The organism is Halostagnicola kamekurae (genome assembly GCF_900116205.1).
GTDB lineage: Archaea > Halobacteriota > Halobacteria > Halobacteriales > Natrialbaceae > Halostagnicola > Halostagnicola kamekurae.
The window spans coordinates 1-45,500 of sequence record NZ_FOZS01000009.1 but is presented as its reverse complement, the minus strand read 5'-3'; the positions used below and the strand labels follow the sequence as shown (position 1 = coordinate 45,500).

The 45,500-nt window shown below is 58.4% G+C and carries 28 protein-coding genes and 12 pseudogenes; 21 read left to right on the top strand and 19 right to left on the bottom strand.

Annotated features, from left to right (window positions below; genetic code table 11):
* Nucleotides 1-488 precede the first annotated feature (488 nt).
* Nucleotides 489-800, top strand: a pseudogene (locus tag BM348_RS19790) (IS5/IS1182 family transposase); the annotation flags it as partial.
* A gap of 26 nt (nt 801-826) precedes the next feature.
* On the opposite strand, the pseudogene xacF reads toward BM348_RS19790, so the two are convergent.
* Nucleotides 827-2,275 (bottom strand): annotated as a pseudogene (gene xacF / locus BM348_RS19785) (2,5-dioxovalerate dehydrogenase).
* 98 nt (nt 2,276-2,373) lie between these two features.
* On the opposite strand from xacF, the gene BM348_RS19780 reads away from it, so the two are divergent.
* Entirely contained in the window at nt 2,374-3,240 is an 867-nt protein-coding gene (locus BM348_RS19780) for a fumarylacetoacetate hydrolase family protein (RefSeq protein WP_092907723.1), read from the top strand.
* Between the two features lie 619 nt (nt 3,241-3,859).
* On the opposite strand, the pseudogene BM348_RS19775 reads toward BM348_RS19780, so the two are convergent.
* From BM348_RS19775 to BM348_RS19760, 4 genes and pseudogenes are all read right to left on the bottom strand, one after another.
* A pseudogene (locus tag BM348_RS19775) lies at nt 3,860-4,311 on the bottom strand (transposase); the annotation flags it as partial.
* A gap of 398 nt (nt 4,312-4,709) precedes the next feature.
* Nucleotides 4,710-5,681, bottom strand: coding sequence for a C-terminal binding protein (locus BM348_RS19770; RefSeq protein WP_092907732.1), 972 nt, complete (start codon nt 5,679-5,681; stop codon nt 4,710-4,712).
* Between the two features lie 235 nt (nt 5,682-5,916).
* Nucleotides 5,917-6,445, bottom strand: a pseudogene (locus BM348_RS19765) (transposase).
* A gap of 85 nt (nt 6,446-6,530) precedes the next feature.
* The gene (locus BM348_RS19760) at nt 6,531-6,752 is read right to left on the bottom strand and encodes a hypothetical protein (protein WP_217642055.1); all 222 of its coding nucleotides are present in this window, start codon (nt 6,750-6,752) and stop codon (nt 6,531-6,533) included.
* A 958-nt stretch (nt 6,753-7,710) separates the two neighbouring features.
* Here BM348_RS19760 and BM348_RS19755 point away from each other — a divergent pair.
* On the top strand, nt 7,711-9,462 hold the full coding sequence (locus tag BM348_RS19755) for a glycoside hydrolase family 32 protein (RefSeq protein WP_245779560.1): 1,752 nt from the start codon (nt 7,711-7,713) through the stop codon (nt 9,460-9,462).
* A gap of 92 nt (nt 9,463-9,554) precedes the next feature.
* Here the strand turns inward: BM348_RS19755 and BM348_RS19750 are convergent, their stop codons facing one another.
* The gene (locus BM348_RS19750; protein WP_092907721.1) at nt 9,555-10,910 is read right to left on the bottom strand and encodes a glycoside hydrolase family 68 protein; all 1,356 of its coding nucleotides are present in this window, start codon (nt 10,908-10,910) and stop codon (nt 9,555-9,557) included.
* 269 nt (nt 10,911-11,179) lie between these two features.
* Between BM348_RS19750 and BM348_RS19745 the strand changes: the two genes are divergently transcribed.
* The gene (locus BM348_RS19745) at nt 11,180-11,929 is read left to right on the top strand and encodes a helix-turn-helix domain-containing protein (RefSeq protein ID WP_092907719.1); all 750 of its coding nucleotides are present in this window, start codon (nt 11,180-11,182) and stop codon (nt 11,927-11,929) included.
* Nucleotides 11,930-11,986: 57 nt separating this feature from the next.
* Nucleotides 11,987-14,362 carry a heavy metal translocating P-type ATPase gene (locus tag BM348_RS19740; RefSeq protein WP_092907717.1) on the top strand — a complete coding sequence of 792 codons (2,376 nt, stop codon included), beginning with the start codon at nt 11,987-11,989 and terminating at the stop codon, nt 14,360-14,362.
* Nucleotides 14,363-14,950: 588 nt separating this feature from the next.
* On the opposite strand, the gene ggt is transcribed toward BM348_RS19740, so the two are convergent.
* Nucleotides 14,951-16,873, bottom strand: a complete 1,923-nt coding sequence (gene ggt, locus BM348_RS19735; RefSeq protein WP_092907715.1) for a gamma-glutamyltransferase — start codon at nt 16,871-16,873, stop codon at nt 14,951-14,953.
* A gap of 364 nt (nt 16,874-17,237) precedes the next feature.
* On the opposite strand from ggt, the gene BM348_RS19730 reads away from it, so the two are divergent.
* The 7 genes from BM348_RS19730 (at nt 17,238) to BM348_RS19700 (ending at nt 26,346) form a co-directional block, all read left to right on the top strand.
* On the top strand, nt 17,238-17,624 hold the full coding sequence (locus tag BM348_RS19730; protein ID WP_092907713.1) for a Rid family detoxifying hydrolase: 387 nt from the start codon (nt 17,238-17,240) through the stop codon (nt 17,622-17,624).
* Between the two features lie 27 nt (nt 17,625-17,651).
* Nucleotides 17,652-19,034, top strand: coding sequence for an NAD-dependent succinate-semialdehyde dehydrogenase (locus tag BM348_RS19725; protein WP_092907711.1), 1,383 nt, complete (start codon nt 17,652-17,654; stop codon nt 19,032-19,034).
* Between the two features lie 275 nt (nt 19,035-19,309).
* A complete protein-coding gene (locus BM348_RS19720) occupies nt 19,310-20,692 on the top strand; it encodes an aspartate aminotransferase family protein (protein WP_092907709.1) in 1,383 nt (460 codons plus the stop codon).
* A 70-nt stretch (nt 20,693-20,762) separates the two neighbouring features.
* The gene (locus tag BM348_RS19715) at nt 20,763-22,046 is read left to right on the top strand and encodes an amidohydrolase (protein WP_092907707.1); all 1,284 of its coding nucleotides are present in this window, start codon (nt 20,763-20,765) and stop codon (nt 22,044-22,046) included.
* A gap of 103 nt (nt 22,047-22,149) precedes the next feature.
* On the top strand, nt 22,150-22,797 hold the full coding sequence (locus tag BM348_RS19710; protein ID WP_092907705.1) for a hypothetical protein: 648 nt from the start codon (nt 22,150-22,152) through the stop codon (nt 22,795-22,797).
* A gap of 383 nt (nt 22,798-23,180) precedes the next feature.
* The gene (locus BM348_RS19705) at nt 23,181-24,827 is read left to right on the top strand and encodes a BCCT family transporter (protein ID WP_092907703.1); all 1,647 of its coding nucleotides are present in this window, start codon (nt 23,181-23,183) and stop codon (nt 24,825-24,827) included.
* Nucleotides 24,828-24,978: 151 nt separating this feature from the next.
* Complete coding sequence (locus tag BM348_RS19700; RefSeq protein ID WP_092907701.1) at nt 24,979-26,346, top strand: class-III pyridoxal-phosphate-dependent aminotransferase; 1,368 nt, start codon at nt 24,979-24,981, stop codon at nt 26,344-26,346.
* Nucleotides 26,347-26,420: 74 nt separating this feature from the next.
* Here BM348_RS19700 and BM348_RS19695 read toward each other — a convergent pair whose 3' ends face one another.
* The 3 genes from BM348_RS19695 to BM348_RS19685 all read right to left on the bottom strand — a co-directional run bounded on the left by BM348_RS19695 (nt 26,421) and on the right by BM348_RS19685 (nt 29,416).
* Nucleotides 26,421-26,702 carry a hypothetical protein gene (locus tag BM348_RS19695; RefSeq protein WP_092907699.1) on the bottom strand — a complete coding sequence of 94 codons (282 nt, stop codon included), beginning with the start codon at nt 26,700-26,702 and terminating at the stop codon, nt 26,421-26,423.
* A gap of 99 nt (nt 26,703-26,801) precedes the next feature.
* Complete coding sequence (gene ilvA, locus BM348_RS19690; RefSeq protein WP_092907697.1) at nt 26,802-28,052, bottom strand: threonine ammonia-lyase; 1,251 nt, start codon at nt 28,050-28,052, stop codon at nt 26,802-26,804.
* Entirely contained in the window at nt 28,049-29,416 is a 1,368-nt protein-coding gene (locus BM348_RS19685; protein WP_092907695.1) for an amidohydrolase, read from the bottom strand. The genes ilvA and BM348_RS19685 overlap by 4 nt, the downstream gene beginning before the upstream one ends.
* A 124-nt stretch (nt 29,417-29,540) precedes the next feature.
* Between BM348_RS19685 and BM348_RS19680 the strand changes: the two genes are divergently transcribed.
* The 3 genes from BM348_RS19680 to BM348_RS19665 all read left to right on the top strand — a co-directional run bounded on the left by BM348_RS19680 (nt 29,541) and on the right by BM348_RS19665 (nt 31,664).
* Nucleotides 29,541-30,512, top strand: a complete 972-nt coding sequence (locus BM348_RS19680) for an NAD(P)-dependent oxidoreductase (protein ID WP_092907693.1) — start codon at nt 29,541-29,543, stop codon at nt 30,510-30,512.
* Between the two features lie 117 nt (nt 30,513-30,629).
* Nucleotides 30,630-30,920 (top strand): ParA family protein, encoded by a 291-nt coding sequence (locus tag BM348_RS19675; protein WP_092907691.1) that lies wholly within the window; start codon nt 30,630-30,632, stop codon nt 30,918-30,920.
* A gap of 336 nt (nt 30,921-31,256) precedes the next feature.
* Nucleotides 31,257-31,664 carry a hypothetical protein gene (locus BM348_RS19665; protein WP_092907687.1) on the top strand — a complete coding sequence of 136 codons (408 nt, stop codon included), beginning with the start codon at nt 31,257-31,259 and terminating at the stop codon, nt 31,662-31,664.
* A 570-nt stretch (nt 31,665-32,234) separates the two neighbouring features.
* Here BM348_RS19665 and BM348_RS19660 read toward each other — a convergent pair.
* From BM348_RS19660 to BM348_RS20930, 3 genes and pseudogenes are all read right to left on the bottom strand, one after another.
* Nucleotides 32,235-33,367, bottom strand: a pseudogene (locus tag BM348_RS19660) (ISH3 family transposase).
* Nucleotides 33,368-33,986: 619 nt separating this feature from the next.
* Nucleotides 33,987-34,584: pseudogene (locus tag BM348_RS19655) on the bottom strand (transposase); the annotation flags it as partial.
* A gap of 88 nt (nt 34,585-34,672) precedes the next feature.
* Complete coding sequence (locus BM348_RS20930; protein ID WP_139231259.1) at nt 34,673-35,419, bottom strand: hypothetical protein; 747 nt, start codon at nt 35,417-35,419, stop codon at nt 34,673-34,675.
* 304 nt (nt 35,420-35,723) lie between these two features.
* On the opposite strand from BM348_RS20930, the pseudogene BM348_RS20925 reads away from it, so the two are divergent.
* Nucleotides 35,724-35,840: pseudogene (locus BM348_RS20925) on the top strand (IS5/IS1182 family transposase); the annotation flags it as partial.
* A 117-nt stretch (nt 35,841-35,957) separates the two neighbouring features.
* Nucleotides 35,958-36,050 (top strand): annotated as a pseudogene (locus BM348_RS20920) (IS5/IS1182 family transposase); the annotation flags it as partial.
* 25 nt (nt 36,051-36,075) lie between these two features.
* Here BM348_RS20920 and BM348_RS19645 read toward each other — a convergent pair.
* The 5 genes and pseudogenes from BM348_RS19645 to BM348_RS19635 form a co-directional block, all read right to left on the bottom strand.
* Nucleotides 36,076-36,460: pseudogene (locus BM348_RS19645) on the bottom strand (IS5/IS1182 family transposase); the annotation flags it as partial.
* A 101-nt stretch (nt 36,461-36,561) separates the two neighbouring features.
* Nucleotides 36,562-37,530, bottom strand: coding sequence for a hypothetical protein (locus tag BM348_RS20910; RefSeq protein WP_139231257.1), 969 nt, complete (start codon nt 37,528-37,530; stop codon nt 36,562-36,564).
* A 119-nt stretch (nt 37,531-37,649) separates the two neighbouring features.
* Nucleotides 37,650-38,537 (bottom strand): annotated as a pseudogene (locus BM348_RS19640) (hypothetical protein); the annotation flags it as partial.
* A gap of 479 nt (nt 38,538-39,016) precedes the next feature.
* Nucleotides 39,017-39,175 (bottom strand): annotated as a pseudogene (locus BM348_RS22545) (hypothetical protein); the annotation flags it as partial.
* Nucleotides 39,176-39,604: 429 nt separating this feature from the next.
* The gene (locus BM348_RS19635; RefSeq protein WP_092907728.1) at nt 39,605-39,979 is read right to left on the bottom strand and encodes a tautomerase; all 375 of its coding nucleotides are present in this window, start codon (nt 39,977-39,979) and stop codon (nt 39,605-39,607) included.
* A 318-nt stretch (nt 39,980-40,297) separates the two neighbouring features.
* Here BM348_RS19635 and BM348_RS19630 point away from each other — a divergent pair, with 318 nt between their 5' ends.
* The 4 genes and pseudogenes from BM348_RS19630 to BM348_RS22540 all read left to right on the top strand — a co-directional run.
* Nucleotides 40,298-40,501, top strand: coding sequence for a hypothetical protein (locus BM348_RS19630; protein WP_175507272.1), 204 nt, complete (start codon nt 40,298-40,300; stop codon nt 40,499-40,501).
* Between the two features lie 66 nt (nt 40,502-40,567).
* The gene (locus tag BM348_RS19625; RefSeq protein WP_092907683.1) at nt 40,568-42,187 is read left to right on the top strand and encodes an SLC13 family permease; all 1,620 of its coding nucleotides are present in this window, start codon (nt 40,568-40,570) and stop codon (nt 42,185-42,187) included.
* Nucleotides 42,188-42,227: 40 nt separating this feature from the next.
* The gene (locus BM348_RS19620; RefSeq protein WP_092907681.1) at nt 42,228-43,442 is read left to right on the top strand and encodes an MFS transporter; all 1,215 of its coding nucleotides are present in this window, start codon (nt 42,228-42,230) and stop codon (nt 43,440-43,442) included.
* 234 nt (nt 43,443-43,676) lie between these two features.
* Nucleotides 43,677-44,146, top strand: a pseudogene (locus tag BM348_RS22540) (phosphate acyltransferase); the annotation flags it as partial.
* 8 nt (nt 44,147-44,154) lie between these two features.
* Here BM348_RS22540 and BM348_RS19615 read toward each other — a convergent pair.
* Entirely contained in the window at nt 44,155-44,601 is a 447-nt protein-coding gene (locus tag BM348_RS19615; RefSeq protein WP_092907679.1) for a universal stress protein, read from the bottom strand.
* Nucleotides 44,602-45,500 lie beyond the last annotated feature (899 nt).

Below are 45,500 nucleotides of genomic sequence, written 5' to 3'. Positions count from 1 at the left end.
ACGACGAGCGAAACGAACGCCGGGAGGTCGAGGATGACCAGCATGAGTACGATTACCACAATGCCCGCTACGAGCGAGACAAGTGGTGCCTGTCCACCGAGTTGCAGTACTGTATTATTGAACATCACAATTCCGTCTCTCCTTCTCCTTCTTTAATTTTTCGTGTATCTAATATCCAGTTGGATATAATGTTGAAATTCATGACATGGATGGATTTCGATGGTTCAAGCGCTATGTGGGCGTATTCGAGGGGCTTCGGCGAGTTGCGGTTACGATTCTCGTTGTGTGATTGAAAAATCGACGAAGCGAGACGAATTCGCACCCGGCAATTGGGCACAATCCTTCCGACGTCGCCGTACAGTCGACTGAACGCGGTTCAGTCGGCGCTCCGGAATCACGTTCGATTGCATTGGTGCTGGTGATCGCCAGATAGCATCGAGTTGAACCGTCACAACTAGGGAGTTGAAGCGGGAAACGGCGGATGATTCATGTCCAAAATTTCCCGCTTCACTGAAAAGATCGTGACGTTAGCTAAAAGTGCTGTTGGTGGGGTGCGGATTCGCCGACTACGCCGTCGTTTCGCTACATTGTCTGCGGGTTTACCTAGAGAAATCCTACCGTGAAACACTCAATCTCTTGAGCGAAGTAATACAAATACTGGCGGAGATGGGCCTTCAGAAGGCCGATCTCCCTTATCATTCGACGCTAGTGAGGGGTTTGACAGGACCTATATGGCTGTCTGGCGAGTGCTGCTGCGCCTGTCGGCGCAGCTGCACGAGCCATCTGGTCATGCTGCGATGGCGCGGCGTTGCGCCCCGTCAGCCCGTTAGTAGTTGTCGTAGACCGTCTTGCTGATCTGGTAGAAGTCCAGCCCGGCGTCACCCTGCTCGAGGTAGGTCTCGCTCGAGGAGTCCTTCATGCCGCCTCGGGGACATGCAGCTCGAGGCCGCTGGTCTTCTCGTTGATCTTGACGACGCCCGCTTCGACTTCCTCGACGAAGCGGTTCGCCTCGGTGTGGTCGTCCGTGACGACGCTGGCCGAGAGGCCGAAGTCGACGTCGTTGGCGACCGCGACGCCCTCGTCGAAGTCGCTGACCGGGATAACTGTGAGGACCGGTCCGCAGACCTCTTCCTGTGCGAGGCGCATGTCGTTGTCCACGTCGGAGAAGACGGTCGGCTCGACGAAGTAACCCTCCCGGCCGACTTCGTTCCCGCCGCACTCGAGGGTCGCGCCCTCGTCGTCGGCGATGTCGACGTACTCGAGGGTGGTCTCGAGTTCCGACTCGCTGACGTGGGGGCCCTTGCCGGGGTCGTCCAGCCCGTGGCCGTGATCGATGGCCTCGGCACGCTCGACGATCACCTCGACGAACTCGTCGTAGACGTCCTCGTGGACGATCGCGCGGGACGCGGCCGTACACGCCTGCCCGGTGACGCCGAACGCGCCCGCAGAGACGATGTCAGCCGCTTCCTCGACATCCGCGCTGTCGGTGACGAGGGTGGGGTTCTTGCCGACCATCTCCATCTGGACGCGCTTGCCATCCTCGGTCGCGGTGTCGTAGACCGCGTTCCCGACCTGCGTGCTGTCGGTGAAGGAGACGGCGTCGACCGCGGAGTGGTCCGCGATCGCGTCGCCGACCGTGCCGCCCGGGCCGGTGACGACGTTGATGACTCCGTGGGGGAGATCGGCCTCCTCGAGGGCGGACGCCATCTCGTGGACGACGCCCGGCGCCAGTGTTGCCGGCTTGATGACGATCGTATTGCCCACGGCCAGCGCGGACGCGATCTTCCAGGCCGGGATGGCGATGAGGTAGTTCCGGGGCGTGATCAGTCCGGCGACGCCGAGCGGTTCGTTCTTCGTGTAGAGGTTCGTGTTGCGGGCGCTGGATCTTTTGACCGTACCGCCGAGGTCGCTGGCTTTGGCGCCGTAGTAGTGGAAGATGTCGATCGCTCGCCGTACCTCGCCGGCGGCCTCGCTCCAGGTCTTGCCCTCCTCGCGGACGAGCAGTTCGGTGAGATCGTCCTTGCGGTCGGCGAGCAGCGAGCCGGTCTCGGTGAGGATTCGTCCGCGCTCGGGGCCGGGTGTTGTTCCCCAGTCGTCGCTCGCCCCGTCGGCCGCCTCGATGGCGCTCCGTGTCCTCGGCGTCGGACTGCGGATAGGTCGCGACGACTTCCTCCGGGTTCGCTGGGTCGGTCGTTTCGAACGTTTCGCCGGTGTGTGATTCGGTCCATTCACCGTCGACGTAATTCAAGCGGTTTTCAGCGGCATCGCGCGTAATTCGGGAATAGTCTGATAACGTTTTGTGATTCGACGAGAGCCACGCCGACATCTGCCACGGACGGGAATTTTATTACCCAGAAGCTACTCTAACTGCTCATGCGATATCATCGTCTTCCTGATGGAGACGGGTATAGACTGATTGCCGACGATGGGAATGCTTCCTACGATCTGACGGCGGTGAAGCCTCGTCTCGACGAATTTACCAAACTCGCCGCCGCGGCGGACGTCGCCGACACGGCCGTCGACGAACTCGCGAAACCGCTCGTAGAGACCGCGCCGACGGTCGACCGCGACGCCTTAGATGACAGCGCGCTTCCGATCGTCCCTGACGAAGTCTGGGCGGCCGGTGTCACCTACGAGATCAGCGAGGAAGCTCGCGAGGCCGAAAGCGAGATGGCGGAGATGTACATGCAGGTCTACGAAGCCGAGCGGCCGGAGATCTTCTTCAAGGCGACGCCGAGTCGAACCGTCGGCCCCGACGAAGCGGTCGGTATCCGCGGCGACTCCAAGTGGGACGTCCCGGAGCCGGAGCTGGGGATCGTCCTCTACGACGGTGATATCGTCGGCTACACGGTCGGCAACGACATGAGCAGCCGCTCGATCGAGGGCGAGAACCCGCTCTACCTCCCGCAGGCGAAGGTGTACGATAGGTGCTGTGCGATCGGTCCCTGCATCGCGTCGGCCGAAAGCGTCGGCGACCCCCACGACCTGACGATGACGATGGAGATCAGCCGCGACGGGGAGACGCTCTACGAAGGCGAGACCTCAACCAGCGAGATGGACCGCTCGTGCGAGGAACTGGTCGAGTACTGGTGCGATCACAATTCCGTTCCGCAGAGTGGCGTTCTGCTCACGGGAACGTCGCTCGTTCCGGACGAAGGGTTCACGCTCCAACCGGACAACGAGGTGCGTATCGAAATCGACGGGATCGGCGAACTCGTGAACACGGTCGTCGAAGTATGAGTCGCCTCGAGGAACCGCCGGCGAACCGAACCACGTACGCCGATAAGTCGGGGACCATACGAGGTCTTGATGATTCCGAGCGCGACGTGTTGGCCCAGATGTCGTGTCCGGCGAGTTTGAGTGCATCGTACATTGTCTGACCGACCTACGCATATTCGGAGCTGATCAAGGCTGCGACGGCACACCGAGCACGCAGAGTCCGATGTCAGGCACCGGAAGCGACGATTACAGTGATATCACCAGCGGTATCGGTATTAACAAAGAAACGTACACGATCACAAATATCAACGGCAGTGCCTTCCTTGAGGGCGTATCAACTGATGACAGTACCAACCTCATCCAGTGAGTGTGTAACGTCGACGTGATCCACTCTGGACGTTCGACCTGTGTAACGGCAAACAGCGTACCTCGGGCACGCATAATTGGTACTTCCCGAACGTCAATCTGTGAGCTATGCTGATTTCTGGTGAACGGTTGGAGCAGCACCAGAATAGAGAATGCCTTGTTTTGCCGCCGAGTGACGACAGTTTCAGACGGCCTCACTGTAATATTCGGCCATATCAACCGGGAAATGGACGCCGTCTGGCGATATGGCATCGCTCAGACGGCTATAGTAGTATCAGAAATAATTGTTCACTTTTGGGATCGAGAGTTGGTCAACCGCTTGTGAGTTCGTTGGGTGAGTCAAAGAAGCGATTACTGAGTGCCGCTTGGAGTTGTCTCCAGCACTCTTCGACCGGATTTAGCTAGGTGGATATGACTGGAATGTTACGTATTCGAGATCGTCACGGGTCGCCAGGTCCGTGGCGGCCGACGCTCGAAAATACGGCGCTCCATCCAACACAATAATCAAGTTATCTTCGAACTTTTGCATAACGCGAGAATGAAATGTTTCGCGTGATCGGCGGTCACGTACTCCTCAAACCGAGAGAAAAAGCGATCATCGAGGACGGTGATCGAACCTAAGAGACACGTCCAATCGCATTGTCCAAATAACACATCGAGCGGGATCATGCCCAACGGACACCGTTGACGCGGTGTCCTTGCTCTCTTCGATTCTACAGCGATAGCTGAGCAGTATCAACAATCTCCTACAGAACAAACCCCTCGGTTGCGATGAAATCAACGACGGTTCGGGAGTTATGCTCGTTACCAGCACCGCGGATGAAAGGCACTTTCGGTAGGATATCAGAACCACGGAGAAGAGTGCATTGGTCTGCCCTCGTTTGCGGCCATCTGGGGAGAGGTTAAATGGTGAAGTCTGGACCACCATGTATAGGGATTCACCACCGATTTCGCCCTTCAAGCACAGAAAAGGCCTCAGACTTACCGGAAAGTCAGATAACCTATCATGAAGTAAGCAAGCCAGGTCTTCGTCATCAGAAAGTAACCTTGCATCGGACGGCTACTCGACACTCGTGATCAAGGTGGATTGATGGCACGGCCCGTGGGTGCAGGCGAGAAGGATGTCAATTGAGGACCTCTTCGTTGACTGGGTTTATCGGTGTCTCACCCTCAAGCACACGGTAGACGTCTTCCGCAACGGTGCCTCGCATATCGCCGATTGATTCCTCTGAATACCAAGCAACATGGGGTGTCATCACTGTCTCATCAAGTTCGAAGAGCGGATGGTGTTCCGGCGGTTCATCGGGCATTACGTCGATGCCGGCGCCCCGAAGCTCGCTATTGACAAGCGCTTCGTGGAGTGCATCGACATCAATTGTCGAACCGCGGGAGGTATTCACAATGATCGCGTCCTCATCCATCGCAGTGAACGCTTCAGTGTCAAACATTTCCCGCGTTTCGTCGGTCAGCGGCGTATGAACCGACACAATATCAGAGCGCTCGAGCAGTTCGTCGAATGAGACCTTTTCGACGTTGTGCTCGGCCATTTCCTCTTCGGTCACATACGGATCATAGGCGATTGGCTCGAGTCCGAATGGTTTAGCCTTGTCGACCAAGTTCTTAGGAAGTTTTCCGAATCCGGCAAGACCGAGAGTCTGGCCGCGGAGACGGTAGATTGGTTGCCCATTCGTCCAGTTCCATGTCCCGGATTTGATTTCGGCGGTATACTGTGCTGTGTTCCGCTTTACCGAAAGAATGAGGGCCATAGTGTGAGTTGGAACTTCATCGAGGCAATAATCAGGAACATTGAGCGTAACGACTCCATGCTCAGTCGCCGCATCGAGATCGACAGTATCGACGCCGATACCGTATCTTCCAACCGCTTGAATTCCGGAATGGGCCTCAAAGATGGCCCGCGTGACTGGTGCATATTGGTTCAACAGCGCGTCAGGCTTGACCTCTTTAACGGTCTCGACTAAGTCCGCTTCACTCCGTGCCTGCCCTTCAACGATCTCTACATCGGAATCTGGTAATTGATCGCGTTCAATCGATAGATCGGAGAAATCAAAGTCAGTCACTAGTATGGTGTGTGTCATCACTACCAATTTTTCCTGTGTGGCTAAAAAGGATATCGAATATCGAGACATATTGGGTGGGAGTAGGACCGTACCCGCAGCGGACTCCAGTTGTAGCACCGGTGAAGTCACGATCAGTTGAATGAGACGGCGTACTCCTCGCGTGCGTCTGAATCGACTCGGTAGCCGTGGCCGGGCCGATCCGGGAGGATGACATGGCTGTCCTCAAACTCTGGGAGTTCTTCCATAGTAGAACCTAGAAGTAATTGCTCATGTTAGGGATAGGGAGTTGGTCGAGAGCAGTGTCGATTGCTGTCGTAACCTCGTCGAGCGAGTCAAGAAGCGGTTGCTGAGAGCTGCTTGAAGCTGTCTCCAGCATTCCTCGACAGCGTTCAGATCCGGCGAATACGATGGTAACGTCACGAAGGCAAGGTCGTCACGGACCTGGCGGCCCGTGACAGTCGACGCCTGAAAATACGGCGCTCCATCCAATACGACGATCGAATTATCTTCGAATTCTTCTTGCTGTAGTTCTGTGAGTTTTCGCTTCCTATCAGTTCGTTTCTTGTCAGAAACGGCTTGCTCAAGCGACTCGACACCGACGAGTCGATTGAGCCAGCTGTAGATCGTCCGCCGCTGAACGTCGTACCACTCGGATAGCTCAGTTTGTGTCACACCGTTCTTGTATGCGACGGCCGTAAGAGCCGTTGTCTCGACTTCTTTCGGTCCACATTGTCGAGAGCGTCATGCAATTCCTCGACGGAGATCTCGTCGAGATGATTCACTATCTCTTGTAACAAGTGATGAGTGAAAAGTTCTAACGGTTACTAGAGTACCTTTGAAACAGGCGCTCGGTACGCTCCGTACCGACTACGCGTTATCGCTGCTCACTTCCAACAGGTACTCCTCAACGCTCTCAAAGCCATCGGTGGTGTAGTGTGGGATACCCGAAACGACGATTTCTCGGATGGCTGTTGTGTAATCGGGGGTCGAATTGACCGACTCAACGTCAATATCGTAGGCATATCTGTCCCTGTCAAAGACCTGCTCTTCGAGCTCGCGAGCTACAGCGTTCGCCTCGCGTTGGTTCACAGCACGCCCAGACCGAGTGAGCACCCAGAGATCAACATAGCTCCGGCGGTCTGCTTCACCTCGAGTGACACCGACTCCTATGAACTCAAATCGACAGACTTGAACGACCACTCGATTTATCTTCCGTAGTCCATACCAGGGGGAAATGAGTCAAATTTCGTATTAGAAGACTGCAGCAGGCTTTTCAAGAGAATCGTCTATACAATCCAGCCAGCTTTTTTGAGAATTCTGTTTGCGTCTCCGGGTGCCAGACTATCAGTTCGCTAAGATAGACGGTTGATTCCTCGCCAGTCTCCAGAGGTCTGTATCACAGCCTGATTGTCAGGCTGTATCCTTAATCAATTCTACCAGATTGTGGGGCGAGCACTTGATATCGTCACACATTCGATCCTGCTCGCTGACCCGGATGGGGACCGCAGGGTTACTGAGCAATTAGTAACTGGTCATCGCGTCGTCGATCAATGACTCAGACGATTGCTGCGAGGCAGCCAGTGACGAGTTCCGGCCAGCGGTTGCTACTGAAGAAGAGATTCGGTACCGGTGAGTGAGTTAGGTATCACCACAGCTGAAGGTAGTCTAACTAGTTAAATTAAAAATATGGATATTATCGTATGACACGCTCATCACTATAATCACATCGGCTGAATCAAGCATTAAACGGGCCAACTCCCGTTGAGGTGGTGTAAAACTAGACAGTGACAGCACGATTAATAAGACAATATATAGATGAGTATATTACTTGCTAAGTGGCATGTGAAAATGAATAAGGCTATCTCCCGTTTTGGCCTTAGCGTTCCGCTCAAATTTTGAGCTCGAACATTCCTTCCCGCGATGAACTGGAATTCGAAATACTCTACGGGAAATGCAGGGAGAATATTTTCACTATCCTTGAATCTTCTATTGAACAAGTACAGTATTATGATGTATATATCGATCAGAAACGATAAAAACCACTAGTTTGAAAATAATTCTCGTACTCAACCTAGTTGTGGTACAAGATAACAATCTACAGGAAAGTGAAGAGTCGATGAACGAATTATTGCGGCTCAGCCGTCGGAATGCACTCCGAGTGACAGGGACCGGCCTGTTTACGACGACGGTACTCGGTGGTTCCGGGCTGAGTGTCTCAGCCACAGATCACGTCGAACAGATAGAAGCGTCGGAATCGGATCTCTGGCGACCGGGCTTTCACTTCGCACCACCACAAGGCTGGATCAATGACCCGAACGGGTTAGTCTACCACGAAGGTGTTTACCATCTGTTTTTCCAGTACAACCCCTACAACCCCTTCTGGGAGGATATCGAGTGGGGACATGCGACCAGCGAGGACCTTTTCGAATGGACGTACCACGGTGTCAAACTCCCATTCGATGAAGAGAACAACATTGGAAAATTCTCGGGTGGTGGCACCGTTGATACCCAGAACACGGCTGGATTCGGTGAGGATGCGCTGATCTTGTCGTATACAGGTGCCCACCTCAACGAGTCGATCCAGGATCAACGTATCGCGTATAGTACCGATAACGGCAAGACGGTTACGGCGTACGCCGACAATCCAGTTGTCGATACCAACGACCCAGAATTCCGTGATCCAAACGTCTTCTGGTACGAACCAAACGAACACTGGATCATGGTCGTTTCCCGCGCTGCAGACGGCGACGATAACGGGGACGAACGACCCGCCGGTATCGAATTTTACAGTTCCGAGGACCACATCGACTGGACGTACGAAAGCACGTTCACGATCGACGAGTATGAGGACGTAGTCGCTGAGATCGAGACAAACAACGGTGTCTACAATGATACTGTGGATCTCTGGGAATGTCCGGACTTGTTCGAACTACCCGTCGAGGGTACTGACGAAACCAAATGGGTACTGACGGTCTCCGTCCAAGGTGACCCTCACGTCGATCACCTCATAGGTGAGTTTGATGGACACGAGTTCACGATGGAGGATCGCGAACTCGCGGATTATGGCTACGATTACTTCGCTGCTATGTCATGGGACAACGAGCCCAATGACTGTCGAATCCAGATCGGGTGGGCGGCTCACTGGCCCTACATGGACTTCATCCCCGAAACCGGATGGCGCGGTATCATGTCGGTTCCACGTAACGTTGCCCTCGAAGGAGAAGAGAGTGACATCAGACTGCGAGAGTATCCGGCCGAGAAACTCGTTGACCTCCGGCAGGACAAACTCGCCGATGTCAGCAAGGAGATGGTCACGTCGTGTAGAGATCCGCTCGAGGACACGAATGCGAACGGACGGTCGCTTGAGATAATCATGACGATCGACCCGCATAGCGCCGATACGGTCGGACTTCGAGTTCGAGAGGGTGAGAATGATCAAAGCGTGATCACCTACTACACGGATAAAAACCAGTTGGAGTTCGATCGATTGGAATCGTCAGTCGATGGCCCGGCAGACGGATTCTACGATCCAGGTCAAGAAGACACAACGACGATGCCGCTCGAACTACGAGAGGACGGAACGATTCAGCTTCGCGTCCTCGTCGACCGATCGTCGGTCGAAATATTCGGCAACGGTGGACGGAGGGTGATGACGAATCAAATATTCCCGGACTGGGACAGTACTGGAATGTCCCTTTTCGCGGATAAAGGCGCCGCGAGAGTTGAAGACATGGTCGTCTACGACCTCGCCTCACAGCCATTGGGAATCGAGCTTCACGAGGGGTCTCACCTGAGGTGACGTCCCTTAGGGATCGTCAAGTGTCGTTGACTGAGTCGCCTATCCGGCATTACTCTCCTTCTTATCGTCTTCGTGGCCACTGGTAGTGTCGCCTACCGACCGCGTCCGTTGCCGTTTCCGTTCGGACTGCCGCCCGACGGGATGAAATGGCCATCGTTGAGTTCGGCGACGACCCGCGTCTCGGTGCCGTCGAGTTGGACTTTCAGACTCGGGGCGAGGGTACCACCGAACAGCTCCTTCTGTTCCTCGGCTGGCAAGAATCCGACTTCGTCGAGACCGATCTCGCCCCGAGAGGTGTCGTCGAGGCCGCGGAAGTTCTCGAAGCTCTCGACGAGGACGTCGTTACCCTGAGGCATCGCTAACCAAGAGTAGCCCTGGAACGGCGCCGCCTCGGGGTTCGCGAGGACCAGTCCGCTCTCATTGAGCGGCTCGTAGTCGCCGTATAGCGAGTCGGCGACGAACCCGTACAGGGCATCAGGCCCCGAGAGGCCGGGTGCGAACGTAAACTCGTGGCTCAGCACGAACAGATACCACTTCCCGTCCTGGAAGACGTAGTGGGGGCGCTCGAGTTGCTGATTGACCTCGATGGCCTCCAGGTTCGGTGGGAGCAACTCCCACTCGGTGAGGTCGTCGTTCGTCGCCCGCGCTACCCCGACGTTCCCGTTGTAACTCCGCGGATCGCTCGGGTCCTCGCCGTCTGTGGGCGTGTTGCCCTCGAAGACGACCATGTCTTCGCCCGTCTCGGGGTGCCGGAAGTACCACGGGTCGCGGAACGCATAGACGATGCCCTGGTCCCGGGACTGCTCTAGCGTCTGGTAGAGTTCGCCGTCGGCCTCGGCCATGATGACGTGCTCTTGGTCTCCGACCAGGTCGACGCCGTGCGGACCGGTCTCGAGCGACGCGCCTTTGCCGAGCGCGAGTCGCTGGCGGAACTCCGGCTCGGGACTGGTCGCGGTGTAGAAGTGGTAGATCTGGTCTTGCTCGTGGTCGTACATCGCGGAGCCGGCCCACTGATGATGACCGAGTGGGTTCTCGAAGGCCGTCCCGCCCTCAGTCCAGTCATGGCCGTTCCGGGAGTAGAAGTAACGAATCGTCGCCTCATTGTGGCGAGCGCCCGGCACGAGGTCCTTCGACGCTGTGAGCGAGAAGACGATCTGCCAGCCGTTAATCTTCGCGATCGAACCGTCGCGGTACCGAAGCGGCCACGTGTCCCAGACCCAGTAGTCGTCCGAGATTACGTCGGGATTCTCGTCGATCACCGGCGCCGTCAGGTCGTCGGTGAGTTCGATGTTGTTCGCGTGCTCGCGTGTCCACGCGCTTGGCTCACCCGTCTCGACGGCGGCCCCGGTGCCGGTCCCGATCGACAGCCCGAGACCGGCTGCGCCGATCGCGCCGGTCGTTCTAAGGACAGTACGTCTGCTCACCTCTGTCTGATCCTGATCTTCCATCGCGCTTGAAATATTTACTCTTGATATAATAAAGATTTTCTAGGCTGATTATATATAAGGTACGAACAGTATATATCAAATGTATATCGACTTCATCTAGTTAGAAAAATATCTAGTTCGATCGGTTGGCGAGGTGGTAGAAAGAATATTTCCAGTAATTCATACGCTGAACAGACACAATACCACGGTCTTCAGACCGTGGATACACGCCGTCACTTCTGAGAAACACGAAGGAGGGTGTCAAATGGTAGTAGGCCGTACAGAGGAGTATGCGTGAACTCGTCTTCGCCCTGGAATACGAACCGGGTTGCAACGAGGTGGCAGACGCCCTTGCCGACCACCCTAACGCTCGCGTCCGTTCGCTCTCGCTCCACGCTACTGCCGAGCGTCTCTGGCGGGTCGACCATGCCACCGGAACTCCCGAGGCGCTCGACGCCATCGAGGACGCTTTTCTCGACGGCGACTACTACGCTGACTGTCTCGCCACTGAGAACTGCGGCGCTACACAGACCACTCGAGTCCTGGATCGGGCGGACAACAGGCTCGTCCTCTATTCCGACTGGGAGCGTACTCCTACCTGCGCCTCAGTTCCCCACATCGCACGAGACCATCTCGGCGACGGCGTGCTGTTCGAAACCCGCCACGAGGGGCGTCACTACACGTGGCGACTAATCCACTCCGGGGACGGCGACGTGGCGGCGTTCTTCGACGCTCTGGAGACCGCCGTCGGGGACTGTGCTCAGATGGAGATGCTCCGCACTGCGGACACGACGACAGTAACTCGAGAGAACGACGGGACACCAAGTGGATTGTCCCCGACACAGGAGGCTGCTCTCCAAGCCGCCGTCGAACACGGCTACTATGAATCTCCCCGCGAGACCGACGTCGGTGGGCTCGCCGGCCATCTCGACGTGCCGCGCTCAACACTCACCTACCGACTCCGGCGGGCGGAGGAATATTTAGCGAAGCAATACGTCGCCGGCGAGCGGGTTGCGGAAGAACGACTGACATCCCACTGACCCTGGTTGGAATATTCCAACAAAGACATATCGAACTCCCGTTCCTACCGTGACGTAATGACAGAGAATCTGGATGGGGATACGGCGGGACCGCCGAACGGCGGCGGGCAACAACGGGAGCTGTCCGCTCGCCTTACCGTCCCCGAGATGGACTGTCCGTCGTGTGCGCAGAAAGTCGACAAGAGCCTCCAGCGCGTCGACGGCGTCGTCGACGCCACGCTCCAGCCGACCACCGGCACGGCCAACATCACGTACGACCCCAAACGCACCAGCGAAGCCGACGTAGTCAAGGCGATTGAAGGCGCCGGCTACGAGGTTGTTGGCGGCCCCGGCACTGAGGGCGACGAGCGAATCGAGGCGAGTGACGGCGTCGACATCGCACCACCTTCAGAGGTCTGGACGAGCGCCCGCGCGAAGAAGACGTGGCTCGGTGCGGCGTTCGTCACCCTCGGTCTTGTCTTCGAATTCCTTCTCACTGGCCAGAACGTCACGATAGCGAGCGGCCTCGACTACCCGCTTCGCGTCGCAGATGTCTTGTTCCTCGGTGCCGTCGCTGTCAGCGGTATTCCCGTCGTCCGTGGTGGCTATTATTCAGCCAAAAATCGGAGTCTCGACATCGATCTGCTGATGGGGACGGCGATCATCGCCGCGACCGGTATCGGCTACTTCGTCGAAGCCGCCACGCTGGCCGTTCTGTTCAGCATCGCCGAGCTGCTCGAGGACTACGCGATGGACAGGGCGCGGGATTCCCTGCGAGAGCTAATGGAACTGTCGCCCGACGAGGCCACCGTCCTGCGCGACGGCGAGGAGGTGACGATACCGGCCGAGGACGTAGCCGTCGGTGAAACGGTGGTCGTCCGGCCGGGTGACAAGATCCCGCTCGACGGGGCGGTCATCGACGGCGAGAGTGCGGTCGACCAGTCGCCGATCACCGGCGAGAGCGTTCCCGTCGACAAGACCTCCGGTGACGAGGTGTACGCCGGCGCGATCACCGAGGAGGGGTACCTCGAGATAGAGGCCACGTCGACGGCGGGTGACTCCACTCTCTCGCGCATCATCGAGATGGTGCAGGGCGCACAGGCGAAAAAGACCGAGACCGAGCAGTTCGTCGATCGGTTTTCGGGGTACTACACGCCTGTCGTAGTCGTTCTGGCGATCCTTACAGCGGTCCTTCCGCCGCTGGTAATCACCACTCCCGTCTCGGTGGACGTAGCTGGATACGGCTTCACCTTCGCTGCCGACTGGCAGACGTGGTTCATCCGCGGACTCACGCTGCTGGTGATCGCGTGTCCATGTGCGTTCGTCATCTCCACGCCCGTCTCGGTGGTGTCGGGCATCACTAGCGCTGCGAAAAACGGCGTCCTCATCAAGGGCGGTAACTACCTCGAGGCGATGGGCGAGGTCGACGCCGTCGCCCTCGACAAGACGGGCACACTCACGAAGGGCGAACTCGCCGTCACAGACGTCATCCCAGTCAGCGACACCGACGAGGCGACGCTGCTCCGGTACGCGGCCGGGCTGGAGCGACGGAGCGAACACCCCATCGCAACAGCGATTCTCGCCCGCGCCGATGATACGGGCGTGGGTAACTCACCCGAGCCGGACGCCTTCGAGAGCCTGACCGGCAAGGGAATCCGTGGCGATATCGACGGCGAGACGTACTATGCGGGAAAACCCGCACTCTTCGAGGAACTGGGCTTCGACCTCACCCGGGCCCGCTCAGCGACCGACGGCGGTGTTCCAGCACCAGACGCGGTCGAGGGTGACGACGGGGCGTTCGCCGAGGACGCGCTCGCGACGCTGGAGGGGGAGGGCAAGACGGTCGTTATCGTCGGTACGAAGTCGGAGCTGCTGGGTGCAATTGCCATCGCGGACGAGGTACGCCCAGCCTCGAGGCGGGCCGTCGAGCGGCTCCAAGAGCTTGGTGTGGAGCGAGTAGTGATGCTGACCGGTGACAACGAGGGCACCGCTCGTGCCATCGCCGAGCAGGCCGGCGTCGACGAATACCGCGCCGACCTCCTACCGGACGAGAAGGTCGACGCAGTCGAGGAGTTACAAGCGGAGTGCGGTGAGGTCGCGATGGTCGGTGACGGGATTAATGACGCGCCCGCGCTCGCCACCGCGGAGGTCGGCATTGCGATGGGTGCGGCCGGGACCGACACCGCCCTCGAGACGGCAGACATCGCGTTGATGGGCGACGACATCGGGAAACTCCCGTACTTGTACGACCTGTCGCATACGGCCAACGGCGTGATCCGACAGAATATCTGGGCGAGCCTCGGCGTGAAATTCTTGCTCGCGCTGGGCGTGCCGCTGGGTCTAGTCAGCGTTGCGTTGGCGGTCGTCGTCGGCGATATGGGGATGAGCCTCGGCGTCACCGGGAACGCGATGCGGTTGTCGCGAATCGACCCTGCCCGATCCGCCGACGCCTGACTCTACAGAAGAAACGCGGCGAGTGCCTCGGGGTCGTCCGAGGATTTCGCCTTTCGGGATCAAGCGAACCCTTCGGGTTCGCGGACCTCACGGGATCTCCGATCCCGCTTAGTGACGAGACGCCAAAGGCGTCTCGAACCACTTGACCCCGAGCCGGTTCACGACCTCGTAGTGACCGATGTTCGAACGACAGAGCGGGCACAGATATCACTGAACGATCCCGACCGAATACGTAAACAGGACGACTGGATGGTACCGATGGCATTCAAAGTTAGGATTTCGCTCTTTTCAACCGCCCCGAAGTCCTCACTGGAAAAATGGAATCCCATCGCTTCCGACATGTTCGGTTTAGACAGGTAGCCCACCGACCGTCTCTTGATACACCCAGTCAGTCGTTGACGAGACGTTCCCGGACCCGTCGATTTTACTTCGTATCATCCGCGCTCCCTGTTCTTGCCTCGCCTTGTAGAGACACCTATGAGCGACATCCTCGTCTCTGAACAACCGTTCCGTCGAGATTCGAACATACCGCCGAAAAATCCTTCTCGTTTGGACAGGTCGTGTTTCAGTATTAGATCGTCGTGTCCATCACGACGGCGACCCGGCTGAACCGTTCCTCCGGTGGTCAGCGACACCGACGTAGCCGCCGTCTTCTTTGACGAGGATGGATTGGGCGTTGCCGATGGAATCGACGGTAGAGACGTCGTGACCGGCGGCGTTCAGTTCGTCAACGGCGTCGTCGGGGACGCCGTTTTCGGCATCTACCCAGGTCCCGGTCGCGGAGTAGACGCGAGGTTCCGCGATAGCGTCGTCGATGTCCATGCCGAACTCGGCGACGTTGAGCAGGATCTGGGAGACGGTGTGGATGATCGACCAGCCGCCGGGGGAGCCGACCGTCAGGAAGGGGTCACCGTCGCGCGTGACGATCGTCGGACTCGTGCTGCTCAGCGGGCGCTTTTCCGGCTGCACCTCGTTCGGTCCGCCGGGGGTTGCGTCGAAGTCCGTGAGCTCGTTGTTCAGCATGAAGCCCCGACCGGGAACCATGATTCCAGATCCGAACAACTGTTCGATGGTGCTGGTCCAGGAGACGACGTTCCCCTCGGCGTCGGCCGTCGTAAAATGCGTCGTCTGCCCGGGGTGGGCCACGGCACTGTTCGTGCGGGGCTCGTTGCCTTTCCCGTTCCGTGCGCCCGAGGCGTTGCCGTCGTGTTTGGCCTGCTCGATGTCTCTCGGGCTCGTGTAGTACTGTCCGCCGGGTTGATGGGCGAAGGGATCACCGGGCTCGCGAGTCGCGGACGTCGCCGTTTCCGGGTCGATGATCCGCCGGCGAGCGTCGACGTACTCGTCGTCGAGCAGTCCCTGCCACGGGATGTCGACGAACTCCTCGTCGCCGAGGTACTCGTTGCGGTCGGCGAACGCCAACTGGAACGCCTCGATCAGCCGGTGGTACACGTCGAACGACCGCCGATCGTACTGCGCGAGATCGAACGACTCGAGGAGGGCGAGAATCTGTGCGATGACGTAGCCGCCGGAGGTCGGCGAACGCATCGTTCGGACGGTGATCTCGTGTGCGTCACCGTCGTAGGTCTCGTAGGTGGGCCTGGTGATGGCGACGTTATAGCGGCCGAGGTCGTCGACGGTCATGCTCCCGCCCGTCTTGCGGGAGCGTGCCGCACCCTGAACCGTCTCGGCGATATCCTCCGCGATCTCTCCCTTGTAAAACGAGCCGATGCCGTCGTCGCGGATGGTGCGGAGGGTATCGGCGAGGTCCGACTGAACGAGTTCGTCGCCCGCCTCGAGGGGGTCGCCTCCCGGAGCGAACACTTCTCGAGCGGTCGGGGTGAGCGCTCCATCGTCGACGTTGTCCGCGATCGAACCCGCCAGGAACTCGTCGACGGTAACCGTTCGTCCGCCCGGTGCGGCCAACTCGATGGCCGGCTGGAGTAGTTCGTCGAGCGGCGTTCGTCCGAACCGCTTGACGGCCACGTCGGCGGCCTTCAGCGTCCCGGGGACGCCGACCGCCTTGCCGTTCGTGTGGCGGTCGAAGAACGGCACCTCCTCGCCTTGATTGTCCAGAAACATGTCGGGTTGTGCGCCGAGGGGTGCTCGCTCCCGATTGTCGATGGCGGTAATCTCGTCCTCCGCGGCGCTGTAGACGAGCGTGAACCCGCCGCCACCGATCCCCGACGAGTGGGGTTGAACGACGTTGAGCGCGAACTGGACGGCAACCGCCGTATCGATGGCGTTCCCTCCGTTCTCGAGGACCTCCACGCCGGCTTCCGTCGCCTGCGGATGGACGCTCGAGACCATTCCGTCGGCGGCTTCTGCGACGGCGTTGGATGGCGACGCTACGTTCGATCGCTCGAACGCGCTACTGGCTCCGACCGGAACCATGCCGGCTCCCAGTGTGGCGCCGGTCCCCTGGAGGAACGTCCGCTTCGTCGTCCGAACGCGTTCCGTGGATTCGTCCGCCGAATCGCTCGAATCTGCTTCAGGACTGTCTTGTCCCATAGGAAATTGCCAATAGCAACCGTGAAAAGCTTTGACCTATATGAAGGTGTCATAGAGAGCCTCTCGTGCAAGGCGGTAGGGTACTCACACAGGCGCAGCGACTAGTTCTCCGAGCGTGTGCTCGAGCGGGCCGTCGAACGAATCCCATGCGAGACCTCGACGACGAGCGAAACCCTCCGTCGCCGTGGGTATCACCGACTGAACTCTCGACACCGCGACTCATCAGGAACGGCGGTTGGTCCAGCCGATCCACAGTGATCGACTCGGTTTCCCTCTCCCTCGCACTTCGAAAACGGATTATGTGTACGTAAAAGTCTAATAACGTTTATTACATTGCTGTCCGTGAATTCACTCGAACCCATTTATGGCCCAGCGAACGGCGGTCACGACCGAAGACGCACCGAACACTGACAACCCGTACTCCCAGGGCATCCTGGTCGACGGCTTCCTGTTCGTCTCCGGATTCGGTCCCGTGGACCCGGAGACGATGGCGGACGTCGACGGCGATATCGAGGACCAGACCGACCGGGTCATAGCCAACCTTTCGGCGGTGCTGGCGGAAGGCGGAGGCTCGCTCGAGGACGTGGTGAAGGTAACGGTGTATCTCGACGACATGGACGACTACGACGCGGTCAACGAGGCCTACGCGAATCATTTCGGCGACGAACCGCCGGCCCGCGTCTGTCTCGAGGCCGCGCGACTTCCCGGGGACGTCAGCGTCGAGATCGACGCCATAGCCAAGGTCGAATAACAGGAGCGGTTGGCACTCATCAACACTATGCAGACTATCAATCCGACGACGGACGAACCGATCGAAACGTACGACGAACACGACGACGAGGCGCTCGAGCGTTTCGTACAGCGGTCGGCCGACCGCTTCGAATCCTGGAGCGAACGACCGATAACCGAACGCCAGGCGCTCGTCGGCGGTATCGCCGATGTCTTGTGCGAGAACGAGGACGACTACGCCGCCCTGATGACTCGCGAGATGGGGAAACCGATCGAACAGGCGCGCGCCGAGATAGAAAAGTGCTCGTGGGTGTGCGAGTTCTACGCCGAACACGCCGCCCAGTTCCTGCAGGACGAGCGCATCGGCGTCCACCCGCGGGCGAAGACGAAGGTTTCCTACGAACCGCTGGGCCCGCTCCTGGCGGTGATGCCGTGGAACTACCCGTTCTGGCAGGTCCTGCGCGTCGCGGCACCGACGCTCGCCGCCGGAAACACGGTCTTGCTCAGCCACGCACGGAACGTCACCGGCTGTGCGACGACCATCGAACGCGTTCTCGCGGACGCCGGGTTCCCCGATGGCGCGTTTACGACGATTCTCGTGGACGATGACAGCCTCCACGACGTCATCGCGGACGACCGCGTGGCGGCTGCGACGCTGACGGGAAGCGTCCGAGCGGGACGGGCCGTCGCGGAGACCACCGGTGCGAACCTCAAACCGACCGTCCTCGAACTCGGCGGAAGCGACCCCTTCGTCGTCCTCGACGACGCGCCGCTCGAGCGTGCGTGTGAGGTCGGCGCCCAGGCTCGGGTCAACAACAACGGCCAGGCCTGCATCGCGGCCAAGCGCTTCATCGTCGTCGAGGATGTCTACGAGGAGTTCCGCGACGGCTTCGTCCGTGAGATGGAGTCGCTCACCGTCGGCGACCCGACGGACCCCGACACGGACGTCGGTCCCATCGCCCGGGCCGACCTCCTCGATACGCTCGAGACACAGGTCACAGAGAGTCTCGACGCCGGAGCGACCGCCCTGACCGGGGGCGAACGGATCAACAGGGAGGGGTACTTCTTCGAACCCACGGTGCTCGAAGACGTCCCGGCCGACAGCCCCGCAGGATGCGACGAACTGTTCGGCCCGGTGGCGAGCCTCTTCGTCGTCGAGGACGAGGACGAAGCGATCGCGCTCGCCAACGACACCGAATTCGGGCTCGGCGCGAGCGTCTGGACGACAGACTTAGAGCGCGGCGAGCGCGTCGCCCACGAACTCGAGGCGGGCGCCGCCTTCGTCAACGAACTCGTCCAGTCACACCCGAAACTCCCGTTCGGCGGTATCAAAAACTCCGGGTACGGACGCGAACTCGCCGCCGACGGCATCCGCGAGTTCACGAACAAAAAGACGGTCTGGGTGTCGCCGGCCGACGGCCTCGACGAGTAGGCCGCCGCGCTGTGTTCGGTTTCACGGACGAAACGGGGCGGATGCCCCGCCCTCACGGTTGGGGGAGTAAGCCGACACTCGATGCGGGAAACTGAGACTCGATGCGAGATGCCGACACTCGATGTGACAACCCACGTCACGATGGCGGGCCTACTCTCTCACCACATAAAGACAGATCTCTGTCATTCATTCGGCGTTTTGTAATCAGTATCTGTAGATGGCCTGCATGGATAATGTGGACAAGTTATTAATATCTGTTTCACCTGGGGTGACGTATGACGGCAGGACCGCCGATCGACGAACTCCACTTCGATGAAGCACCGAACGTCGGCTCTGTTCCCGGGCCGAAGACTCGATCGCTGCTCGAGAAACAAGAAGAGATCGACAGCAGCGCGGTCGCGTACCCGAACGACATCCCGATCGCGTTCGAGGAGGGGAAAGGCGCGACGGTGCGCGACGCCGACGGCAACACGTACATCGATCTCTTCGCGGGGATCGGCGTGTTAAACGTCGGCCACGCGAATCCCTACGTGCTCGAGGCCGTCCACGAACAGGCCGACAAGCTCGTCCACACCGTCGACTTTCCGACGGAGGCGCGCCTCGAGCTAATCGAGAAACTCGACGAGATCGCGCCGGACGGACTGCAGGGCAACAACCGGGTCGTCTTCGGCGGACCGACCGGCAGCGACGCGATCGAGGCCTCGATCAAGCTAGCCAAGTACAACACCGGCGGCGACGGCCTCATCGCGTTCCGCGGCGCCTATCACGGCGCGACCAGCGGCGCGATGAGCGTCACGTCGAACAAGGAGTTCAAGGGCCATTACACACCCCTGCTCCCGGACATCGTCCACGCGCCGTACCCCCACCCGTTCCGCCAGGACAAGACACCCCAGGAGGCGGTCGATCACGCCCTGGAAGAGGTTCAGGCGATCGTCGAGGACCCCTACGGCGGGCTGGCGAACCCGGCGGGGATCGTCGTCGAACCGATTCAGGGCGAGGGCGGGATCGTCACGCCGCCGGAAGGGTTCCTGCAGGGACTGCGCGACATCGCCGACGACAACGACGTCGTGCTCATCTTCGACGAGATCCAGAGCGGGCTCGGACGATCCGGCCAGTGGTGGGCCTGCGACTGGGCGGGCGTCGCGCCCGACGTGATGACCTCCGCGAAGGCGCTGGGCGGTGTCGGCTTCCCGCTCTCGGCGACGATGTACAGGGAGGAACTCGACACGTGGGGCCCGGGCGACCACGCCGGGACCTACCGCGGGCACGTCGTCGGCATGCGCGCCGGCACCCGCGCCATCGAGTACATTCAGGACCACGACCTGCTCGCCCACGCTCGCGAACTCGGCGAGTACATTCAGGGTCGACTCCGCGAGGCCGCCGACGGCACGGAACGGCTGGCGGACATCCGCGGCAAGGGGCTTTTCATCGGCGCCGAGTTCGTCGACGCGGACGGCCGGCCTGACGGCGATGCGGCCGATGCCATCCAGCAGTACTGCTTCGAGCGCGGCGTCCTCGTCTGGACGGCCGGTCGGCACGGCAACGTGCTCCGATTCCTCCCGCCGCTCGTGCTCACTCACGAACTGGCCGAGACGGCGCTCGACGTCGTCGTGGAGGCGATCGAACACGTGACGGCCGAGGCGAAGCAGACGGCTTGAGCGAACGTACGTAGCCCAAGTATTTCATTGACTATCGTTAAGTAGGTACCCCCGCTAGTATTGAGAAAGAATGGCATACGAAGTCCGAAACAGACTGCACGAATTACGGCGCGCGTTTCACCGCCATCCCGAACCGGGGTGGCGAGAGTTCAGGACGACGGCCCGCGTCGTCGAGGAACTCGAGCGACTCGGAGTCGACGAGATCGCCGTCGGACGGGAGTCGATGGCGACCGACGCGCGAATGGCCGTCCCCGACGAGGACGAACTCGACTCCTGGCTCGAGCGAGCGCGCGAGGCCGGCGTCCGCGAAGATATCCTCGAGCGAACTGCCGGGGGCCACACCGGCGTCGTCGGCGTCCTCGAGCAGGGGGAGGGACCGACCGTGGCGCTGCGGGTCGACCTCGACGCGATCTCGATGACGGAGTCGACGGCCGACGATCACCGGCCGGCCGCGGAGGGATTTCGGTCGGAACACGACGGCTACATGCACGCCTGCGGTCACGACGCTCACATCGCGATGGCGCTCGGGACGATCGAGGCGATTCAGGGGAGCGACTTTTCGGGGACGCTGAAGGTGTTCTTCCAACCCGCCGAAGAGATCTCCGGCGGCGGGAAGGCCATGGCCGAAGGCGGCTATCTCGACGACGTCGATTACCTGCTCGCGTTGCACGTTGGCCTCGATTATCCGACGGGCGAGATCGTCGCCGGCGTCGAGAAGCCGCTGGCGATGGCCCACGTGACGGCGACGTTCGAGGGCGCCAGCGCGCACGCCGGAAAAGCGCCCAACGAGGGCGGAAACGCGATGCAGGCCGCCGCGACGGCGATCCAGAACGCCTACGCGATTCCTCGCCACAGCGACGGGATGACCCGCATCAACGTCGGGCACATCGAGGGCGGCACCGCGAGCAACGTCATCGCGGAGGAGATCACGATGGAGGCGGAGGTCCGCGGCGAGACGACCGGTCTTATGGAGTACATGCGAACTGAACTCGAGCGCGTCTGCTACGCCGCGGCGGAGATGCACGACTGCGACGTCACGCCGCGGGTGATCAGCGAGTCGCCCCGGGCCGACAGCCACCCGGCCTTGTGCGACCTCATCGAACGGACCGCTCGAGGGGTCGACGGCGTCGAGCGCGTCGTTCCGACGGCGGAGGTCGGCGTCAGCGAGGACGTCACCTACCTGATGAACCGCGTGCAAGACGGTGGCGGCGGGCTCGCGTCGTACCTCATCGTCGGCACCGATCACCCGACGAGCCACCACACGCCGACGTTCGACGTCGACGAAGCCAGCCTGGGACACGGCGTCGATGTCCTCGCCGAAACCGCGGTCGAACTCTCTCAGCGGCCGGTTTGAACTGCGGACCGCGATCGATACGGGACGACCGCCGGAGCTGTGGTTCCGAAATCATGTTCTAGAGAACAGAAACGTTAATTCGCGAGCAAACGGTGTGTGACGTATGAGCCAAGACGACGTTCCGGAGTCGCTTCGAACGGCGGCGGACTCGGATCGGCCCCGCGGCATTCTCACACCGTCCGACCGCGACTTCCTGCTCGGGCGGAAGACCGATTATACGGACCACTCGAAGAAACAGAAGCGCAACCGCATCCGGCGACGGGTTCGCAACGCGATTCTCGATTTCAGTATCCTGTTCGAGTACATGGAAGAACGCGACCGCGAGACAGTGTTCGATCCCGACGACGAGGACCGCGACGCCTACACGCAGGGGATCACCGACATGCTCGCGTTTCTCCACCTCGGGACGATGGGCTATCACGCGCCGTTCAAGGACATGCTCTCGGAGGGCGTTGGAAAGGCCGAACAGCACCTGGCGGGATCGAACTACCGGATGGTCAACGTCGAGTTCAACGTCGAACCGGTCGGCCAGATCGACGTCGACGAGGTCATCGCGAAACTCGAGAACGAGGAGTTCGCACAGCTCACCGACGAGGAACTCCGCGCGTTCGTCCGCCTCCTGACGATGTCCGACACGTTCTCGCCCGCAGACACCCGCGAGGAGATCAAAGACCGCGTCGACGAGTTCGCCGACCGGGTCGCCGAGAGTGCCACAGCCCGCGACGAGAAACTCGAAGAACTGACGAACTGACGGCCCCATCGAACTTCGTTTTCGTTCGCTGCGTCGTCGCGCTCGATCCGCGATGTGAATCGATTCGTTCGTCGCGTCGCCACTCCTTGTGATCGATTCCTGAGTACATCCCTCATTCAGTATAATTGTCCATATAGCTAAATTAGCCTATATATGTTGGTTATATATAAATATATCGAATGTACGTCCACTTATTCTGGAGTTGCTCGGCACTATCCGAATTAATGCAAAGTAAACGCTATCCGTGTATTATCTGCCAGAGTGAGAAACACTTATTGTATACGGTGTCAATGGATGCGGTATGCCATCGCGCAGCACGGCAGATGTCAGGTGGAGACACGGCCAACCGGCTGGGTGTCGCTCGAGTCGGGGGGTGAGATCGGATGAGTGACGCGGAAAAGGGGGCGGTCGACACCTTCCTCGAGGAGATCGATCCGATCGTGTTCGCGTTCGGCGCGCTGTTGACCGTCGGCGTGATCGCGGCGTTTTTCATCAATCAGAGCGCCGTCACGGAGGCGATCAACACGACCTACGGCTGGGTTGTCGAATACCTGAACTGGGCGCTGCTAGTGATCGTGTTCCTGATCGTCCTCTTCCTGTTGTTCCTGATCGTCGGGCCGTGGGGGAAGATCAAGATGGGGGATTCGGATCCGGAGTACAGCTTCTTGTCGTACTTCGCGATGCTGTACTCTGCCGGGTTCGCCGCCGGCGTCGTCTTCTGGGGCCCGACGGAGGCGCTTTTCTACTACGATAATCCCTCCCCGCTGTTCGATGTCCAGGGAGGCACGGCCGAGGCGGTCCCGATCGCGATCCAGCAGACGCTGTTCCACTGGGCGCTACCCCAACTGGCGGTGTTCACGATCATGGGGCTCGCTATCGCCTACTTCGCGTACAACTACGAGGACGTCCCGTTACGGGTCTCCTCGGCGCTGACGCCGATTCTCGGAAAGGAGAACCTGGACGGCCCCGCCGCGAAGGTCGTCGACATCCTGGCCGTCTTCGCGACGATCGGCGGCGTGGCGACGTCGCTCGGCTTCATCGGGAGCCAGTTCATCGCCGGCCTCAGCTACCAATGGGGGATCGACCTCGGAAACGTCGGCATCCTCCTCGTGGTGACCACGATGACGCTGTTGTTTACCATCTCGATGGTCCTCGGCGTCGATCGGGGGATCCGACGGCTCTCGAACTTCAACATGATCCTGTTCGTCGCGCTCATGCTCGCGACGTTCATCCTCGGCCCGACGCTGTTCTTGCTTCTGCTCGGCTCGCAGGCGATCGGCGGCATGATCGCCGACTTCACGTCCATGAGTCTGTACACCGGCACCGGTTCCGACGGCGGGACGGGATGGATGAACTCGTGGACCGTCTTCTACTGGGCGTGGGCCCTCTCGTGGTCCCCGTTCGCCGGCCTCTTCATCGCCCGCATCTCGAAGGGACGGACCGTCCGCGAAGTCGCGTTTACGGGAATCGGGGCGACCTCAGCCGCGACCATCCCCTGGTTCACGTTCATCGGCGGTACCGCGCTGCAGTACCACCACACCGGAACGGCCGACTTCAGCAACGTGATCGCTAACAACACGCCGGAGATCTCGGGCTTCATTCTCTTCGAGGCGTTCCCATTTGGAACCGTGTTCATGATCGCCTTCATGATCCTCGTGACGACGTTTTTCATCACGTCTGCCGACTCGTCGACACTCGCCGTCTCGATGATGACGACCGGCGGGAAGGCGAGTCCCTCGAACATCAACCGAATCTTCTGGGGGGTCGTCCTCGGTATGACCGCGGCGATCCTCATGATCATCGGCGGCGAGGGCGGAACGACCGCGCTCCAGAACGCGGTCATCATCACCGGCGCCCCGTTCGCGTTCGTCTGCTTCCTCGCGATGTGCTCGCTGATCAAGGACTTCGCCTCGAGCCACGGCCGGGTGTTACTGCAGGACGAGACCGTCCTTGTCGGCTCGAGCAAGACGACCGAACCCGAGTCACCACCGGCCGGACCCGGCGGCCCCGTCGAATCGGACGACGACTGACCCGCTCGCGACTCCCCCTCGCCGGTCGCTTTCATTGACCGGGACCTCGATTCTCGTTCTCACGCGGTGACCGCTCGACTTCGTCGTCTCCGACCGATATCCCCGACAACCTATAACAAGTTTTAATGTATGGTGTACACATAATTTGTATATGGATAGGGACACAGCCGAACCGGACGTGGGCGCCTTTCCCGGCCCCAACGCGAAGCGGTGGGTCGAGTTCCACCAGTCGAACTCGGCGCCCAGCGAGTACTCCCACGAGTTCGTCTGGGACGTCACCCGCGAGGCCGACGGCCCGTTCGTCACCGACGTCGACGGAAACGTCTTGCTGGATTTTACCTGTCACATCGGTGCGGCGCCGCTCGGCTACAACAACGAGAAACTCACCGAGAAACTCGCCGAGTTCGACCTCGTCGAGCCGATGAAGATCGCCGGCCAGGACATGTACTTCGGCGCCGGCCCGACGCCCGAGGAGTCGTCGGTACCGGGCTCGAGTCACCTCATGGACAAACTCACGGAGGTCTCGAGCCAGTACGGGATGGACACGGTTTTCCTCTCGAACTCCGGCGCGGAGGCCATGGAGAACGCGATGAAGATCACCAGCGACTACCGGGCGCCCGCGAAGTACGGCGTCGCCTTCGCGGGGAGTTTCCACGGCCGCACCCTGGGAACGCTATCGATCACGAAGTCCAAAGAGGTCTACACGCGCCACTATCCCCAGATAAGCGGCGTCGAGACCGTACCGTTCTGTGACGATCGAGGCTGCGACGGACCAGGCGACACCTGCGACTGCGGGTTCTTCGCCGGCGGGCGGTCCCAGCTCCGATCGATGCTCGCGCCCGAAGGCGGCCACATCGATCCCGACGAGATCGCCTTCCTCACCCTCGAGCCGATCCAGGGCGTCGGCGGCTACCGGTTCCCCAGCGAGGCGTTCATGCGCGAGGTCGCCGCCGTCACCGACGAGTACGACATCCCGCTGGTCGTCGACGAGATCCAGTCGGGCGTCGGCCGCACCGGCGAGATCTGGGCCTCGGACCACTACCCGATCGAGCCCGACGTCATCGCCAGCGCCAAGGCCCTTCGCGTCGGCGCGACGATCTCCCGGTCGGAGATATTCCCCGACCAGAAGAACCGGCTCGGCTCCACCTTCGGCGGCGGCGATATCCTCGGCGCGATGATGGGGACGTTCACGCTCGAGGCGATCCAGGAACACGACCTGCTCGAGAACGCTCTCGAGCGCGGTCGGCAGGCAAAGGAACTCCTGCGCGACGACGCGCCCGACTACGTCGAGGACGTCCGCGGTAAGGGGCTGATGCTGGCCGTCGAGTTCGACACCCCCGAGCGACGCACCGCCGTGGTCGAGGCGGCGCTCGAGCGCGGACTCCTCACGCTCGGCTGTGGCAAGAAGACGATTCGGCTGCTCCCGCCGCTTGACTCGACGGCGCGCGAGATCGAGTTCGGGGTCGGCATCTTCCTCGAGGCCATCGAGGCGGTCGGACCGAGTGCGAAGGTGGCCTGACTCCCATCCGCCGATCGATTTTCGTTCTCCCGAGGGCTCCATCGAAGTCTGCTGTTCACCGTTCGCCGGCCTGATCAAACCGCGAGCGACAACACGCCAGCGAGCAAAATAAGCACCGCAGCGACGATCGAGAGCCAGAAGCTCACGGGGCCGATATCGACGCGGTCGGTGTTCTCGTTCCAAATGTGATATCCGTTACCGAGCAGGATTCCGACGCCGCCGACGATCATCAACGCCGTGGTAACGGGGACCAGGAGGCCGTCGAGATCGCCGGCCACGACGCCCGAAATTCCGAGCAGGATGAGACCGCAGCCGACGATCATCTGTGAGACGTGATAGACGAGCGGTCGATTCACATCCGGACTTGTCTGTGTGGTGTAGAAAGCGTTTCGTTGACATTCGTCGGATTGCCGACCCCATCCTCCTCGTCGGACGAACTCGAAGACGGCTGGTAGTTACTCGAGCGAGCGCTCCACGACCGACACCGCCTCGAGGGCGTCCAGGGCCTCGAGCACGTCCGTGAGATGGTCGGGGCCGCTCCCCTCGAGGCCGACGGTGACCGGCACCCGGTTCGGATCGTCGACCGCGGTGCGCCGGGCGCGCTCGAGGGCGTCCAGTTCCGCGCCCTCGGCCGCCACGGTCTCCGTGACCGTCCCAACGGTCGTCGGCCAGCCGTCGAGTTCGAGTCGGGTCTCGACGTAGCGTTCGAGTTCGTGTAGACCCGCTCGCGTCAGTTCGGCGTGCTCGGTGAGGTCGACGTTCCCGCCGGAGATCACGACGGCGACGCGCTCGTCCTCGAGAGTCAGATCATCGGACAGCGCGGCTGCCAGCGGGGCGGCGCCGGCGCCCTCCGCCACCGTCTTTGCGCGCTCGGCGAGCAGCGCGACCGCGGCGGCGATCTCCGTATCGTCGACCGTCACGACGTCGTCGACGACCTCGCGGGCGATCGCGAAGGTGGTCTCGAGCATCCGTGTGTCGGCGATCCCCTCAGCGACCGTGTCGACGTCCGCGAGTTCGCGGATCTCCCCCGCCTCGAGCGACGGTTTCGCGTGGGCCGCCCCCTCGGGCTGGACGCCTATTACGCGGATATCGGGATCGTGGGCCTTCAGGACCGTCCCGATCCCCGAGATCAATCCGCCACCACCGATCGCGACGAGAACGGTGTCGGGATCGGGGTACTGCTCGAGCAATTCGAGGCCGATCGTCCCTTGGCCGGCGACGATCGCCTCGTCGTCGAACGGGTGGACGAACGTCTCGCCGGTTTCGGCGGCGCGCTCCGTGGCGTACTCGTAGGAGCGCTCGTAGATGTCGCCCTCGACGACGACCTCGGCGCCGTAGCCGCGGGTGGCTTCGATCTTCGCCGCGGGCGTGACCTCCGGGACCACGATCGTCGTGTCGATATCGAGCAGGTCGCCGGCCAGAGCGACCCCCTGTGCGTGATTGCCCGCGCTCGAGGAGATGACCCCGGCCTCGCGCTCCGCCGCGGAGAGCTGGCTTATCTCGTTGTACGCGCCGCGGATCTTGAACGAGCCCGTCCGCTGGGCGTTCTCGAGTTTCAGCCCGATCGAGTCGGCTCCGCTCAGTTCGGCGAAGGTCCGGGAAGTGTCGAGCGGCGTGCGGTGGACGACGTCGGCGATTCGATCTCGTGCAGCCTCTATGTCTTCGCGGGTAACGAGCGCATCCACAGCGTCGCGATCCCTGCTCATCCGTCGTCCTCGCCAAGTGCCCCGCTCTCCCCGAGTACCCCGCTTTCCCCGTGCTCTACGGTCGCCTCGTCATCGACACGCGGAACCGGATGCCGCCGCTCGAGCTCCCGGATCGTCCCGACCAGTACGTCGACGCCGTGTTGCAAACTCGCTTCGTCGACGTCGAACGTCGGCGTGTGGTGGCTCGTCGGGTGATCGGTGCCGACGATCATGTAGGTTGCCAGCCCGCCCTCGTCCTGGACCCGCTCCATCAGGAAGGTCGCGTCCTCGCTCGCGCCGAAGTCGGCGGCCGGTAGCACGTGGTCGATCCCCCGAACCTCGCTCGCGATTTCGCTGACTAGGGCCTGCAGTTCGGGGTCGCTGTCCGCCCGCGGCGACTTGCTGACAACGTCGACCTCGGCTCGGCAGTCGTGCATCTTCGCCGCCGACTTGATCGTGCGCTCGAGTCGCCGTTCCATGTATTCCATCACCGCGGTCGTCTCGCCGCGCGCCTCGGCCGCCATGTGGGCCTCCTCGGCGATGACGTTGCTCGCGGTGCCCGCCTCGGCCTTGCCGATATTCACTCGAGTCATGCCGTCGCTGTGCCGGGGGATGCCGTAGGCGTTCACGATCGCGGCCCCCATCGCGTGCATGGCGTTGGCTCCCTCGTTCGGGGCCTTGCCCGCGTGGGCCGAGGTCCCCTCGATCGTCGCGTCGACGTGGCACATCGCCAGCGGCTTCTCGATCCCTGCCACGACCTCGCCCGTGGGGTGATCGAGTCCGACGTGGATTGCGAGCAGGTAGTCCAGGTCGTCCGCGAACTCGCTTTTCGCCATTGGACAGCCGCCGCCGCCGGTCTCCTCGGCCGGCTGGAAGAAGACGACCAGCCGCCCCGCGAAGTCGCTCTCTTTGATCGCCTCGAGGACGGCTAGCCCCCACGTCATGTGGGCGTCGTGGCCACAGGCGTGCATCGTGCCGTCGATATCCGAGCGAAAACCCTCGTCCGCTGGATGGTGCTTCGGATCGGTCGATTCTTCGATGAACAGCCCGTCGATGTCGACCCGCAGGCCGACCGCGGGGCCGTCGCCCCGCTCGAGGACGGCGACGGCGCCGGTGTTGCCGCCGGTCATTCGCTCGAGGAGCGCCTCGTCCGCGCCGCGTTCGCGGGCGCGATCGATCCACGGCTCGAGTTCGTCGTCGTCGGGGACGGCCATCCGATCCGCAGGGTCGTAGGCGTCGGGGCCGACGGCCAGTTCGTCGACGCCGATGGCCCGGATCTCCTCGACGAGTCGCGTCGTGGTGTAGAACTCGCGCCACGCGGGCTCGGGGTGGCGATGCAGGCTCCGTCTGAGAGAGACGAGGCGATCCCGGATTGGCTCGCTCATGCGAGTCGCTGACGCGCCCCAGGGACTTAATTATACACAATCTATGTTGACGGCAGATACACAAAAAGAATAAGAGAATCGATGACAACCGTAGGGTATCGCGTCGTTCCGACGCGCGTCACACATGAGCACGAACCCAGATATCGTCGTTCTACGGGAGGGGACGGAAGGACTGTCGATGGAATCGTACGCCGAGATCCTCCGCGAACGGTTGCCCGACCACACCGTCGCGCTCGCGCGGACGCCGAAGGAGGAACACGAACTCGTCCCGCAGGCGCGGGTCGTCACCGGGGTCACGATCGACGAGGCACTGCTCGAGGAAGCCGATCGGCTCGAGCTGTTCGCCTGTACGTTCGCCGGCACCGACCACGTCCCGATGGACGCGCTGGCCGACCACGGCGTCGCCGTGACGAACGCGGGCGGGATCCACGCGCCCGGAATCGCCGAGCAGACGATCGCCAACATGCTCGTCTTCGCGCGCAACCTCCACGAGGGCTGGCGGCGCAAGCGAAACGGCGAGTGGCGCCACTTCCAGTCGTACGAGTTCACCGACAGCACCGTAACGGTCGTCGGCCTCGGCTCCATCGGGCAGGCGGTCGTAAAGCGCCTCGAGGGCTTCGAGGTGGAGACGATCGGCATCCGCTACACGCCCGAGAAGGGCGGCCCGACCGACGAGGTGCTCGGCTTCGACGAGGACGACGTCCACGAGGCCTTTTCGCGCAGCGACTACGTCGTCCTCGCCTGCCCGCTGAACGACCTCACTCGCGGGCTCGTCGACGAGGACGCGCTGGCTACGCTGCCGCCGAACGCCGTGCTCGTCAACGCGGCCCGCGGCGGCATCGTCGACACCGACGCGCTCGTCGAGGCGCTGCAGTTCGAGGGAATCCGCGGGGCGGCGCTGGACGTCACCGATCCCGAACCGCTCCCGAGCGATCACGAGCTCTGGGACCTCGAGAACTGCTTGCTCACCCCCCACACCGGCGGTCACACGCCGAAACACTGGGACCGATTGGCCGACATCGTCGCGACGAACGTGGCTGCGCTCGAGGACGGGGAGGGAGACGCGCTCGAGAACGTCGTCTACAGCCCGGAGTGAGTCGACGAGTCACGCTGCCGAACACCCAAACTCGACGTCAACGATGATCGCGTAAATTCGGATGGGGACCACCTCGTTCGTCATCTGATCGACCGACCACAGGGCCCGTTCAAGGATTTGATCCAGACCACCGACCACGGGATCGATATCGTCCCATCGCACAACGCCCTCGCGAACCTCGATGATCTCCTCGACCGCGTCGCCCAGATGGCTAACGACATGGGCGAGGCGTTCGATCCCCAGACACGACTCCGTGAAGTACTGGTCGAGTTTGGCGTCGCGGAGAAGTATGATGTGGTCATCGTCGATCCGTCCCGGATCGAGGGCGCTGGCCTCTACAACGCGATCGGAGCGAGCGGCTCACTCGTCGTCCCGGCGGAAGCGACGGCAAAGGGAAGCAGTCAGTAGTGGGGCTCGAGCAACTGGTCGGTGGCCGGACTCGAGCAACTGGTCCGTGGCCTCGAGGACGAGCTGGGGATCGACATCGGCGTGCTGGCTGTCGTCCCGAACAAGTCGACAAGCGGTCGGGTACCCAGCGTACGTATCTCGAAACCCTCCAGGAATTCGAGTACCCCGTCCGGTCGAGATTCCGATCCGCGGCGCACTGTTCGACGGAGCATGGGAACACCAGTGCTCGCCGTTCCGATTCGCAGACGAACACCGAGACCGAGTACCCGACCGAGAACACGAGACGCTCGAGTTGATCGACGAACTCGCCGCAGCGATTGAAGCGGAGGGTGACCTATGAAGCCCGGCGCCGGCGACGACCTCCTAAGTGATGACAGTGAGGGCGACGAGAGCGAAGAGTCGGCGGACACGGGAGTCAACCACGATCTCCTCGATCCCGACGAACCCGCCGAAGAGACGGACCTTGAGCCGACCGACGACACTGGCAGCGACTCGAGTGATGGCTACTCGCTCCCGTGGATCCACCGCCGAGATACAGTCAAGTCCGACCGGCCGGAGATCATCCAGATGCACGTCCGGGGCGAGACCGTCAACGGAGAGCGCGACCTCCAAGACGACGTCGAAGACCTCCTCGGCGAGGACGTCTACGCGCTTGACGTTCGAGAAGCAGCGTATCTGGTCGCCATGCAGCATCCGGAAGAGGTCGCGAGCCAACTCCGTGAGTGGGGATACGACATCGAATAGCGACAGACTCGAGAATCTAATTCATCGTGACTGTCTCCCGAATCACGCGAAAGAATGACATTCGACTAGCGCCAACACATGAGTGCTGGTAAACCAGCACTCACGGGATTGTGGGGGCAGTCCCGTAATAAAGGGGGCTTACACCCTTTTCGTGCACTGTCCGGTTGTGGGATTGATCGCACCGTCTGACCGAAAGTACTGAACTAAACCCCAAATTAGTGCAGTAGAAAATGCATGACTGCGTCGGGGTGGCAGCCACGGAGAGGAAAACGACGGTGCTTGAGAGACGCGCCCTGAGTTTATAGAGCGTTATGCGATTTATATACTTGAATTGGCTCACGCTCGCCCGTGGCCACCTGACTGTTCTCGTCTTGATTAGCTTGCTCTACAACCAGATATTCATACTCGGTACTTCCCAATCGAGAATTCGGAATCCGAATTGAGTTGGTGTGAGCCGTTCAATCTCGGAGCGGTAGCTGAGCGAATTGAAGCGTCGGTCTGAATGAAACAGAGACAGTGATTAGAGTGGTTGTCGAAGAGATTTCTACGAGAGCTGCTGCTGACGACTCGCTAGGCCGAGGCGTACGCGTCAGGGATACCGATGCCGTTCATTTTGATCTTCCACCGCCGCCCTAACTCTGTTCCAGTTCGTGGCGGATCCAGTCACAGAATGTCGTGAATGTGAACTGCCCAGGCAGGTCGCGCCCGCCCCGCCGCGGACGGACGACCGCCCATCACAGCACTAAGAGAGGTTCTCCAGTAGGAAGTTCACGATCACGAACGCGAACCGGACGAGTGGATCCTGTGTCGTCGTTGTTGCTCGCGCTTGTCGAAACAGCCGGTAACTCGTCTCTATTGCTGAGCGTTTCCGATAGCGGCGTTCGACCTGCGTGGACGTGCGATCTTCGAGATCGCACGCCACGTACCCCCGGACAACTTCACCGTGCTTTCTGCGATCACCGTTCTGGTAGGAGACAGACACTGCGAGCGGGAAGCGCAGTTCCCGCTCGCTGTCCTTGTACATGGGTAGGTCGTCATGTTTGTCCTTCATACGCTCGCCCTTCCTTTAACAGGGATCACTGTCGTCGCTAGGTCGCGTGCGCGACGAATACACCTGTTCGGTGTAAAAGCCGCGATCAGCGAGCAAGAGGTCAATCTCGAAGGGATAGGTGCCGACGCGGTCGAGTACGCGCTCTACCGTGTCGGCCTCCCTCTCGTCGCTGCAGGCGCAGGAGAGCGCCAGTGTCACTGGCTTTCCGTTGGAGACGACATACGCGGTGCAGTAACGGTGGCAGGTCGTGGTACCGTCGGTTGGCGTGGTTGTACAGAGTTCACCGCTGTCTTGGTCAAGAGATTCGGGGTAGGGGTATCGACGAAGCCGATGGAAACGGTTCTCAACCGGTCAGGATCGAAAATCGTCAGGGAAAGGTGTCGAAACAGGATGTTTGCTGCCATTTCGAACTTCTCACGCTGAAGGGTGTGAGCCAGTCCATGACAAAATCATCGCAGGCGTGTCGTCCGTCTGGGGTCCTCCCAGACAGACGACTGGTTGGCACTGGCCATGGTGACGACAGGCCGGATATCGGCGGAATCGAGAGGCGACTCCTCGATTCCTCGGAGTGGGAGTTGTCCGATCACCTCAACCACCACATCTTTCACGTCTGCTGCCGAAAGACCACCATCCGTTCGGGTAGTTCTAACACACTTCTAAACTGGATATCTTCCTCAATCAGAGCGACGCTTCAGTTCTGCTGTTCACGCCGACTAGGAAGTGTCGATAATATATTTTATAAAAAAATATTTCCGAGAGTGTGTTAAATACGTACATTATGGTAAAATCAAAAATTCAGCAAATGTTTTCTATAGACTCAGTTGATTTTACTGAAACAAGAATATTTCTTCTTGGATTTGCACAGGTCGTGCTAAGTACTATTTCATTTATATTAATATTTTGGGTTATAGCTGCACTTCAACTTGCTACTCTTGACCCAACACCCGAATCAACTATATTACCGTTGTTACTCGGAATATGTCCAGCGTTAGTGCTCGGTGCTGGTCTTCCATATCTTATTCAATATTGGGGGTATATGAATCAAATAAATAGTTTAATACAATCTAGAGTTCTTTGGTCAATACTAACATTTGGTATGTACACTCTATTCATGTTCTACAATCCCGTATCAAGTCTTATCTTCGCGTTGGTGTATATAGTGAGCCGGATTATAGTTCTCATTGGGATTTATAGTAGCCCCCACCTCAAAAAAGCGCTTAACTAATATATGATGATTAACGGCCGTAACGAATTGCCAGACGTAGCTTGATTCATGGGTTTAGAGACTGGGTGATGCCATGAACGACACACATCAGCACGATCTCTCGAAACTCACGGAACCAGAAACGTGCTCGCACGGTGAAGCCGAGCGGGCGCTTGACATCCGAGTTCACGGTTTCGGTCATAGAGCGCTGATTGTAGCGTTCTTCGTCGGTTTTGGCGGTGTGCGAGTGGTTGTAGGATGCGAAGATCTGATGCTTGATCAGCGGTCTGATGTCGAAATCGCGGAGTGACTGCTTGTCATAGACCTTGTCGGCAGCAAGAGAATTCAGATCTCCCGCCGGAATGCGGGCGATCTACTCGGCGAGGTCTACGTCGCTGCCTTCTCGATTCGTCGGGCAGTGTACGTCAAGAATAGCTGGGGCTCTGTGTCGGCGAGTTTCGTGACTTTCAGCCTTCTGCACACAGTCGATCGTTCGTAGAATGTGACGTCGATCGTGTTGTGTTTGGATGGATCATGTAGATGCGCCGACTGGCGCAGCAACACTCAGCAGACGCTCATGCTGATCCGGTCGAACGCTTTAACGTGGATGGCGAGGGAAGACCGACTGCGTCAAGGCCGATCTCCCCTGTTATTTGTGGCATCTCCCACACATGGATAAAGGAAAGAGGAAGCAAAGGCTGACAACTAGACAGCGTCCTCAATAGTGATTTCAGCACTCACAAATGTTGGGCATCACGGTACAGGGGAAGCAACTGAGAACGCAAAAATCGCAGCGATGACGACAGCCGTTACAATAAGTACTGTCGACGGAGGTGTATACCCAAGTCGATCATACATTTCCTCGGCGAAATCATAGCTCATGTCGTAGAGTTCGTTCATCAGGTTAGTAATTGACTCAGTAGGACTAGGAAGACTAGAAATACAGGTCTGTCCAGTACAACCCTCAACTCCACCAGATGAGAACTTAAGAGCGAAGCAATCGTTATCGGGATCGTATAACAGTTCCATGCTCACCTCGTGCTGAATATCTCCAGTGAAATCATCACCATCAATACTGACACTAGGTCCGTAAGCGAGCCCAGCCGAGACCGAAATCCCGTTGTATTGGGCGCCATTACAATCAAACGAACCAGTAGCAACTGGTGAATTTGCCAACGCACAGAATTCTGGTGCAAGCGGAATGTTCTTTAAGCACCAATTGAACGGAATTGCGGACGGAAGGCCAGGAATCCAAGAGGGGATCGTTGCTTGCGTTGATACCCCTTCACTTGATTCACGGAAGCTTTCGTTTGCCTTCTGTTGAAGCGCGCTGCGCATTTCTCTGCGTTGCTCCCGTGTGAAAGGGGAGTACGTCTCCTCATCTTCATCATTTGCAGCTACAGTTCCAACGGCACCAGTGGAGAGACCTGCGATTGTTCCTGCTCCGATGAGTCTGAGAACGTTTCGACGACGTGGATCTGTATGGTCTTGATCTTCCATACAACTGTAACTAATCACCTTTAATAATAAGTTTATTCAGTGGAATTACACACAGCTTAAGCATATCTCTAAGTGGAATAACCAATGTATGAATAGTCCAACACATGAGACACATTTACTTATATAAACTTTGGTGAATCGCTAGACGGCAGAGAGCTTCGGTGGAAACTACGTTACTCGAGGCGGCATATTGGGATGGATTCGACTATGATGTCGAGGATTTCAGTAGTGACGAAGCGAATGGGCGTTCTCACAACGTCCTCTTACTGCTAAAACCCGACGCTGTATGACAATTCACCAGAGCCAACATCGTGAGTTCCGGCCCATCGACCACGCGCACAACGCGCGGATTGATGGGCCTCACTACCGCCAACGATCGATGTGTGAGACCGTCTTCTTGACGATCAAGCGCACGCTCGGCGTTAGTACTCCGGAGAAGGTTTTGAGGAATCGAGAGAAGAGCGACGAAAAATCGCAGGACGTAACGGCATTTGCGAGATCTGTCGACAGAGTTCCTCAATAGCTTTCCTGGTTCACTATCGCCGAGCGTGCGCGAACTTGGTACGGTGAATTCTGTGAACTCATCCTGATGTGTGCGGTTCACAACATCAAGCAGTCTCTGAACCCGTGAAATCAAGCTACATCTAACGATTCACCACGGCCATTGAATCGATAGAGTACGTGGAGTCGAGAAGGCCGCCATTCGCGGCCTGCTCGACAAGCCTGTTGAAGACATCGTTAATAACGTGTTCGAGGTCGGTGAGAAAGCGATCAACCGTGTCTCTGGATGGCGGTTTGTCGAGTCTGCAGTAGTACCAGACGAGGCTGTGCTGGAGTTCTCGTGTGACAGGGCGTGTGCCGTAGACGTTCCGTAGTAGCAGTGGAGAAAGCCCCGAAATAGATCCGGTGGCTGGTAAACTCGTACTCCAACAGAAACTCGAACTCAAGGTGCTCGAACAGCGGCACTGTCTCGGTAGCCGCGACATTCAAGAAGTCGTCGACCGAAGCTACATCTTGCAGGGTTGCGCTTGTGTTGGACACACTTCGCGCACCCTGCTGCCTCGTATGTGAGGCTTTCTATGACACACTCGCCGAAGCTAAACCTCGGAAGTACAGCTATGACACCCTCTGAGTAATAACTATTAATTGATATTCTCAACTGATGTTGACTTCTCTTCTAAATGGGAGATAATATAGCTAGTCCAGTCTTCGACAGTATCATATGTACGAGGCAGTTCTACAACGATTTGGGATTTCATATCCTTATTTAGGCCTTCAATTAGGAGTGAATCATCCGTTGTGAGTCCGCAGTATTGGAATTTATTTCCTGTAAAGGAGACAGATATTGAATTATTAAATAAGGGTTGATTCAACCTATTCCCTTTAAAAATATCCCTTCCAACCTCTCGAGGAATGAATAATTTTATACTTGAATTATTATTAATAGACTTGCTAATTAAATTATAATATAATGGATTTGACACTCCTAAAAATATATTATTAACATCTGCTGTTCGGAACTTCTCTGCAAATCGCTGCATTGGAGCATACGGGGAATCTGGTGTAGCTATACATGTTATAATGTCAGATGGATTAATAATTCCCAAGTCATCTTTACTAAAAGGATTTTGCTCCATTAATTCTTCCGGTAAAAGTTTATGCAGTTGAGATAGGCTCGCAACCACCTCAAATCTCATATAAAAATCCCCAAACATATCTGCGATTGCCGAACCCATCGAAGTGACAGTATATTCACCGCTGCTAACTTTAGTTATCCAGCCGTACTCTGTCATCTCCTTAAGAGTTCGAATGAGTGTTGATTGAGGAATATCGAGATCTTCAGATATTGTTTCTCTCTGTTCGGAGTTGTTTCGGAGATAACGGAGGATTCGAATTCGTCTGGGAGACCGAGCAAGATATTCGAGTCGCGTCCAAGTCCACTTCTCAAACTGCGCTATAGAAGACTTCCCACTGACCTCCTGCGGAGTCTCAAAAATATATTCAACCCCCCTTCTATTCAGGGCGTCATCTTCTGAATTATGTGATGGGCGAGATCCTGTAGATGCTTGTTCACGACCTTGATCTTTTATTGATCTATCTTGATCTGACACAGCATCTATCATTTTTAGTTTAGGATGTAATTAATCTTCTCCTGTAAAATTCAAATACATACGCTCTTGTGACGGAGATTGTTGATACAGATTCCGATCGTCGGCTCGGGTCAAGATCTGTCCGGCAGAGCCAGCTGATCCTTCAGGCCTTGCAGTCGGGTTTCCTTCCGCTCCTCGTCAACGTCGGCTTTGCGGACGTATTCGCTCTCGTCGATTTCATAAACTGCTGATTCAGCAAGTTCGGTCACCTCTAACGCCTCGTCGACCTTCTCACGGTCGACGGTAAGGATCCGCTCGCGAGAGATCCCTGCGTTCCCGAGCACACTGATGACTTCCTCATCGTCCTTCAGCGAGCGATTGCGTCGGCTCGTCCGCTAGACCGATCCGTACTGGCCGTGAACCGGTTGGTCGTGATGGAGTCGCCCGAGGAGTACTTCACGGACCGCCTTCCGTAGATCGCCAGCATTGCGCTGGACGTCAGAGAGTAGCGTATAGAGATTGATCAACACGGGAGTCGCACACTCCTTGAGTGCCGTCGGATCGTGGCGTTCGAGCGCGTCGATCAACAGAAGCATATCCGCGTAGACCTTGAGGTCAGGTTCCGTCCGACCCGCTGCATCGACCTTCTCGTTAGCGGACTGGACAGAGGTCCCTTTGATGAGTTGCGACGTCGTCGGCTCGTCGGTTTCAGTGAGTGTCCCCGCTTGGTCGTTGATCTCGTAGCGAGGATGTAGGCTGAGTACCGCGGCATATGGTTCTGCATCTGATGGGAGCCGCTCGAGTTCGAACGTGCTGCCAGCGTCGGTGATGCGCTCGGCGAGTGTTTCAAACTGCTCGCGTTGCAGCGGCTGAGAGTCGCCTGAATTGCCGAACTCGATGACGATGCGGTGCTCTTGGACATCGGTGATGCGGAAGCGTGTTTCTGATAGCGGCGTGATGAGTGTTGCATCCGCAGCGAGCTCCTCACACTCGTCGAGGAGCGTCCGCCAGCTCGCGGTAAAGGGCATACCAGATCTTGGTCGTATCGAGGGAAAACCTCTCGGTCCATTGCTTCAACCACGTCTACTGCAGTTCTTCGGTTGTCTGGAGAGTAGTAGCCAACAATTGGCCGCATTCGCCGGTGGTGTTGGTTACCCTAGTCAGACATCTGCAGTTCTTCCGTTCTCAAGCACGAGAGCGCACCGAAGGCGCCATTTCCAATCTCGTTCTGGGTTTCTACCGCGTTGCGACACGGTCCGATCGACGCCGGCGTCGTTCAGGATGCAAGTTTCAATCCCAATTCGGGTTTCTACCGCGTCGCGACGGGCCTCGAGGTCCTCCTGCCAGAGCAGGCCCGAGTTTCAATCCCAGTTCGGGTTTCTACCGCGTCGCGACCGGAGCGGTCGACGTCCGTGTTGATCGCACGGAGATGTTTCAATCCCAGTTCGGGTTTCTACCGCGTCGCGACAAAGCGGCGTTCGTCGTCGCTCTGGCCGCTCTTGTCGTTTCAATCCCAGTTCGGGTTTCTACCGCGTCGCGACACATCATCATCTTTCTCTGCGAGCCTCCCCGCTGATCGAAGTATACCCAGTGCCCAACGTGCATTGCCATGATCTTGAGCGGTGAGCGCAGATGCCAATTCGATCTCTCCTACCCCGAGAACACTTTCTTTACTAGCCCGAGTTCACCACGACTGTGGCAATTCAGAATGTACCACACCACTCAGTAGCGTTCAAAAACAGGCAATCGGTCACCGGGATTCGTGGGTTTCGTCGCCAAAGCCGATCGTGACGAGGTACGCAGGGGAAGTTCGTTGAACCGATCGTCGTAGCCGGATCGGTGTGTCGAAGCGCCCGCGTGTGGCGGAGTGATCGGCGTTCCGGAAGTACACCTTGCCGGCCACCGTGCAGCGTTAGGTAACCCTTCGGATCCTCGCTGATGTCGATTAATGTAGTCCGTTATCCTAGGGGACTGCAAGAACTCGCTCTACAACCCCGCGTACGATTGGGGTTGTTCCTGCCATGGGAGGGAATCAGTATCTTCCTAGACTTACCAGCGTCATTTGATCCCAAATCACCGGGTCATGGATCAGGTGTCATTCAGAGTTCCACTCGTCGCCGATTCGATCTACACCCATCATTTCCGGCCCGCGATGTTCAGTGAATACGACTTTCATATTATCGTCTGGGATAGCAAACTCGTTGCTGGCGTATTCCATCGTGGCGAGGGCGAACGCACGTTTACGGTCCAACGACCGACCTCGACGGACATCGGCGTTGAGGAACAGAACGGGACCCTCTACTGCGCGCCCGAGATGCAGATCAGCAGACTCGCGATTTCGAATGGACACCGCGACGTGGCCACTGGTTGTCGCCATTTCGGTCGTGAAGAACTCCATCACCTGCTCGGCGAATGATGATTTCTCCTTGTCGGATAATGAGAGTGAGGTGTCGAATTGTAATAGCGGCATATTCGGTATCATTCCGTAACCTCCTTTTAGGTTGTGCTATTCTCTCGTATCAAAGGCTACTACTGCCCACGAAGAAATGGTCCTAGGTGAATTATCGAACACACCTATGAGGATATATGATATTATTTAGTGAAAATAGAATCACAATTGATGTTGGTCTCAGGGATGTCTGGTTCAGTATCAGTACCTTGCTGTCCTGGTCGTTTAATTCGGCACCGGCGCTCTGGTCCGTGAGTGCCGGAACCACTGGTGGTGATGAAAGTGACGAAAGATGACACTGAAGTCATTGAATCTACGGAATTGGAGGAGGTCTCCCCGATGGCCTGGCGACTGCTTCGGGTTGCTGCCGGGTACGAGCAGCGAGAAGTCGAACGACAGGTAGACGACATTATGCAGGCACACCTTTCGATGCTCGAAAACGGAACTCGTGGCCTCTCAATCTCCCGACGGAGTCTGATATTCGACCTGTACACTACCGAACTTGACGACGAACAGGTCAATGCAATCATCAATAATTTCTGATTACAGTCATAATTTGCGTCGGACCCTAATAATTATTAACTAAGGCCCAGAAGGTGGGCTGTATCAATGATACACGGCCACTTGACGGAAGTACAGCAGCGACTCGGAAAATTCTGCCTGGCATCTCTCGGGACAGTGCTCATCGCCATCGCTCCGACACCCGAGGGGCTCACGCTGGCTGGTCAATATACGCTCGCGACGATGTTTTTCGCGGGTTCGTTGTGGGTAACGGGAACAATGCCACTTGCGGTCACTGCGCTGTCAATTCCGGTGCTCCTCACTGGCACCGGTGTGTACGATGAGATGGATGCGGCACTCGTAGGGTTCGCAGATCACCTCATCTTCCTCTTCATGGCGGGATTCATGCTGGCAAACGCCGTCCAGAAGTACGACATTGACCGCCGGATTGCGCTGTACACGATGGCCAAGATGGGGAGTTCACCCCGTCGTCTGATTGGGGCCGTAATGATCGCGACCGCAGGACTGTCAATGTGGGTCTCGAACACGGCGACGACGGCGATGATGACGCCGATCGCTGTCGGGGTTCTCTCACAGGTTCTCAGTCGCGAGAGTACCGCCGCTGTCGGTGAATCAAGCGTGAAGGACATATCTCCGGAATCAGTCGCTGATGGTGGGGCGATCGGCGCTTCGGAGGACTTTACCAACATGCAGATCGGTATGTTGCTCGGGACGGCGTACGCTGCCAGCATCGGCGGCGTCGGAACAATAATTGGTACGCCGCCCAACGCCGTCCTCGTCGGACAGCTCAACGCCACGCTCGGATACGAGATCGGTTTCGTGGACTGGCTGCTGGTCGGATTCCCGGTGGTACTCGTTACGCTGCCGCTCGTCTGGTACCTCCTCACGTTCGTTCTGTACCCGCCACAGATCGCCAATGTCGACGATGCACAGGAACAGGCACGCCTATTCTTAGAAGAGGAGGACAGTCTCAACTCACGTGGGCGGCGGGTGGCGATCATCTTCGCTACCACGGCCGGTCTCTGGGTACTGGGTGGTCTTGGAGCGTTCCTGAGTCCGTATCTGCCGGAGGTGTGGATGACCACGCTCTTCGGCGGAAGCGGAATGACCGTCTTCGGCCTCGAAGGGCATCAGGGGCTCCTCTACTATGTGATGGTGGGTGTGATGGCGATTCCCGCACTCGTGTTGGCGGATACGATGGAGTGGGACGAACTCGTCGACATCGATTGGGGGACGCTCCTACTGTTTGGCGGCGGTATCGCGCTCGCGAGAGCCCTCGCGGAGACCGGTACGACGGAATGGATTGCTAACACGGTATTCAGTGGTCTCACCGGAACGCCTGTGGTAATCATTATCGCTACCATCGTGCTGCTTGTCGTCTTCCTCACTGAGATGACTTCGAACACCGCTACCACGAGTATCTTGGTGCCGATCCTCATTGGATTAGGAAGTGTTTTCGCGGCTACACTAGGTATGACGGACTTCAAGACTGCCATCTTCCTTTCTGTAGCTGGCACGATCGCGGCCAGTTTCGCGTTCGCTCTACCCGTTGCAACTCCGCCGAATGCGATCGTCTATGGGAGCGGCTATATCAAGCAGAGCCACATGCTCCGGACCGGGATCATCCTCAACGTTATCATGACTGGCGTGCTGACGGGACTGATCTGGATACTGTTCACGTTCGTCTGGCCGCACTTCCTCTGGTGAAAATGCAGGACTGTAGCGTAACCGCCACTAGTATACTAACATGAAACAACACCGAACGATATCACTTGTCTTCCTGTGGCAACTCGCCGCGAGCATCTGTTACTACGCCGTGTTCGCCGCAACGCCGTTTTTCCGTGACGAGTTCGGTCTTACTGGAACAACAGTCGGGTTCGCGGTCACGATGCTCACATTGGGATATGCGGTGTTTCTGCTCCCGTTCGGAGCGATTACGGATCGCTACGGCGAACGCCGGATCCTCACTGCTGGCCTCATTGGTCTCGCAGGGGGATCTCTGCTTGTTTCGTTTGCGGGTTCGTACATGATGCTGCTAGCTGGTGTCTTCGTGCTTGGCTCGCTTTACGGTACGGCGATGCCTGGGACGAATAAGGCAATCTTCGGAAATATTTCTGTCGACCGGCAGAATCTCGCCACGGGCATCAAGCAGGTCGGGGTCACTGCCGGGAGCGGACTGAGTGCGGTTCTCCTTACCAACGTGGCCGAGATCGCATTCTGGGAGGTGGGGTTTTATCTCGCTGCCGCGATCGCGCTCGGTGTGGCTATAGTCTTCGCCATCTCCTATACCCCTTCCAATGAGGACCGTACGACCGAGTTCCCCAGCTTTCGCGTCTTGTTTCGAAACCGACCGTATCGGTCGCTCTGCATAGCGGGGTGGTTCCTCGGTGCGGCACTGTTTACGACCGTTGGTTATACGATCATCTACCTCAACGAGTCCCTCGGGCTATCGGTCGTCGTGAGCGGCTTGGTCCTCGCGGGACTACAGGTGTCGGGAAGTGTCGGTCGGATCGTCACTGGCTGGTTAAGCGACACCCTGCCAGGTGAGCCGCGCCGACGGATCGGAAAGATTCTAGCAGTTCAAGCTGTTGGGAGCACTGTACTGTTCGGTGGGGTCGCGTTTGTTGAGCAGCGTCTCGCGGCGATAGTAGTATTCGTGGCCCTCGGGTTCTTCATTCTCGGATTCACCGGCGTTTACTACTCCTGTCTTGCAACGCTCGTCCCGAATACGAAGATGGGCGGTGCGACTGCTGGCGGCCAGTTAGCGCTCACTTCCGGGGCTCTTCTTGCTCCACCCACGTTTGGATTCATTGCAGAGCGCTTCGGGTATCGGATGAGTTGGCTGCTACTTGCAGGACTGTCCTTTCTCTCATTGCTGTTTGTGGTTCGCGTTATCGTCACACCACCACCGAAGACTAGTCAAAGCAGCAAAACAACCTGCACCAGTCCGTGTGATGACTAACAATACTTTCCAATAACGAAGTCATCACCAATGACAGACAGCAGAGGTACACTCGACTACTACCGAGGCTCCTAGCCGAGAAAAGTAGAATTTCGACAACGAAACCGACGAGCACACAGCGCGATCTGTTCCTTACTTCCCGGTGTTATAGCTTCCTGTCGGGTCATCGACGAGATCGGATTCTGTCGTATACGACAATGGGTTTAGACCCAGAGGGATTCTTACTAGCCAACGAAACACATGGTAGAACTCGCCCACCGATTCACCGCCGAACCGCGTGTGGCACCAGTTTCATACTCTGATTTCAGCAGCGGCGATAACTAGGACCTCAGGAAACCCGGGACGCTGTCTCGCAACTCTAAGATGTTTCTCTGGTGGGCTTTGATACTGGGAGAAAAATGCAGCCCGACACCGCTGTTGTCGAGGACACGCTCACTGCACATACGACTTCGCGGAACTCGACAGCCCGCCAACACCCTGGTTTCCCTGAACTGCGAAGCGGGGAACATCGGTTACAAACTTTTCCAGCTACTGGGCGGCGTTGAAGCCATCGGTCTATTGGTCGTCGGGATGGACAGACTAGCTCACGTTCTCCAGGCGGCAGAATCATGGATATCGTCAACCCCGCTAGCGTGGCCGTACCGGCGCACAATAAGAGAGTGAGTGTTGATGGCCGGGGAGAAGACGATCGGGAATCAAGCTAAGAAGTCGGTCAGTGCTCACGACGCACGAAGACGACGGGACACGGCGCGGAGAGGAGTACCTTTTGTGTAGCAGAGCCGAAGAGTGCCTTTCCTGCGGGTGTTCGATTTTTCCCACCGATGACGGTAAGGTCAGCGTCAGCTGCAAGGTTGACGATGGTATCGGCATGCGGTCCGGTGGCTGTGTTCAATTCGTAATCGATCCCCTGGGAGTCCAACTCATCAACGATATTTCGAAGTGTCCTGTGTTTGCTAGCTAACTGTTCGGGCGTTACATCAGATTTGTCGTCGAAGCCAAGACTCGTTACCGAATTCTTATACTCCTCTTTTGTGAATATTTGGCCGACCACTACTCGGGCATTTGCGGGCTTCGCGATATCGGCGGCTGTCTGTGCGAGTCTCGTCCCATGGCCCTCATCTCCGGGCCGACTGGCGAGGAGTACTGATCTAAGTCCCATGTATCATTGATACGGGGGCCAGAATTTAAATCTTTGCGTGACAACAGGCGCAGTACGTGTTAACCAACGGAGTGGAAGCAACGACTCCTGTTGTCGGTTACTTCGAAAGGATCTGGTGAATTTGTTAGAAACTTCCGACCTATTAGAAAATCGGAGGCTATCGTAGTCCCGGCGCCCTCTAGAACGTCCAAAACCCCGAACTTCGATCAAAGTACCTCTCGAGACACTGGTAAATCGTTCCGACTTCTATAACAAGAACGCATGAGACTCGAGGCGGCAGAAAAAGAAGACCAGTCCAAAGCTGGATGACTGAACGAGAACTCGATAAATCGCTATCTACAATATGGTCTTCGAGCAGCGCTATGAAATCTGTTGGTAGTCAGAATCTGCAGTAGTCGAAATTCGCTTGACGGCCATGGTAATGAGTTCGGTCGGATTATCCCCTCCCGCCTTTGGCGGGTGATCGAGCACTTCAATATCGAGGGCCCGGGCAGTATCCAATCGGCCATCAGCAATTTAGATGTTGATGATTGCACGGGTATAGATCACAATTACACGAGTCGGGGAGACATCCAAATATTCGATGCCGAGGGCAGTGAACGTCTCCGGCAGATCGAGATTCGATGTGAACCGATACCGAGCTAGACCCTGTTCATCGGTTACCATTGTAGATTTCAATGATTTCTCCGCTTAAAGCTCCACATACTTACGAGAACACGAGCATCACAGTTCAGTACTCTAGTACACACCCATTGGATTAACCAACAATCAAAAAGGTGACTCAAGAACGTTGGTTAACACAGTGAGCAACGAGGTCTGAACCGAGGAGGGAAGGTTCCTCGAGTCGTGGTCGCTCAGGAGAGAAGCACAGTGAACCGTCTATTCGTAGGGCGGTTCGA

Bases quoted from the DNA above. Each gene is read 5' to 3' on its own strand.
- BM348_RS19630 (WP_175507272.1), top strand. From the start codon at position 40,298: ATGGCCTGGCGACTGCTTCGGGTTGCTGCCGGGTACGAGCAGCGAGAA.
- BM348_RS19705 (WP_092907703.1), top strand. From the start codon at position 23,181: ATGAGTGACGCGGAAAAGGGGGCGGTCGACACCTTCCTCGAGGAGATC.
- BM348_RS19740 (WP_092907717.1), top strand. From the start codon at position 11,987: ATGACAGAGAATCTGGATGGGGATACGGCGGGACCGCCGAACGGCGGC.
- BM348_RS19710 (WP_092907705.1), top strand. From the start codon at position 22,150: ATGAGCCAAGACGACGTTCCGGAGTCGCTTCGAACGGCGGCGGACTCG.
- BM348_RS19715 (WP_092907707.1), top strand. From the start codon at position 20,763: ATGGCATACGAAGTCCGAAACAGACTGCACGAATTACGGCGCGCGTTT.
- BM348_RS19770 (WP_092907732.1), bottom strand. From the start codon at position 5,681: ATGACACACACCATACTAGTGACTGACTTTGATTTCTCCGATCTATCG.
- BM348_RS19680 (WP_092907693.1), top strand. From the start codon at position 29,541: ATGAGCACGAACCCAGATATCGTCGTTCTACGGGAGGGGACGGAAGGA.
- BM348_RS19615 (WP_092907679.1), bottom strand. From the start codon at position 44,601: ATGGGACTTAGATCAGTACTCCTCGCCAGTCGGCCCGGAGATGAGGGC.
- BM348_RS19665 (WP_092907687.1), top strand. From the start codon at position 31,257: ATGAAGCCCGGCGCCGGCGACGACCTCCTAAGTGATGACAGTGAGGGC.
- BM348_RS19685 (WP_092907695.1), bottom strand. From the start codon at position 29,416: ATGAGCGAGCCAATCCGGGATCGCCTCGTCTCTCTCAGACGGAGCCTG.
- BM348_RS19725 (WP_092907711.1), top strand. From the start codon at position 17,652: ATGCAGACTATCAATCCGACGACGGACGAACCGATCGAAACGTACGAC.
- BM348_RS19625 (WP_092907683.1), top strand. From the start codon at position 40,568: ATGATACACGGCCACTTGACGGAAGTACAGCAGCGACTCGGAAAATTC.
- BM348_RS20930 (WP_139231259.1), bottom strand. From the start codon at position 35,419: ATGGAAGATCAAGACCATACAGATCCACGTCGTCGAAACGTTCTCAGA.
- ggt (WP_092907715.1), bottom strand. From the start codon at position 16,873: ATGGGACAAGACAGTCCTGAAGCAGATTCGAGCGATTCGGCGGACGAA.
- BM348_RS19720 (WP_092907709.1), top strand. From the start codon at position 19,310: ATGACGGCAGGACCGCCGATCGACGAACTCCACTTCGATGAAGCACCG.
- BM348_RS19730 (WP_092907713.1), top strand. From the start codon at position 17,238: ATGGCCCAGCGAACGGCGGTCACGACCGAAGACGCACCGAACACTGAC.
- BM348_RS19780 (WP_092907723.1), top strand. From the start codon at position 2,374: ATGCGATATCATCGTCTTCCTGATGGAGACGGGTATAGACTGATTGCC.
- BM348_RS19750 (WP_092907721.1), bottom strand. From the start codon at position 10,910: ATGGAAGATCAGGATCAGACAGAGGTGAGCAGACGTACTGTCCTTAGA.
- BM348_RS19635 (WP_092907728.1), bottom strand. From the start codon at position 39,979: ATGCCGCTATTACAATTCGACACCTCACTCTCATTATCCGACAAGGAG.
- BM348_RS19620 (WP_092907681.1), top strand. From the start codon at position 42,228: ATGAAACAACACCGAACGATATCACTTGTCTTCCTGTGGCAACTCGCC.
- ilvA (WP_092907697.1), bottom strand. From the start codon at position 28,052: ATGAGCAGGGATCGCGACGCTGTGGATGCGCTCGTTACCCGCGAAGAC.
- BM348_RS19745 (WP_092907719.1), top strand. From the start codon at position 11,180: ATGCGTGAACTCGTCTTCGCCCTGGAATACGAACCGGGTTGCAACGAG.
- BM348_RS19700 (WP_092907701.1), top strand. From the start codon at position 24,979: ATGGATAGGGACACAGCCGAACCGGACGTGGGCGCCTTTCCCGGCCCC.